We start from the raw sequence: 57671 nt of genomic DNA, 5'->3' as shown, positions 1-57671 counted from the left end.
GGAACGTAAGGCAATGGAAGCAGAACGCGCCGGTAACAAATACAAACAGGTGGAATACATGCAGCAGTTCATTGGTCATACCTTCGATGGCGTGATCAGTGGCGTAGCGCATTTCGGCTTCTGGGTGGAAACAGTGGACACCAAGTGCGAAGGACTGATCAGCATTCACAACCTGAATAAAAGAGAAGAGTTCCAATATAATGAAGGAGAGTATTCCCTCGTGGGCCAAAGCACCGGCCGCAAGTTTCGTATAGGCGAAAAAGTGAGTATCCGCGTGGTGGCGGCCAGCCTGGCCAAACGCCAGCTGGACTACGACCTGGAAGATGAACTGACCGGCACCGGCACACCTGCTGCCGCTCCGTTCCAGCATAAACGCCGGGAAGACCGCCGCGATGACCGTAAAGGTGGAGATCACCGTCGTGATGATCGTCGTGAGGACCGGAAGAAGAAAAAAGACAAACAACGCTATAAGCCCTGGGAACAGGAAGCCAAAGCACCTCACAGGGCGCCGGAAGTATCGCTCGGCGAACCCAAGCCACTACCGGTTGTTGACCAGGTGATCGTGGAAACGCATGTGGTACCGGTAACACCGGATGCACCAGAAACGCCTGCAGTACTGGCAACACCGGCACCAGCGCCTGTGCATAAAAAGAAACCGAAGAAAGAAGTGACTGAAAAGGTAGCGGAAGAAAAACCAGTACCGGTAGTTCCTGCACCAGCACCAGCTCCCGCGCCGGTGGCTGAAAAAGTGGTTGTTAAGAAAACGACTGCTAAACAGGAACCAGCAGTTAAAGCACCTGCGAAGAAAGCAGCTGCAAAACCAGCACCGGCTGCTAAGAAAGCAGTACCCGCAAAGAAAGCTGCAGCAAAACCAGCTGCTAAGAAAGCGGTACCTGCGAAGAAAGCTGCTGCTGAACCGGTAGCAAAGAAAGCAGTACCCGCGAAGAAAGCTGCTGCTAAACCGGCTGCTAAGAAAGCGGTACCTGCTAAGAAAGCTGCTGCAAAACCGGTAGCAAAGAAAGCGGTACCTGCGAAGAAAGCTGCTGCTAAACCAGTAGCGAAGAAAGCGGTACCTGCTAAGAAAGCTGCTGCTAAACCGGTTGCTAAGAAGACAGTACCCGCGAAGAAAGCTGCTGTAAAACCAGTAGTAGCTAAGAAAGCAGTACCTGCGAAGAAAGCTGCTACTAAACCAGTAGCTAAGAAAGCCGTACCTGCAAAGAAAGCTGCCGCTAAACCGGTTGCTAAGAAGGCAGTACCCGCGAAGAAAGCTGCTGCAAAACCAGTAGCCAAAAAAGCAGTACCAGCCAAAAAAGCTGCCCCTAAAAAAGCCGCACCGGCAAAGAAGGCAGCTGATAAAAGCAAGTCAAAGAAAAAGAGTAAATAATAAAACACGAGCCAACAGCAATGCATTCATTCAAAGATTTAACAGCGCAGTTTAGTCAGCATTTTGAAAAACAACAGTTTCCGGAACAGCCCAGTAAACTATACAATGCAGCGTCCCATATCCTGGGAATAAGCGGAAAGAGGATCCGCCCTGTACTGTGCCTGATGGGGAACGAATTATTTGACGACCTGCGTACGGATGCATTTGAGGTGGGCAGTGCGATAGAACTGTTTCATAATTTTACGTTACTGCATGATGATATCATGGATAAAGCGCCGATTCGCCGCGGTAAACCCACCGTTCATACGGTATATGGTGAACCTGCAGCCATCCTGGCCGGTGATGTGATGCTCATTTATGTATATGAGCGCCTGAACAAGATAGAAACACACTACAAACAAAAGATCATCTCCGTATTTAATAAAGCCGCCATTGAAGTATGTGAAGGGCAGCAGCTCGACATGGACTTTGAAGGCATGGAGCCCGAAAAGGTGCAGTACGACGATTATGTACATATGATCGGGCTTAAAACCTCCGTGTTGCTCGCCGCCAGCCTGCAGCTGGGCGCTATCATAGGCGGGGCCGGCGAAGGCAACCAGCAGCATATTTATTCCTTTGGTAAAAATATCGGTATCGCTTTTCAGATCCAGGACGACTACCTGGATGCTTTTGGCGACCCCGAAAAATTTGGCAAACAGCAGGGGGGAGACATCCTCGTTAATAAAAAAACATTCCTGCTCCTGAAGGCGCTGGAACTGTGTACCCCGGAACAACGGGCGGAGCTGAAAATGCTGATGGAAACGTCGCCGGCCGATAAAGTGGAACGGGTACTGGCATTATTCCGCAGCTGTAAAGTAGATGAATGGGCAGAGAAGGAAAAAGAACGCTTCCAGCAGCTGGCTTTCCAGAGCCTGGATAATGTGGCGGTGCTGTCTAACCGCAAGGCCGCACTGATGGAAGTGGCTAACTACCTCTTAAACCGTCAGCAATAAGGTTCGTATTCAAATTCGCATTATATTCGCGCTTGTCTTATTCAGGATGAAAGTGATATTGCTGATTGCATTGATTTTTTCTGAAAGATTTAATCAGGGCAATCAGCATTATTGTTTTTTAGAGAACAAGACAATCATATTCATTAAATTTAAAGACAACTGTAAACGTAATTCCTTAGCCAATGTCGTCAAATTCGCTGTTTCGGAAAAAATCACTTACTGCCATTATTAAAGATGCCAAAGACGGTTTGTCAGATGGTCATGAAACAGGGGGGATGAATAAGGTGTTGAAGGTGAAAGACCTTACCGCTATGGGAATTGCAGCGGTTATCGGGGCCGGGATCTTTTCCACCATTGGCGAAGCCTCTTTCCACGGCGGACCAGGCGTTTCCCTGCTCTTTGTGATTACAGCAGTTACCTGCGGATTCTCCGCACTCTGCTATGCAGAATTTGCTTCCCGCGTACCGGTATCCGGCAGCGCTTACACTTACTCTTACGTTACTTTCGGAGAACTGGCCGCCTGGGTGATCGGCTGGGCCCTGATCCTGGAATATGCCATCGGTAATATCGCCGTAGCCATTTCCTGGAGCGGATATTTCAATAACCTCTTAGGTGGTATCGGCCTCAGTTTACCCGACTGGCTGGCCAGTAACTACGACAGCGCTACTCCCGAAACCATTGCCGCGGCGCCGCATATTGCAGGCATCCCCTTCATTGTGAACCTCCCGGCGTTTCTGATTGTACTGCTGGTGACTTACCTGGCCTATGTAGGCATCCAGGAAAGTAAGAGAAGTGCCAACTTTATGGTGGCCCTGAAGATCCTGGTGATACTGTTTGTGATTGTAGTAGGCTTCTTTTACGTAAATAAGGCCAATTGGCACCCTTTTATGCCCAATGGGTTCTCTGGTGTGCTGAAGGGGGTATCGGCCGTATTTTTCGCTTATATCGGCTTTGACGCGGTAAGCACCACGGCCGAAGAATGCGCCAACCCGCAGCGGGATCTGCCCAAAGGCATGATCTATTCCCTGATTATCTGTACCGTACTTTATATCTTGATCTCATTTGTGCTCACCGGCATGGTGCCGTATTATAACCTGAAGGTAAACGACCCGCTGGCTTATGTTTTCACACAGGTAAACCTGCCCTGGATCAGTTATCTCATTTCTGTGAGCGCCGTGGTGGCCACTACCAGCGTACTGCTGGTTTTCCAGATCGGCCAGCCGCGTATCTGGATGAGCATGAGCCGCGATGGCCTGCTGCCGAAGCGCTTCAGCAAAATACATCCCCGGTTTAAAACGCCATCTTTCGCTACCATTATCACGGGTATCCTGGTGGGTATTCCCGCGCTTTTCCTGAACCTGACCATCGTTACGGATCTGACGAGCATCGGTACCCTGTTTGCCTTTATCCTGGTTTGCGGCGGTGTACTCATTTTACCCAGGGAGGAAAAATCAACGGTAAAACGGTTTCAGCTGCCTTATATCAACGGCCAGTTTATCGTTCCGGGCATTATAGTGGTACTCGTTTTCCTGTTTAGTAAGGAAATCATGACAAAACTTTCCTTCGCCGGCGGCTGGGAGGTATGGAAACATAATATTCCCTTCTACATATTTGTGCTCGTTACCATTGCACTTTCTTATTTCTCACTCACCCGCAAGCTCTCACTGATACCGGTTCTGGGGATGCTCAGCTGTTTTTACCTGATGACAGAAATAGCGCTTAAAAACTGGATCGTTTTCTCGGTATGGCTCGCGGTAGGATTAACCATCTATTTCCTCTACAGCTATACCAACAGTAAGCTGGCCACAAAAGCGTAAATCTTCGTAACTTCAGGGTAGCTCTTTGATCTTAAAATTTATATTTTATGAACATGCTACAACGGGTTGAACACTGGGGTGATACACATCACCCGAATTGGCTGAGTGTGGTTCGCATTCTGCTGGGGGTATTTCTCATGTATGTAGGCGTCCGGTTTGTACAGGACAGGGACGCACTGCTTTCCATGATTAACCAGAGCCCGGCTTTGGCCACACTGTCCATATTACTGGGACATTATGTTGTATTCGCACACACAGTAGGAGGGCTGTTCATCGCTATGGGATTGCTTACAAGGGTTTCTGCGCTGGTGAATATCCCGGTATTGCTGGGGGCTGTATTTTTTGTTCATTCTCCAACAGGGCTGTTTACGGTATACCCGGTCATGGGTATTTCCTTACTGGTGCTGTTCCTGCTGATCTTCTTCCTGATAGAAGGCAGTGGCCGCATTTCGGTAGACGACTACATGCGGCGGCATCCCGAAAAAACAAGGACCAGGAAGTACGCTGAATAACGCTTTCTTCATATAGCCGTGCAGGTGAGTGTTACCATTTTAATGGCAATAAGGAGCTGTGTCTCCGCCTGATCAGGCAAATCTTTAAATCTCTTCCACGCATATCCCTTCAATATTCTATTTTTGCAGTTGAAGAATGCAATTATGAAATACCAAAAAGGCGACAACATCTTGTTGTTGAGTTCAAAAGAAGAAGGAACGGTTGTTGACATTGTGAATGATAATATGGTTATGATAGAGGTGAAAGGAACGTCTTTTCCGGTGTACCTGGATCAGATCGACTTCCCTTATTTCCATCGTTTTACCCAGCAGAAACTGGTCAAAGAAAAGCCAAAACTGATTCCCGGCGACGAAATCAAAGTAGACAGAAGCAAGTATGAAGTGTTTAAAACAGATAAGGGCATGTTCCTGTCTGTTTTGCCGGTATACCAGATGGATGGATACGATGAAACCGTGAAGCTGATGAAGTTTCACCTGTTTAATGATACGCCGCATGCCATGCGCTTCTATTTCCAGATATGGCTGAATAACCAGCTGGACCTGGAAATCAAGAACGAAATACACCCTTATAATCACTTCTATCTCGCTGATCTTATCTTTGAATCGCTGAATGATAATCCGCGGTTTGAGTTTACATTTTTCCTGAAAGAGCCACAGCCCAAGCTGGCGACTTCTGTAAAGAAAACCTGGAAGATCAAGCCCAAACAGATGTTTGTACAGCTGGAGCAACTGCGTACCAAAGCAGAAGCTACTATCACTTACCCGCTGTTTGATAAATTTCCGGAGAAAGATCCCGAACCACCGGCACCGGCGGAACAGGCAAAAAAGAAAGCACCCATTGCCACCGTTGGATCAGGAAACTTTGCCAGCCTGTTAAGTAAAATACAGCTGCAGCCCGAAACTTCGCTGGAGCCTAAACAAGAAGTAGATCTGCACATCGAGGCACTCGAAAAAAACTGGAAAGGGCTGAGCAACATTGCCATCCTGGCTATACAGCTCAATGCCTTCCAGCGTTACCTGGAACTGGCTATCAGTCATCATCAGCATAACCTGATCGTGATTCATGGTATCGGAAAGGGAAAGCTCAAAGACGAAATTCACCAGATCCTGAAACAAACGCCGGAAGTAGCCAGCTTTGTAAATCAATATCACGCCAAATACGGCTATGGGGCTACAGAAATAACGTTTAGGTAATATTTTTATTTACCTTCGCGCTTCAACTACAAACCGTGCTATCGTTTCGCTGACTTGTTCAGTGGGAAGGAAAGTCCGGACAGCGCAGAGCAACGCACCACCTAACGGGTGGGTCCCGGTGCAAACCGGGAACAGCAAGTGCCACAGAAAATAACCGTCTGCTTCGGCAGATAAGGGTGAAAATGTGGGGTAAGAGCCCACGGTGCAGGCAGGTAACTGTTTGTGCGGGTAAACCTTGCGTGCTGAAATGCCATGTATACGGTCGATTGAGGGCTGCTCGCCCGATGACCGAGGGTAGGCAGATACAGACAACGTGCGAACGTTGTCGCAGATAAATGATAGCAATCTGTCCCGGCTTGCCGGGGCAGAAACAGAATCCGGCTTACAGGTTTGTAGTTTTTTTTCTTCTCTTTTTTGATATCCTGAAATAAGCTGTTAACTTCCCGCATTATATTTAATCTCTATTTTATGAATCAGAATGATGAACGAACCTGGGGAACCCTTGTACACCTGGGGGGAATTATTGGTATGCTGATATTACCTACCGTCGGTAACATCATTGGCGTACTTGTTTTTTGGCTTATCAAAAGGAATGAATCAACTTTTGTAGATAACCAGGGAAAAGAAGCGATCAATTTTCAGATCACCCTGAGTATTGCAGCGGTGATTGTAAACCTGATCAATAATATTGTAACCGGCTTCTGGTCGCTTACCAGCTTCTGGCGTCATGCAAGAGGGGAGTTTTATAGTACATGGGGCTGGACAAACCTGCTCGGTGTATTATGGTTGCTGAATGTGATCTTTAGTATCATTGCTGCCGTGAAAGCCAATAAGGGCGAATCTTACAAGTATCCGCTAAGCGTTCGTCTCGTTAAATAATTACATAAAAAAAGGGCGGGAATTTTATCTTAAAAGATAAAATTCCCGCCCTTTTTTATACTGATTGAATTAGTTCTTTTTGATAGCCTTTATTTTTGCCTTGTGCTGTTTTTTACCTTTCACATTTTCACCTTTGATAGTAGCCGCCAGCTTTAATGCTTCATAGGCATTGATCATTCCACCGGTGATAGACAGATCCGCAAAATTTACCTTTTCATCAGATGTACCTGGTTTATTTACTTCAGCAGTACCACCCGGTAATGGTGTTGCGCTTTTTTCCAGTACATATTTCAGCTGCCTGGCGCTGAGTTCCGGATAATAGGAGAGTACCAGTGCTGCTACGCCCGCTACCACAGGGCTGGCCATGCTGGTACCGCTGGCGCTGCCGTATTTGTTGCCACCCGGAATAGTAGAGTAGATTTGCACACCAGGCGCAAAAAGATCCACGCTTTTCTTACCATAGTTAGAGAAAGGAGCCACTTTATCGTTGCCCAATCCTGTATTGCTTGCGCCTACAGTAATCACATTGGTGGCAATGGTGCCATCCAGGTAATTGGGGTTAGGATAGTTGGCAACGGAGTCGTTGTTGCTGCCGTCGTTACCGGCTGCGTGTATCAGCAATACGCCTTTTTCTTCTGCATATTTAATAGCCGCATCCACCCAATCCTTATGAGGCGAGAACGGCTTGCCAAAGCTCATATTGATGATCTGTGCGCCATTGTCTACCGCATAACGGATGGCCAGGGCCACATCTTTATCTCTTTCATCGCCATCCGGTACGGCTTTTACCGCCATGATGCGCACATTGTCGGCCACGCCGTCCATACCTACGCCATTGTTCCTGGCGGCTGCGATGATACCGGAAACGTGCGTACCGTGGAAACCAAAGGTACCCATCACGTCGTTGTTGCCGTATTTGTTATCGTTGATATCGTCGAGGTTGTCGCCTACAATCCTTTCCCTGTTGGCGTTTGGCGCTACTTCTGTACTTTCTGCCTTACGCTTCAGTTCATTCATGTATTCGTCGAATTCCATTTTGAACTCGCCGAAAGTAGCGGGTTCATCACCGGCGCTTTTCAGCAAACGGCTCATGAAATTACGCGCCAGCAATACATCCTGGTTGGTTGTTTGAATACTGTCCAGCTGGGCTACATTGAAATCATCCTTGCCCAGGTAGGTTTTCAGGATGGATTCACATTTGTTCACGTTTTCCTGGAGCTTCGACATGCTTTTGTATTGCATCTTAAACTGGGAATTGGGCTTCTCAATTTTCGACTGCAACTGCTGCCAGATGGCATATTCTTTTGAATCTTTTGCCAGTGCGGAATCCGGGTTGCCATAAAGGCTTTTGTAGCGGTAGTATTCACGGGCGGCTTCTTCAGAGTCTTCTTTCAGGCTGCTGCCGTCTTTACCACCCAGGAAGTTCCAGCCATGAATATCGTCCACATATCCGTTACGGTCGTCATCCTTGCCGTTACCTGGAATTTCGCGGGTGTTGGTCCACAGTATGCTTTTGAGATCTTCATGCGTGGTGTCAATACCAGAGTCGATCACCGCCACAATAACAGGTGTACTTTTCTTCCCTTTTAACAATTCCTTATAGGCCTTTTCTGTTGACGTACCAAATACACTGTCGGTATCGTAACTCAACAACTGCCAGTTTTTGGGTATCTGGGGTTTACTCTGCGCTTCAGTATTTGTTGTAAATGCAGTCATCAATGCAACACACCCTGCCAGGACTGCAACCTCTCGGCTTAACAATTTCATGTTCAATAATTTTCCCTATAAAAAACAACTAAAAATATCATGATGATAAGATTAAAGGTATAGAAAAAGCGGTATAACATTAAATTTTAATGATAAACGCGCTATATATTGGTTGATTGGGAGATTGGAGGGTTTTCCGGGCATTCCGGGGACGGGCATTGTTTACGTCTATCTTATCCTGATTTGCTTGCCGGACATAGCCCGTAACCACCTGTCACAATCCCTTTTGCAATTGTTCCCGGCTGTCTTAATTTTAACCTGTTCTTATTCCTCATACCCCTCATCTGCCAGATCTTCGTTCGGGATTATTACAGGTATCGTATTTCATTTATTTAAATCTACCAATCATGTTGAAAGCTGTTCTCATGGCCACTTTGCTGGCTACCGGCACACCTGTGTCTGCCGCTGAACCTGAAGTAACCACCCTCATTTTTGTGAATGCTGCGGAAATGGAATCATCCCCATCAGCAGATCCCGGCCTCAGTGCCACAGGGCTGGAACAGGCCACCCAACTGGCGTCTTCCCTGGAAGGAACGGAGATCTCCGCCATTTACACCACCTATCTGAACCGTGCCGTGCAAACGGTTACCCCGCTCTCAAAGGCGCACCAGCAGCAGCTGGACTACTTCCGGTTAAACGGTGATCCCGAGCAAACAACCGCCACCCTTAAAGACATGATAAAGAAAAATAAGGGCAAAACGATTGTTATTTGCAGCGTTCCCGAAAATATTACTGCGATGTTACAGCATGCGGGCGTAAAGGGTAAAATCATGAAAACACTGTATGATAAAGGGTCCGGGCAGGTTTTAGTGGTGAAACACAGTGGTAATAATACGGCAGTAGCACAAAAGTTGAATATGAATATTCAAAAAAAAGTCTAATATTTATATCCGGAAGAGTTTCTAATGGCTTCCCGCCATTTCTAACTTTTCTCATAAGCATGGTTTCCGTTTAACGAAAAGCGGGGTTCTCTAACCTCGCTACTATTTTTAAAACCTTGCCGCCGTCGGTGTATGTAGAGAAAAGCAACGCAGGTTGCTGAAACGTTTTTGACACGTAGTAATTTTATCAACCGCTTTTAAAAATCTGATCGGGTAGCATCTCCTGTCACGAAAATTAAAAGCTCCGGGGCAAGCGCCTCGGAGCTGGATGATCCGGAAAAATTTACAGTAAAAATATTGTTGTCAGCTATCCGTTTTGGGGTATTTGTACCTGCAAACGGATAGCTGATTTATTTGCATCAGAGATCAAATTTGATGCCCTGTGCCAGTGGGAGACTGTTGGAATAGTTGATGGTATTGGTTTGCCGGCGCATGTAAGCTCTCCACGCATCGGAGCCACTTTCACGGCCACCGCCGGTTTCTTTTTCACCGCCGAAAGCGCCGCCTATTTCGGCGCCGGATGTGCCGATATTTACATTGGCAATACCACAGTCGGATCCTGCATTTGAAAGGAACTGTTCTGCTTCGCGGAGGTTCAGCGTCATGATGGCGGAGGAAAGCCCCTGCGGCACATCATTCTGCATGGCAATGGCTTCAGCCAGCGTAGCGTATTTCATGACGTACAAAATAGGCGCAAAGGTTTCGTGCTGTACTATGGCGTAAGTGTTTTCCACCGCTGCAATGCAGGGTTTCACATAGCATCCGGATTCATAACCCGGGCCGGACAATACACCGCCTTCCACGAGAAAGGAACCGCCCTGTTGTTTTACCTGTTCTATTGAGCTGAGATAAGCATCCACGGCGGCTTTGTCGATTAAAGGACCTACGTGGTTGTGCTGATCCAGCGGGTTGCCGATACGCAACTGAGCATATGCTTTTACCAGCCGCGCGGTAAACGCATCATACACACTTTCATGGATGATGAGCCTGCGGGTAGAGGTGCAACGCTGCCCGGCGGTACCCACTGCACCAAACACGGCGCCAATGAGCGACATATCCAGGTCGGCATCCTGTGAAATAATGATGGCATTATTACCGCCCAGCTCCAGCAGGGATCGTCCTAAACGCTCGCCTACGGCAGCTCCTACGGCTTTACCCATGCGGGTGGATCCGGTGGCGGAAACCAGCGGAATACGTTTGTCGTGCGCCAGCCATTCACCTGCATCACGGTTGCCGGTTACCAGGCAGGAAACGCCTTCAGGTACCTTGTTGGCGGCGAATACATTGGCTACTATATGCTGACAGGCTAAGGCCGTAACAGGTGTTTTTTCAGAAGGCTTCCAGATACATACGTTTCCGCAAACCCATGCCAGCATGGAGTTCCAGCTCCAAACTGCTACCGGGAAGTTAAAGGCGGAAATAATACCGGTAATACCCAGCGGATGCCACTGCTCATACATCCGGTGACCCGGACGCTCAGAGTGCATCGTTAAGCCATGCAGCTGCCTGGAGAGGCCCACTGCAAAGTCGCAGATGTCGATCATCTCCTGTACTTCTCCATATCCTTCCTGCAAACTCTTTCCCATTTCATAGGATACCAGTTTCCCAAGATGTTCTTTATGTTCACGGAGGGCTACCCCGATCTGTCGTACTATTTCGCCCCTTTTGGGCGCCGGCCATGTGCGCCACTCTTTGAAAGCCTCCTGGGCTACGGCAACCACCTGGTCATAATCTTCCCGGTTAGCGCTTCTGACGGTAATAATCTTCTTATTATTTACCGGCGAAACCGAGGTGATTTCCTCGCCGTGAGCCGGCAACCAGTGGGTTCCCGTGCTGATACCACTCTGTGCCGCAGTGATGCCAAATGCTTTTAAGATGTCTTCCATTGTTGGTGTATTAATAAACTAAATTAGGAACTTTTTTTTGTTTGGGCGGCGTAGGTGCTTTCAAAGATCTTATCGGCGTTTCCGGCTTCAAAACCTTCCCTGCGGTGTTCCCGGCGTATTTCGCTGGCAGGTAAATGCGCAAATGCAGGGAGTACCTTTCTTTCAGCAAACTCCACATAGGAGCCGGCGATGGGGAATTGTTCCCCGCCAGAAAAAGTAGCAGTGATCATGCCCGCTACTGTAGCGCTTTGCAGCAGCCTGCCATCCGGACTGGTTTTAATTTTACCACCGGAGTCGTTGAGATGAAAGCCATGTTTCTCCAGGAACTGGTTGAAATCGGCCACGGTGTTATATCCCGGAGGAAGATTATGTACGCTTACGGTAAAGTGATTGAGGTAATAACGGTTGTAGATCACCCAGGCGGCATACTCACTCTCCGCGGCCAATACTTTGTAATCCGCCAGGGTAGGGGTTTGCCACAGGGCGCTGTGAAGGAAGGCATCTACAGCCTTGCTGTCGTCGAGGTCCAATGCATTCACCGGGTCAGTCTTCACTTCATCCGTATAATGATGGATGATGGTTTGTGCAGCAGCACTCAGTTCGGCCACCCGCAGCTCACTGATAAAGATACGCGGGTATTGCGGCTCCGACGGAGCATACCACCACGCATCCAGCTTCTTGGCAGGGAAGTGATACTTATCCATTTTCGTATAGCCGTAATGGAGAAATATCTTCTCGAGCGACTGTACCCCGAGCTGTGGTACACCCATTGTGCGGAAGGCGATGTGGTCATTCTCTATATCGTCTGCCTGCGTAATAATGCCTTCCTTTATCATGGCGGCGATAACGGCTCCAACATCCGGAACCCTTTGCTGATAGCGCTCCATCAGCCCGTTTAAAACATCTTTTAACATGACATACAGCTTTTAGGGCTAGTTATAATATACCGCAAAACGGTTGTTGATCAGGTCATTAAATGCTACGTCTTCCTGGCGCACAAAACCATTGGCTGGCAGCAGTCCTTTCGCATGCAGGTCTATCACTGCACAGGCCGCGCCGGCAGTGGTAAGTTGTATGGCGGTAAAGTCCCTGCCAGACACCGCCTGGTTATAGATCTTGCGTGAATAGGAGCGTTGCACAGAGCGGCCGTTCACCATTCCCGATACAGATACAAAAACCAATACAACATCCTGCTGGGTGAAAGGTATGCTATCTTCCATAATCTCCTTCAGCATTTCTCTTTTTTTATTGAGTTTCAGCTCATTCAAAAGGATTTTCATTAGCTGGCAGTGACCAGGATAGCGCACTGTTTTGTAATCGAGATTGTACACTTTACGGTCCAGGATTTCAGCGAGGGCGCCCAGTCCGCCGGAAGTATTAAACGCCTCATATTCCACGCCATCAAGGGCAAAGCGCTCGTAGCCTTCCATTGGCATTACCTCTTTGCGTTCGCCTTCGTGAATAGCATCGCAGGGATTGCAGTATTCGTTGATCAGTCCATCGGTGCTCCAGGTGAGGTTATACATGAGGCTGTTGGTAGGAAACTGTGGCAGCGCGCCTACACGGAGGCGAACAGCGTCCAGCGTATCAAACTGTTTGGCAATATCATGTGCGGCGATGCTGATGAAACCAGGCGCCAGTCCGCATTGTGGCATGAAGCTTACATTGGCCTGCGCGGCTATTTCGCGGATGGCATTGGTAGTAGCTACATCTTCTGTTAAATCAAAATAATGGGTGTTGGCTTTGGCGGCTGCGGTAGCAATTTTTACGTTCAGGAAAAAGGGGCAGGCGCTCAGCACCATGTCCTGTTCCTGCAATGCCTGCTGAAGCGAGGTGGCATTGTTTACATCCAGTACTGTTTTGCGGATACGGGCGTCGGTGCATTTCTGCAGCAGGGCGTTGTTGCTGTCGGCCAGCGTTACTTCATAGTCGCCGGACTGTTGCAGTAAGAAGGCCGCGGTTTCGCCGATCTTACCTGCGCCAATAATCATTACACGTTTCATAATCTGTTTGGAATTATAGTGAAGAGGAAAGCATGTTTTGCTTCCGGAATAAAACAATAATAAATGACGCTTCCCTTAACTACGTATACCCATTACTGTTATACACGAACCAATGCATTTGCGGATGGATTGAAAACAAACCCATGCAAATCACTTGTTGTGATGAAAGTCAGTATTGCAGATACAATAGCATTACAAACCGCTAAGCGGCGCTGCAGGAAAGGAAAAGAAAGGAAGTGCTACCTATGGCACATGGGAGCAGGTGCTCCGCAGATAGGAGAGTAAAGAGAGTTGTATGTTTAACAGGTAGTTCATTCAACTTATAAAGTGCGAAGCGAATATAGGGAATTTATATTAAATACAAATGACGAATTTGTATGGAGATAATGATCTCTCTGCAAATCCGTCATTCTTACTTATCATTTAATCAGTACTGTTCATTTTCATTCGGGAAATCTTTGGATTTTACATCATTGATGTATGCCTGGGTGGCGCCAAAGATCTGGCTGTAAAGGTCGAGATACCGACGGAGGAAACGTGGTTTGAACTCCTTATTAATGCCGAGCATATCGTGCATTACCAGTACCTGTCCATCCACATACCTGCCTGCACCGATGCCAATGATGGGAATTTCCACGGTTTCGGCAACGATCTTCGCCAGTGATGCCGGGATCTTTTCCAGTACAATGGCAAAGCAGCCGGCTTCCTGCAACAGTTTCGCGTCCTTGATCAGCTTATTGGCTTCTGCTTCTTCCGTAGCGCGTACGGCGTAGGTACCAAACTTATAAATCGACTGGGGCGTAAGTCCCAGGTGGCCCATTACCGGAACACCGGCGGAGATAATACGTTTTACGGATTCGATGATTTCTTCGCCGCCTTCAATTTTGATACCGTGGGCGCCTGTTTCTTTCATAATACGGATGGCAGATCCCAATGCTTCTTTGGAGTTCCCCTGGTAAGAGCCAAAGGGCAGATCCACGATCACAAAGCAGCGTTTAATAGCCCTGACTACGGAAGCGGCATGATAGATCATCTGGTCCAGCGTAATAGGAAGGGTGGTTTCATGACCCGCCATTACATTGGATGCAGAATCTCCCACCAGCAGGATATCAATGCCTGCATCATCAAAAATGCGGGCCATAGAATAATCATACGCAGTAAGCATGGAGATCTTTTCCCCGTCTACTTTCATCTTCTGCAGTATATGCGTAGTGACACGCTTTATTTCTTTATTCACAGACATAAGCAGTGAGCTTTTAGCATTTAGCTGTTAGCAATAACCGCAAAGGTGGCAATATAAAAAGATAAAAGAAAATGTTTTTTATGTACGGCCGGGGATCAGGAACTCACCGCGATTTCCTCATAAAGGGCATGAATAAGGCCATCTGCAAGCCCTATCTTGGGTACATATATTTCCGGCGTATCTGCCCAGCGCATAATATTTACATAGATCTGCAGGGCAGGAACAATCACGTCGGCGCGGTCTTCCCGCAGGCCGTACAGGTGAATACGTTCTTCCACGGTGAAGGCGCTGAACTCCTTGTAATAGTCTTTCAGCGTATCCAGTGAAAGGGGCTTGCCTTCTTTTCGTTTAGAGAGAGAGAATATTTTATTGATGTTACCACCGGAACCGATCGCAATCACGGGGCCGATGCCTTTGAGTTGTTGTTTCAGAAAGTCCTTCAGCTGCTGCCAGTGCGCTTCGGTTACCTGTTGCTGCAACAGCCGGATCGTGCCTATATTAAAGGATTCTTTAAAGATTTGTTTGCCCGCGCTGAAAAGGGTGATTTCTGTGCTGCCGCCGCCTACATCGATGTAGAGGTACGACTTTGTTTTATCCATGTTTTCAGCCACATGGTTTTCGTAAATAAAAGCAGCTTCTTCCTGACCCGTAATGATCTGTATATCGATGCCGGTTTGGGCTTTTACTTCCTGCAGGATACCCACGCCATTGCTGGCGTCGCGCATGGCAGAGGTGGCGCATGCCTTGAGATATTTCACCTCGTATACATCCAGCAGCAGCTTATAGGCCCGGATGGTATCAATAAGATGTGTGGCCTTTTTGTCTGAAATAACCTGGTTGTTAAATACGTCAAAACCCAGCCGTAACGGTACTCTTACCAGGTTTAGTTTGGTAAAGTCCATTACGCCCGCACTGTTCGGCGATGCTTCAGAGATGAGCAATCTGGCAGCATTGGAGCCTATATCAATCGCAGCTAATTTCATCTGTCAGTCGTTAGATCAAAAGGGCAAAAGTATAACTTTTTAAAGTTAATGGTATTCTTTTTCGTGCAGGTATTTATAGATCTCTATCTGTGTGCGGATCTTTTTATCACCTGCTTTCTTATATTCATTTTTCTGCTCGTTGTCCAGTATACGGGCTTTTACATTACCGCTGAGCTGAATATTCATGATGTCTATCAGTTCCTTGCGTATAGCCGGGTCCGTTATAGGAGCAGCAGCCTCCACACGGTGATCCAGATTACGGATCATCCAGTCGCACGAAGCAATGTATACCTTTTCCTGACCCCCGTGGTGAAAAATAAATACGCGGGCATGTTCCAGGTATTCATCTACAATACTCACAGCGGTGATATTCTTTTTCCACTTTTTATTTTCCGTATAGGCGCAACAGATACCTCTTATTACCATCTTTACTTCCACGCCGGCTTTCGCGGCTTCATACAGTTTGGTGATGAGGCCAGCATCAGAAAGTGAATTCATTTTAATGGTGATAGCCGCTTTCTTTTTATGCTTCGCATTCTTGATTTCCCGGTCCATCAGGCGGAGGAAGGTATCGCGCATGTTAAACGGGCTAACCGGGAGGGTTTTGCAGCCCTGCAGGATTTTGATATCATGCCGGACGTTTTCCAGGTACGAAAAGATGCGGTTCATATCAGCAATGATAGCGCGGTTGGTGGTGAGCAGGCAGTGATCGCCGTATACCCTGGCCGTTCTTTCGTTGAGATTACCGGTGCTTACAAAGCCGCATTGCAGTGTTTTGGTACCAATCCGTTTTTTGATCACACACAGTTTGGCGTGGATCTTCATATTCGGGATACCCAGTAACACTTTCACGCCTTCCTCTTCCAGTCTTGATTTCCAGTCGAGATTGGCGGCTTCATCAAAGCGCGCACGCAGCTCCAGTACTACGGTTACCTGTTTACCATTACGTACGGCATTCACCAGTGCATTTACTATTTTGGAATTACGGGCAAGCCTGTACGCAGTTATTTTTATAGAAGATACATTCGGATCTATCGCGGCTTCCCTCAGCAGGTCGATGATGGTATCAAACGAGTGATAAGGGAAGTGCAGCATTACGTCCTGCTGTTGTATTACATGCATTACGCTGGGCGCATTAACAAACAGCGGATGGGTAAAGGTTTTACGGTGTAAATGAGGCGGGAAGATGGATTCCGGGAAATCCATAAAGTCTTTGAAGTTATGGATCCTGGCGCCTGGTATCAGGTTATCTTTTCCGGACAGGCCCTGTCTGCGCATCAGGTATTCCAGCAGCAGCGGGTCTATGTCCTTGTCATATACAAACCTTACCGGCTTGCCTTTACGGCGGTCTTTCAGTCCTTTTTCAATCTGGTGAATAAGACTGTCGGAAATATCATTATCAATATCCAGTTCCGCATCGCGCGTTACTTTGATGATGTGTGCGGAAAATTTATCGTAACCGAAATAGGAAAAGATATTGGGTAAGCAGAAGCGTACCAGGTCTTCCAGCAGGATGATATCATGTTCTCCGGGTTTGGAGGGCAGGATAATAAAGCGTGGAAGTACAGTGGTAGGTATTTCTATGAGTGCAAATTTTTGTCGTACAGAATTATCCTGGCGGGCCAGTACAATAGCCAGGTAAATAGATTTATCACGCAGGATAGGGAACTGTTGTATGCTTTCAATCATCAGGGGAATGATGTTGGTGCGTACCTGTTCATTGAAGTAGTTGAGTACAAATTTCTGTTGCTCGCGGTTAAGCTGCTTTTCCGTTCGCATGAAGATGTGCTGGGCTTCCAGTTCTTCCGCAATATCTTTCCACACGAGGTCAAATTCGCGCTGTTGCTCAATTACACGGGCCTGTATTTCATCCAGTATTTTATCAGGATTTTCTTCGAGATGCATTTTTCCGGCTTTACCGAAAGACATCATGCGTTTGAGGGTAGCTACTCTTACCCTGAAAAATTCATCGAGGTTATTGGAAAAGATGCCTAAGAAGCGGATACGCTCATGCAATGGAACGGTTTTGTCTGCTGCTTCCTGTAAAACCCTGGCATTAAAAGAGAGCCAGCTGATATCCCTGGCAATCATTTTCTTCTTCTCTGTAAGGGGCTTCTTGGTTGTTTTTTTTGGTACTGTTACTTCGGGCATTGTCATAATATCAAGGTTCTCACCATTCGGCAAACGCATACGAACTTATTTACATTCAAAAAAATCACATCGTCTAAACCACGATGATACAGCTTTCGCTTTAATTGAAGTATTAAATTAAAGTTAAAGAAAATAGGGGAGAATGTGGCGAAGGGGATTTCCCTTCGCTTAACTTAACTACGTGCAGGAAGTTTTTTATTGTAAACAGGTAGCGCCACCAGGCTGATGAAGCCGAGCAGGATCACCAGCACTGTTTGTGCCACCCAGATGATCCAGCCAAAGGCAAAGCCGATAGCTAAAGGGATGCCGTACAGCTCCAGTGATTTCTGTACCAGGGGCTGGTAAGCGCCAATACCGCCGGGGGTAACGATCATGCCTACACTACCAATCATCAGTACGGCGAGAGCTGCACTGATGCCCAGGTGGCTGGTTTCTTTCAGACAGAAGAACCCGATGTATACCTGCGACAGGTAGCAGGACCAGATCAACACCGTATGTATCAGGAACCAGCCTTTCTTTTCCATTTTGCCGATAGAAAGAATGCCTTCCATGATACCTCTTGCAAGGTTTTTAATGGTGATAGCTACTTTGGATCTGGCAAATTTTTTCAGCAGCCAGAGTAAAAGCAGTATTATGCCGGCGAGTATCACTATGCCTATCAGCAGCTGTATACCATTGGCGTGTGCTATTTTATTGGATACCGGTACGAAGATCGATTCGTTGACGTAGGATCCGAGAACATCCAGCTGGGTGAGTACGGTGAGGGCCATGAGCAGGAGCAGGCAAACCATATCTACTGCGCGTTCCGCGATCATGGTGCCTACGAGTTTGTCTGCCGGCACTTTTTCATACTGGGCCAGTATTCCGCAACGGGTTACTTCTCCCAGGCGGGGTACCGCGAGGTTGGCGAGGTAGCCCACCATTACCGCAAAAAAGGTGTTTAGTGTGGTGGGCTGATGACCCAGTGGTTTCATCAGCAGTTTCCATCTTACGGCCCTGAACCAGTGACTGGCAATACCGATGGTCATGGTGGGTATAAGCAGCCAGTAATTGGCTTTACGGAAAGCGGTATTGATCTGTTCCCATTGTTCTGTTGTGATGTCTTTGGTAAAAAGCCATATCAACAGCACCCCGATGCCGAAAAAGCAAATAAACTTAATGACGTTCTTAAGCATTTTGGGCATGATCCAAAGTTGTTTTAGGGCGTTAGTTAAAAACAGGTACAGATACGGGTTTACAGTTTATTTCCTTCTTTGGGGAAAATGGCAACAGGCGTATATTTTTTCGCTTCTTCAAAATCCATAGTGGCATAGGAAATAATAATTACTATATCACCTGGGGCAACAAGACGGGCAGCGGGACCATTCATACAGATCACACCTGAACCACGTTTTCCTTTGATCACATAGGTTTCCAGGCGTTCTCCGTTATTTACGTTTAATACCTGCACTTTTTCATACTCGATTAAACCAGCGGCGTCCATAAGGTCTTCGTCAATCGTAATACTTCCAACATATTGCAGATTGGCTTCCGTCACAACCGCGCGGTGAATCTTACACTTTAAAATTTCGATTTGCATAATTTATACTGGCTTAGCGCTATAGAGCGTTTGCAAAGCTAGGGAAAAAATATGGAAGATCGAACAGGGGATGCAGCAGTAGTGCAGTGTCTGCTGCATCCCTTGCGGGATAAGGTTAGAGGCTGCCCTGCAGTATCATATTATCGATAAGCCGGACGCCATCCAGCCAGGCTGCAACGGCAACAACTACGGTAGCATTTCCGGGCGGCTGATCCAGGGGAACGAGGGTATCATTATCCAGCCGGAGGATATCCACGTATTCCGGTTCAAAGCCTTGTTTCTTGAGTGTATCAAAAGCTTCATGGGCGCCTTCCATAAAGTGAAGGCCTTTCCCGAAGTTATCTTTTATGTGAAGAAGGGCCTGGTAGATCCCCACAGCTTTTTTCCGGGCAGCGGGAGAGAGGCGCGCATTGCGGCTGCTCATGGCCAAACCATCTTTTTCCCTTTCGGTAGGACACACCACCAGCTTTACCGGGGAATGGGTTATGGCAAGGAGCCGGCGGATGATAAGACATTGCTGCAGATCTTTTTGTCCCATAAAAAGCTGGTCAGGTTGCACAATATCCAGTAACTTGTGTACAATACGACCCACGCCCTGAAAATGCCCTGGGCGGAATTTGCCTTCAAGGATAGTTTCCAGGTCGCCGAAGTCATAATGCAGATCGCTTTCCAGACCTTCGGGATACATTTCCTCTACGGATGGTAAAAAAAGTATATCTGTCGATATATTATTTAATTTTTTTATATCCTCTTCTATTGTGATGGGATATTTTTCAAAATCTTTTGGATCATTAAACTGAGTTGGATTGACAAAGATGCTGCAAACGACCACATCATTTTTTTGCCGGGTTGCCTGAATAAGTGACAGGTGACCGGCATGGAGGGCTCCCATAGTGGGCACAAAACCAATGCTTTTGTTGCTTTTTCTTACCAGGTCCAGGTGCTTCTTCAGGTCCGCGCTGCGCTTAAATAGATACATAAATCATTGCTTAAAAGGATGTTAAAACTGACAGATTGACCAATATTCCGTAAAAAATCCGTAATTTTGCAAGCCAAATTAAAAATTACTGCATTAATAATCAGCGTTAAATGTCCACAAAGAAAAGAATTCTTTTTATTGCCCAAGAGATGTCGCCGTACCTGGAATTGAGTGATTACGCGGCAATGGTCAATAAAATGGCAATTAAGTCCAATGAGGCTGGCCTGGAAGTGAGAGTGATCATGCCTAGATTTGGAATTATTAATGAGAGAAGACACCGTTTGCACGAGGTCGTAAGATTGTCGGGGATCAACATTGTGATTGACGGGGATGATTACCCATTGATTATCAAGGTGGCTTCGCTTCCAAACGCCCGGTTGCAGGTTTACTTCCTGGATAATGAAGATTATTTTAAGCGTAAAACTGTGTTTGCCGATGAAAACGAAGAGTTTTTTGACGACAACGCAGCGAGAGCTGTCTTCTTTTGCAAAGGAGCCCTGGAAACGGTGAAAAAGTTCGGATGGCCTCCGGACATCATTCATTGCAGTGGCTGGATGACCTCTCTGATACCTATGTATCTGAAAACGGCTTACAAAAAAGAGCCTGTCTTTGCCAATTCAAAGATCATATATTCGCTGACTCCCAATACATTCAAGGAAAAGTTAGGCACTACCTTTGTTAAGAAGGCCACAATCAGTAACCAGATCAAGGAAAAAGATATGGAGCTGTTTAAGGAAGGTACCAACACTGCACTGAACAGGGGAGCGGCAAAATACGCGGACGCAGTTGTACTGGCCGGTGATAAACTGGAAAAGAAAGTAGTGGACGAAGTGAAAGCGGAAAAAGGAAAGATCATTCTGCCGTTTAAAAAAGACAACGATGATCTGGGCGATTACCTGCAATTGTATAATCAACTGCTGGGTAAATAACCATCAAGTCCACCTTTAAAGCGTAGTTGAAGCGTATTTAAAGCGTATTAAAAGCATGTTCGGGCAGTAAAACCAATACTCACTAACAACATAACGCGTGAAGATCAATTTCAGGAACCTTAGCTTCTTAGCTACCTATATTACTCTGCTGTACGGAGCAACCGGTTGTAACAAATCCACTATCCTGGGAAGTGGTTTAATTCCTCCCGGCGATTTTGTGAATGCACAGGACACAACGCTCACAGGTATTATTGCCAATAACATACTCCGGTATGATTCCTCTATTTTAAACGGACAAAACGCCTATAATAAAATCCTGGGATCTGTTACCACCGACCCTGTTTTTGGGAGGACTCACGCTTTCGTATACACGCAGGTATCGTTACCCAAAAGCGCCTTTACCTTTGAAGGTACCGGTCAAACACTGGATTCCGTTGTATTGTCGCTGAGCTACAGCGGCTATACCGGTGATTCTTCCTCACCTCAAACCTTCCGGGTGTACCGGATGGCTGAAACTGGGTTCACCATCGACTCCAATTACGCTTATAACAAAGCCCTGGCTTATAACCCGGGAGAGCTACTGGGTACTGCTACCGTTACGCCACTGTCGCTCCGTGACTCCGTAAGCGTTTACGGTACCAAGGAAACCGCCCAGCTGCGTATTAAACTGAGCACCGCTTTCGGTAATCAGCTGCTGAGCCAGAAGTCTGATGGCGCCTTTGCCACAGATTCCTCTTTCCGCGCTTACCTGAAAGGGTTTGCCATTGTACCGGATACCAACCTCGGTACCAACAGGAACATGATTTACCTGAACCTGAACAATACCAACACGAAGCTGACGGTGTTCTATAAAAACACCACAGCCGATTCGCTCCGCGCTACCATGTCGTTCGATCAGTATGCCAGTGCCCATGCCAATTACTTCACCCGTAATTACAATGGTTCACAGGCCGCCAGGTTTATCAATACCAGCAACCCGAACGGGGATAGTATCCTCTTCCTGAACGCCGCACCGGGGCTGTTTACCAACCTGACGATACCTGGTCTGGAAAACTTCCCGAATGTATTGATCAATAAAGCTGAGCTGGTGATTACACAAATAACTTCCGGCCCAAGTGATATGAATAATATATTTATTGAACCAGGAAGCTTATCTTTACGCCAGTATACAAACGGTGATACCACCAAGATCCCCGCAGACTATTATACAGGAGGAGGCGCAGCCTATTTCGGCGGCACCCGCCAGGTGATTACCAACTTTGGAGGCGTACAGGTGGTGCAATACACCTTTAACCTCGCCAATACCATGCAGCGGTTTATCAGGAAACTGGACCCCAACAAGGGTTTCAAGCTTGAAGGATATTCGCCGTTGTACATGGATCTGAACCGTGTGAAAGTAGGTGGTAGTAACCTGTCACAGTATAATATCAAGCTCAGAATTATTTACACTAAACCATAAAACTACTAATCCCAGTTTTTTATGCCTTATTTATTTACATCTGAATCCGTTTCAGAAGGACATCCTGATAAAGTAGCTGATCAGATCTCTGACGCTTTGATCGACAACTTTCTGGCATACGATGCAAAATCTAAAGTAGCTTGTGAAACGCTTGTAACTACCGGCCAGGTTGTTTTGGCAGGTGAGGTGAAATCAGAGGCATACCTTGATGTGCAGGACATTGCAAGAGAAGTAATCCGTAAAATTGGCTATACCAAGAGTGAGTACATGTTTGAAGCGAATTCCTGTGGAATTCTTTCTGCCATACATGAACAATCTCCGGATATCAACCAGGGCGTTGACCGTAAATCTCCGGAAGAACAAGGTGCGGGAGATCAGGGTATGATGTTTGGTTATGCTACCCGCGAAACAGAAAACTACATGCCGCTGGCACTGGATCTGGCACACAAACTGTTGCTGGAACTTGCTGTACTCCGTCGTGAAAATAAAGAAATCAAATACCTGCGCCCGGATGCCAAATCCCAGGTAACCATCGAATATTCTGATGATAATAAACCGGTAAGAATCGATTCTATCGTAATTTCTACCCAGCACGATGATTTCGATGCTGATGAGAAAATGCTGGCAAAGATCAAGGAAGATATGATCAATATCCTGATCCCCCGCGTAAAAGCACAGCTGAAACCGGAACTGCAAAAACTATTTGAAGGCTTCGATATCAATCACCATATCAACCCAACCGGTAAATTTGTAATCGGTGGCCCTCACGGTGATACCGGCTTAACCGGCCGCAAAATCATCGTAGACACCTACGGTGGTAAAGGTGCTCACGGTGGTGGCGCTTTCTCCGGTAAAGATCCTTCCAAAGTAGACCGTTCCGCTGCTTATGCAACCCGTCATATCGCCAAAAACATGGTGGCTGCAGGTGTGTGCGACGAAATACTGGTACAGGTATCCTACGCTATCGGTGTAGCTAAACCATGCGGTATTTATGTAAACACCAACGGTACCTCCAAAGTGAAACTGAACGATGGCGAGATTGCAAAGAAGATTGAAGAGATCTTTGACCTGCGTCCTTATGCGATCGAGCAAAGACTGAAACTGCGCAACCCTATCTACAGCGAAACTGCTGCTTATGGTCACATGGGCCGCGAACCTAAGGTGGTTACCAAAGTATTCAACAAAGGCAAGAAACACGAGAAGAGTGTGGAAGTTGAGCTGTTTACCTGGGAGAAGCTGGATTACGTTGACAAAGTAAAAGCAGCTTTCGGTTTATAATCACCCCGGAAGTATTATATATAATTACAAACTGGCCGTTTCAACTATTGAGACGGCTTTTTTGTTTAGAGCCTGTACCTTTTTATTCATTTGTGCTTCATTTTATCACATTTTTAGAATGTGGAAAAGTTTTTCAATTTTTTTATAAAAAGTTCAAAAAAAGTTACATATTACTATTGATTTTATAGTATATTTAATAGTAATATTATTGATTGGCCTACGTTTTAAGACTGGCAAGCGCATTATCGGATCGGCCCATTTGGGAATAAATGCATAAAGACGTCAGTTCGCTTCCTGAAATCCGTTGTAACTCATAAAGCCCCTTTTCAGGCATATAATATTTCGCGGTGGACGTCCGTTAAGATGCTGTTTTATATCCAAAATTCTTGGATATTCGCAGCCATAAATTAAAATGGACCGTTTAAATTGTTTCCGGAGACAATTGTATGCAGTGCATTATTTTTTGAATGACCGAATCCATATCACTTGAATCAATTTGCAATTTACCAATGGGTAATTGTGAGCTTTTTATTGAAACCATATAATATCTGAAAAACCATGAGGCACTACATTACCGCACGATTGTCTATGTTTACATTCGTATCCGTTGCTCTGGCTTTAGTCATCACAACTGAAAGTTGCAATAAGGATCAATTAAGCCAGGTACTACCGGAAAATAATCCAACTGAAACTGCTGCAAAGCCCCCGGTCGGCGGGAAGCAATACACGCTTGTTCCCGACAAAGACGGGAGATTGGTTGTAGATGGGAGCATTTACAAAGCCGGAGAAATTTTGAATCTGAAAGGAACATTTTCTGCTATCGTTTTTAATAACCTGAAAGGCGCTTCAGGCAGCCCGATCATTGTTAAAAACGCCAGTGGCACCGTAGTTAAAATAGGTAATCCATCCTGGAGTGGTGGTTCCTGGGCTACAGCCATCAGTTTTGTGAACTGCCATTATGTGAAAGCAGGTGGTGAAAAATCAAAATCTGAATTTGTAGTACAAGGAAGTACCCAGACAGGCAGGGAAGCATATTTCGACTTTACGCTCAGCCAGCACACCGATAATTTTGAGATCGCCAATGTTACCATACAGAACGGCGGCACAGGGATATGGGCTAAAACAGACCCGGTAAAGGGCGATGTAAGCACACAGTATCCTAATTCCTACATGGAGAATCTGCTGATCCACGATGTGGCTATCAGCGGTACCAACAACGAAGCATTCTATATTGGTCACACTGCCCTTTACTGGAACCTCACTGCTAATGCCCCTTACTATGGTGCTCCTTCAGGGTTTACCAGCGGACAGGAGTATGTGCAGCCCATTAAATGGCGCAATGTAAAGATCTATAATAATAGTGTTTCAAATGGTGGCGCAGATGGCATCCAGACTGCCGCTATCGACAAACTGGAAATATATGGCAACACCGTTACTAACTGGGGTGGCCAGCATAATTCAGGTCATAACGGCGGCATCCTGATCGGCGGCCGTACTACCAACACCAACGTGCACGACAACTATGTACACGATGGATGGGGTGAACTGATCCAGTTTTACGGATCCGGCGAAAATGGCGCCACACACATTATCCATAACAACCTGTTGAGAGATAACCAGGGAGATGGTGTGAGCCTGAGAGGAACCGACAAGGCAGTGGTGCAAATCACCAACAACACCATTGCAAGAACCGGTGGCGTGTCTCTCCGTATTAACGGCTATTTCGGCCAGACTGCAGCGCAGATCGTTAAAGATAACGCGTTCATTCAACCACGTGTAAATGGCGGCACAATTGTTCCTAATGCCTATATATACACTGAAAATGGAGCGTCTGTTACAGAGGGAACCGGCGCAGATGCCAATTCCAAATTTGCAACAGTGGCGGATGCTGGTGTGGACACCAACAATTTCTATCAGCCTAAATCCGGTTCAGCATTGCTGACCACGGGCTATAGAACAAACTAATCCGGACAATTCAGCAATATGCTATAATGAAACAGCCGCCCTGGTTATCCGGGCGGCTGTTTTCTTTTTTACCGGGCATTATTTTTTTCCTTCAAGATACTTCCACATCATTTCATTCACCTCCTGTGGTTGCTCATAATGAGGCATATGCCCGGCACTGTCTACTTCATGTACTTCTAAAGTTGGGTATAAAGCAGTATAAGAACTTAATTTTTCTTTTGAGAAAAAGGGGTCTTGTTTACCATAGATGAGTAATATTTTTCCGGCTGGTATTTTCTTCAGTAAATAAAGCTGGCTTTGATTCAGCATGTTCATCCAGGACGACAGCGTGATACGCTTATACCCCCTGAAATTTATAAAATATTTTAACCGCTCCGCGTAGCTGTTGAACAGCGGCTGATTGACGAATTCTTTCCGTTGGTTCTCCACTGAGCGGGGATACCAGTAACCACTCATTAAAATATCGCTCATAACCGGGATCCGCAACAACCTGCTGGGCTGAAGGTCGCCGCTGGCAGCTGGTCCCAGCAATATGATCTGTTTTACACGTTCCGGGTGGCCGGCGGCGTAATCCAGCCCGATAGGGGCTCCCATTGACATTGCGATCATATCAAATGACTGGCGAAGCTGTAATGTGTCCAGCAAAGCAATCAGTTGCCTCCGGTACAGGCCAAGGTCATACACCGTTTCCGGCCGGTCGGAATAGCCCCTGCCGTAAAGATCATAAGTAAGCACCCGGTAGCCTTTGGACAGGAGATAGGGGATGTTAAACTTCCATACTTCCATGCCACTGCAGCCACCTCCGTGGATCAATACCAGCAACCGGGCGGTGTCGGGGCCATACAGGCTGTAATGTACAAGTCCCTGTTCCAGGCGTATGAACTGCCCCGGTGCAGATTTGCGCGTGTGCTCATTGAGAGGCGCGGTTTCCTGCCCGTGTTTAATGAACAGGAAAGCCGCTATCAGCAGCAATAGAATGCCACCCACCAGTGATAGTATCCATTTAGCGACCCTGGGCATACGGGATTATCTTTTAAATTGCAGCAGCCACTCGTAAATATTCATACCATCTTCCCGGTAGGAAGGGTTGTAATATTGTTCCCAGCAGCAGTGTTTATGCTCCCCGATGCTTAGTTTGGTCAGCCCCGGTTTGTATTTGTTTGTACTATCCGCATAAAGTTTACAGTTGCCAAGAAACACGGGTTCTTCACGGCCACCGAAATACCATACATGAATATTGTTCTGCGCGGTTACCTGGAAACTTTTCAGGTTCTCTGCATCAATAGTGGCAGGAGACATGTTCACGGCTGCGGCCACGCGCTTTGCCGTTCTTTTATCGGTTACGGCCATCGCAACAGACCATCCGCCCGCACTGTACCCGGTGATGTAAATACGGGACGAGTCGATCGGGTATTTTTTCAATACATCCGTAATCGCCGCATCCAGGTGTTCCGGACCAAGTGACCAACTGGTGGCCAGCGGCGCCATTACAATAAACTCATATTTTTTGCCATCTACTTTATTAACGGCATCAATATTCTTTCCTTCATGCATTTGTCTCGCTACGCCCTGCCGGAAGATTTTAGTAATATCGGTACCCGCAATACTTCTGCCATGAAGACAAATAAGTAACGGGTATCTTTTGCCGCCTTTCAGATTGTCCGGTAGCTTCAGCAGCGCCGGGATGCGGTGCCATGGCGTAATCTGCACCTCAATCTGTTTGAATGGTTTCAGGTCCTGTGCAGACAGTAATGCTGTCTGCAGCATGAACGTGATAATAAGAAATACTCTCATTCTTGATTTTATTTTCGGTAATCTGCCTTGCCGGCAATCATGTTCACAAACCTCCATCTTATAAATGAAGCAATACTTCTTCCAGCGAAGTGCCGATAATTGCTTCCAGTACCAGCTTTGATTGTTTTACTTCTCTTTCAAGGTTTACCTTACGCACCATTTCTGCATTATAAATACGGTATGCATCATTCAAACCTTCCACGGCAGTGTTCTGGTCTCCTTTTGAGAAGCGCTGTTCCACCTGTTTGTAGTGATTGTAGGAATCTTCCAGCAGGGGGAGTTGCAGTTCATACAGTTGTTTGTTCGCTGCATAGTCTTCGTAGGCGCGCAATACGGCCGATTTCAAAGCCAGCTTTTCACCTTCTTTCTGTTGTTCGAATACTTTCCCGTTTGCCTTCGCAGTTTTTACTTCGTTAGGAATGCTGATCAAATGTCCGAGCGGCACATTGATACCGAAGTTGTACCTGGGGTATAGTGTATTGTTGCTGGTGGTACCGCTTCCTTTAATGGTAAATTCATTCAGGTTACCTGAAGCAACAATCATATCCAGCCAGCCGGCTTTAGCCCTGTTTTCGTCGTATTTCGTAATCTGTTTTTTTATGTCCAATGCTTTGATCTGGGGATTTTCCATTGCAAGCTCCACCAGTCTTGCTTTCAGTCTGGCCACTGTTGGCTGATCTGCAGGCAGGCGCAGCACAATGCTGGTATCGGCTCTTTGCGCCTTTGCCACTGTACCTGTTAATGCTACTAATAAAAAGAATAGTACTCGTTTCATGTTGTGATATTTGGAGATGATAATAAATATTTTAATTTTATAGAGATGCCGTTGAGGGCATAGTAAAGCAGGGCTGATTCAATAAGGCCGGATGATTCCTGTGCATAAATACTTACTACCAGGGCGAACATCACACAAAGGATGACCAGCGTAAACTGCTTTTCCATTTCTGTTCTGCTGGCAAAATAATTGGCGACCATATATTGCATCACCATGTAGATATTTACCATGATGAGCAGTAGGCCAATCCATCCCTGTTCAAGGGCGGTACGTAAATAGCCACTGTCGGGCGGAAAGCCATCCAGTTCACTGCCGGAACCAGGTTCGCAGCTGAGGAATCCGCCACCGATAGGATGGCTGTAGATGTAAGGTTGTATACGATGCCTGTTCACTTCCCGCACATTCAGGGATGCGTCTTCCGAGCCGGAGAAGGCAGTCCTCATCCTGATAACAGTGGAATTACCGTGAAACGGACCGAACATCAATACCAGGAAAGCAAATACAAATACCAGTGCGCCAATCACGGTATTCCTGTTCCGCAGGTTTACAAACAGCATCATGATCAGTCCCATTGGAACCATGATGTAAGCCGTGCGGGTACCGGAAAATCCCAGTGCCATAAACTGAAGCGCCAGTGATATCAGCAGGAACACTTTTTTTGATGCAGATATCATTTTACTGGAGCTGGTCAGCAGTACAATATTTATAATACAGCCGCAGGCCATGATAACGCCAAATACAGCGGGGTCCGACACAAAGGAGAAAATACGGATGCCGGTGAGAATAATTACTGTTTTGAATTTCTCCGGGTATTTGGCGATGTACGCTTTTTCAAACGGCATTAATCCAAACCACTGCTGAATACACGCATAAAAGGCTGCTATAGTAAGTATGATAATCCAGAATTTCAGGAATACTTTCAGGTCATTCATGTTGCGGATCATTTTCATGACCAGGTACATAAAGATCATATTGCGGACAAATACCCGCGCAAAGGTGGTCCAGCCATGCCGGTCGAAAACAAACGCGGGATTGAAAAACTGCAGCAGCACGTACCCTCCGTAGATGTAAAAGGTGATCAGCACAGGATCCCGGAGAAAGTCTACTTTCTTAATACTGTCGTCTCCTGCCTTTAGCAAACTGCCCAGTAACGTGATTAACAGGATGGCATCTATCAATACGCCCACGGGTATTTCCGTGCCGGACATTCTTTCAAGCAAGCGTACTGTCAGTGCTACCGTACAGGAAATAAAATAACCTGCGCGGTAATTCAGAATAGAAATCGCAGCAACAGTGGTTCCTATCACCAGCCCGATGAGCAGCGCAATGTATTTTATCTCCTGGGCGCTGATATAAGCTATTGCCGGAATCAGCAGTACCCAACCGATAATAATAAATATATTGAAGATATTTTTTTTCGCAATTTCCACTTAGGTCAATTTATAAGAACACTATTTTAACAGCCATAGCGATAATAGTAAGCGCTATAAAGATTAGGATCAGCATCTGATGAAGATGTTGGTCTATCGGCTTTTTCTTTGGTTGTACTTTCATATAAAACTATGTGTCATTATTTTTCCATTTGAACGGCTTATACCAAACTTTCCTGTAAAGAGGAAACTGCATCCTATTTTTACCAGTAAACGGTAAGCAATAATCGAAAGCAGGATAGCGGATGGTATACAGATCAGCAGCAATACTATTCCGTTGGTAATTCCGATACTCAGCAGCATTGCCCGCAATGCCGCAAAAACAGTAATATGCAGCAGATAGATATATAGAGAGTAATGGCCGGTTACGCTCAGGAACTGCAGCTTCTGCAGTTTTGCAAGCCAGGATGCCAGCATTATTACAAACAAACAGCCATTAAGCGCAATGAGCATTAACAGGTACAGGTTCATTTGCTGATGATAGAGGTAATACCATTGCAGGGCACAAAACACCGGTGTCAGCACGAGCAGGTTTACCGGGTTGGATAACTGCTGTTGTGTTTGCCCACGGAAAAAGTATCCCGCAGTAATATCGCCGATTGCAAAGTAGATGTAGTGCAATGCAATATCATAAAGCGCACTGTGGCTTCGCACATAAGGCGCTACGCCCAGCAGTAGCAGCCCTGTCACCAGTTGCCAGCCCTTTTTCTCTTTGATCAGCAGTGATGTCAGCAGGTACAACATAGTTACGTTGAATAACGCAAACAGGTACCACAGCTGATCCAGCGTTCTTGGCTGGAGCAGGATATTCAGAAAATCTCTTCCCGACCGTTCTGCGTTTGAGTAATCTGAAAAGAAGATCTGTAAACTGATTTGTATTATTGCCCAAAGTATATAGGGATATAATAGCGTATTGATCTTTGATATTCCAAAGCTTACGGCGCCTCTTTTAGCAACACTTCTGCTGAAAAAAAATCCGGAAAGCAGGAAAAATAATGGCATCCTGAAACTGTAAAGCATATCGTTTGTAGCCAGCACCTCTTTTGGAAGAGATACGCCCCGCGCCACCAGACCATATGCCAGATGACGGTAAACCACCAGTACAATGGCTATTCCCTTGGCGTAATCGATCCAGGCATAACGCGAATCATTTTTTTCGGGCCGCAAACTAAATATGTCTTTAAAGATCCGTTGATACATGTTTAAAAGATCAAAGCTCAATAAAATCTTCTTTTACATTATTCAAAACTACTCCCAGGAACTTATCACCAAGAGATTCCAGGAACTCGGAAGATTCTCTGTCAATCTGTTTTATTTTTAAATGAGATGAGAAAATTGCCACCACACCTTCGGCGTAAGCCGCCAGCTCGCGGCTATCTGTGAAATCGTTCAGTGGCGCGCCTTCCATCAAAATATAATCGTAATGTTTTTTCAGTTCCGGCAAATAATTGAGCAGGTGGTTCGGTGGTAAAATTTCTGACGGCGTATAGTCGCCACCTTTACATCCGATAATTTCAATACCTGGTGTTTCGTAAGTAGTAACAATCTCTTTTACCTTTTCAATGGAAAACTCTTCCGGTGGTACAGAGAAATGTTCCAGGGTTGGCTTTGCTTCCATTTGAACGCTCACATCGTTGTTACAAAAATTGGTGTCGATGATCAACACTTTCTTGTTGCTCAAACTAAGGCTGTAAGCCACTGCCTGCAGCAATGTGGTTTTGCCCTGCTGCGGTTCTGTACTGGTGAACAAAAATATTTTTTTACCGCTGCTTTCCAGTTCATACCTGAGTTTGCGTAACAGTTCACGGAAAACATTTTGTCTTTTTAACCATTGCGCTTCATCCGTTTTCCGTTGCAATATTTGCAGCAATTTATATCGTTGAAGATTGGTATGATTGATAGTGGCAATCAGTTTCAGGTTGGAGCTGCGGTTGAATACAGAAGGTGATTTCAGTGAATTATCCATAAACTCATGGAAGAGAATGCCGATGCAGGAGATCATAAAAACAGCCATGCCAGACATGCCCATAATGATCAGCCTTTTGGATGATTCGGGTGTGAAAGCCGGTTGTCCTTTTAATGTTTGACGGAAATTATCCTGTGGAACATTCCGGTTATCCAATGCGGACCCCAGTTTTTCTTTCAGCTTATTATATTCATCCTGCGCTAACTCTACTTCCTGTTGCAGGGACGTAACAGTAGCTTCCTTATTGGCGTAAGAGCCAACAGAGGAACGAAGATTACGGATCTTTCCTTCCAGGGTGCTGATATTTAACCTGGAGGCGCTTACCTGTGCTTCCAATGCGTCTCTGCTTTGGATCAGTTCTTCGCGGGTACTCACTTTACCGGTAGTAGCAGAGGCGTCCAGCAGTGCCTTTTGCAGTTTGGCGCGCTGCGTTTTTATTTTCTCTGCCAGCGCATTATCAGTGGAACCGGAATTTACGTACTGGTCATTCAGATCGTTGATCTGTTTTCTCAGGCTAACTATTTCTCCGTTTGAATTGGAATAAGTTGGTTTGCCACTGCTTGCCTGGGCCAGCTGTGCGTTTACATTACTGAGAGAAGCCTGCAGGTTATTGTAATTAGCTCTTTCATCTGATACAGATTTCTCAAACTGTTTGATCAGGTCCCATTCGTTGCCACTGGCGGTTTCCACGTTTAACACGCCCTGTTGTGTTTTGTAACCTCTGAGCGCTTCAACTTTCTGATCCAGTTCCTGTTTCTTCTGGTTCACCAGTGCTTCAAATGTCTCTACGTTTTCAACAGAACGTTCGGAACGTGAACTGCGGTAAAAACGGATAAACTCTTTGTAAAGAGTATTAACGGTGTAAGCAGATAATTCAGGATTATCTGAATAACAAATGATATTGATATAATCTGTACGGGAAAGGCGGGTAGCGTAAAGCATTTTACGGATAGACTCAAAGTCGTACCGGTAAATCTTCATGAACTCCAGTATTTTTCTTTCTTCAGGCTGAGAGGAAGAGAGTATTTGCAGCGAGTCAATTTTCTGGCGGCAGATACGTACAATTTCTTCCTTGTTAGCACTGGTATAATGAGGATCTTTTAAATCTTTTTCTGAAAGATTCCTGAATGGTTTGTTGGACGTAAGATCGTGTACCATCAGGTCGCACGCCAGCAATCCGATCACCAGCGGGGAATTCATGGTTTCGATGACGTTATCAAATTTAACGTCCGCTTCAAAAAGATTCAGATTTTCATCGCGTAGTTTAATCTGTTCATTTGTTGTAAAGCCTGTTGCCATTTGGGCAGTGGAGGCATATAACTTGGGTTTACCGATGGTAAAGGCAAATGCTGCTGCCACAGCGGCGATGGTGCTGAACAGGATCCACCATTTCTTTTTAAGCAATGCCTTTATAAAATACACAATGTCCATATAGAATTTTTCCTTTAAGCTTTAATTGATACGCAGAGTGGGATACACAGATAAGTGTATATCAGCCTTGCCCCGGCGTGGTAACTGGCATGTCAGAGGAGATGGTAAAAAATAAGATGATAATGTTTGGCAACAAGCCTTACAATATATCAGGTTTTTGGTGAGGATGAGGTTAATGGGGAGATATCCGGGGAGCATAGCTATCCAGGTATATCCGGTTATGGCTCAAAGGTAAAAGATTATATTAAAACACACTTTATTTTTAAGCGAAACATAAAAATTAGTTGGTAACCGTTGAAGTTTGGCGGGTAAAGAGAATATTTTACAAAAAAACCGTTCCGGAACATCGCCCGGAACGGTTTTACTTTTATAATAATCATTCAGTTACAACTCAGTTCTGCCTGATAAGTTTAACACTCTTTGTTTCACCGGTAGAGGAAGTGATCTTCAGGATGTACACACCCGGCAGTACTACTGTACGTTGTGTATTGATCCTTATCAGGTTTTTACCCTGTGGTACTTCTTTCCTGGTTTCACTGTAGAGACGCTTACCACTGAGGTCATTGATTTCGATGAGCATTACAGGTGCTGTTTTCTGCAGTGTCATATCAATGGCCAGGTTATCTATGTAAGGGTTTGGATAAACGTTCACCAGCATGCTGTTTTTTGCAATGTTTGTTGTCACGCTCATTGAACTGCCGGTACCCATCAGCTGGGTATTATTGCCCAGGTTTTGGATATTGGTGGTAGCAATAATTTCCATCGCATTCAGATAGCCAACCTGACCGCCCGGAGGGATGCTGAGGGTGAAGGCAATTTCACCGTTGGCGTCCGCTGTAAGGTTCAGGAAATCGGCCGTTGTGCTGGTATTGTTTTGCGCACTCAGCGTTTTACTTACACCATTGATGGTGAATTGGGTGCTGCCGTTATCCGGCTGTGGCGCCCACCATTTACTGTTGGACAGGAACTTGATGGTGTAAGTGGTATTGGCACTTAACCCGGTGAGGTGACCGTGCATTACCGGTGCGCCTGTAAAGAAGCCAGGTAATGAGCCAAAGTACAGGTATTCGGCCAGTACCGCATCCGGATACACACCACTGTTATTACCGGTGGTAGCGCCTTCAACGCCTGCTGCCCACCATGTTTCATCAAATCTCAATCCTACGGTAGTGGTTTGTCCCTGATCGTTTTTCAGGTTAGACGTAGCGCCTGTAATATTGTTCCATGGAGCCGGTACCGTGTTATTGAGCTTGAAGTTCAGTAACAGTTTGTAACTGCCGCTGGTATTCGGCGGCGGAGTTACCGTGATATTGAATGTAGTAGTATCAGCAGCGCCGTAGGTATCTTTCACAATAACTTTTACATTATTGTAGGTACCTGCATCGCTGATAGTTGGTGCAATAGAAAGCGATACGTTACCGCCTGATTGCGTCAATGTAGCAAAAGAAGGCAGGTTGACGGTACTATAAGTAATCGGGTTGTTGTCCGGATCCGTTGCCGTCACGGGAACATTCAGACTATAACCTGCCTCCACACTCTGGTTGGTAATATCTGTTATTACCGGTGCGTGATTGACTGTTGGTGCTGTGGAAGTACCCGCTACCACTTCGATGGCATTCAGGTAACCTACCTGTCCGCCCGCAGGGATACTCAGCGTAAATACTATTTCACCATTCGCGTCGGGGCTGAGGTTTGTGAAGCTCACCAAGCTAGTGGAATTATTTTGTACATACAGTGTTTGGCTAACACCGTTGATCGTAAATTTCGTGCTGCCATTATCCGGCTGCGGCGCCCACCATTTACTGCTGGAGAAGAATTTAACGGTAAACTTCTTACCGGCTTCCAGGCCAGTGATATGGCCGGTCATGCTTGGCGCTCCGGTGAAGAAGCCCGGCAATGAACCAAAGTAGAGGAAGTCGTTGATCACAGCATCAGGGTATACACCACTGTTATTGCCGGTAATAGCGCCTTCACCATTGGTAGCCCACCAGGTTTCATCAAACACAAGGCTGGATGCGGTGGTTTGTCCCTGGTCGTTTTTCAGGTTGTTGGTAACTCTGCCGGTAACATTATTCCATGGAGCTGGCGCAGTACTGTTCTGTTTAATATTGAGGAACAGTTTATAACCGCTGGTATCTCCACCTGCGGGTGCATTCACTGTGAGGTTAAATACCGCCGTGTCGCTGTTGCCATGAGTATCCGTACCAATTACGCCGATGTTGTTAAACTGACCTGCGTTGTTGGTAGCAGGGGCCACCAGGAGGTAAGGATTACTACCCTGGGACTGTACTACAGAAACAAAGGAAGGAAGGCTATAACCGGTGTAAGTAATGGCATCATTTTCAGGATCGGATCCCTGCAGCTGTACATGCAGGGTATCTCCGGCTGTCAGCGTTTTATTCGGAATAGCCGTAATTACCGGAGGCTGATTCACTACAACGGTAGTATCACCGGCTCCACCTGCATTTATTTCCATCGCATTCAGGTAACCTACCTGGCCACCGGCCGGAATGCTGAGGGTAAATTTGATTTCACCGTTAGCATCTGCTGTCAGGTTTTCAAAAATCGCAGTATTCGTAGTATTATTCTGAACGTTCAGGGCTTTGGTTACACCATTAATAGTGTACTGTGTGCTGCCGTTATCCGGCTGTGGCGCCCACCATTTACTGCTGGAGAAGAACTTAATGGAATAAGTCCTGTTTGTTTCCAGACCGGTGAGGTGTCCGTGCATAGACGGCGCACCTGTAAAGAAGCCTGGAAGCGAACCAAAGTAAAGGTACTGGCTCATCACGGCATCAGGGTATACACCGCTGTTATTGCCGGTAGTGGCGCCTTCTGTACCTGCTGCCCACCATGTTTCATCGAACGACAGACCAACACTGGTGGTTTGTCCGTTGTCATCTTTCAGGTTGGAAGTAGCCCCGGTGATATTATTCCACGGTGCAGGCGCCAGGCTGTTCAGTGTGAAGTTAAGGAGCAGTTTATAGTTAGGTGTTGGTTTATCCACCACGGTTAATACGAAGCTGCGTACATCAATACCACCCTGGTTGTCTGTTGCCTGTAATTTAATAGTATAAGTACCGGATGCGCCATAACCTGGTTGCAGGTTGATCACACAGGTATCATTATTACTGGTTATGGTGGCAAAAGGAGGAATCTGGAGTGCTGTCCAGGTGTAGGTATTACCCGGATTCAGATCATGCAGGGATACCTTTACGGTTTTCTGCGTTCCTTCATCTGCGCTCCATCCTGCAACGGAATCTATTACCGGAGGATAGTTATCATTTACGATGATATTAAACAATGCGGTATCCTTTCCGCCGTTAGCATCTGTGGCAATCACTCCAACACCGTTATAGGTGCCCTGCTGTGCCGCTGTTGGCGCCAGGATCAGGGAAGTGGTACCGGCGTTCTGCTGCAGGGAGAAGAATGCAGGTGCGTTATAAAGACTAAAGGTAATCGCGTCATTATCCGGATCGGTAGCCGACAGCGGGATACTCTGGGTGGTGCCGTAGCGGATAGTCTGACTGCTGATGTCAGCTATCACCGGCGGATTGTTCAGTGATTTTGCTATCACCGCTTTGGTAAATGCAGAGTAACCGCCTTCACCGAAAGCTCTTATCTTATAATATACTACTGTATTGGCAACGAGGGAAGAATCAGAGAATGTTCCCTGTCCGGAAGCCACAGGACCCAGGCTCTTCAGCACGCTGAAGTGCAGGCTGTCTGCCAGGGAGCGTTGAATTTCGTAACCTGTTTCAATGGTGCTGTTATCTGTCCAGGTTAATTTCACTACCTGGGTGGAAAGCGCCTGTGTAACCAGGTTGGTAGGCACTGCCGGTGGTAATGGCTTGGCTGCTGTGGTAGCATTGGCTACAGCGCTATAGGCCGACTCTCCATAAAGGCCGATAGCCCTTATCTTATAATAGTAAGCAGTGGAGGCGTTCAGCGCAGTATCTGTATAGCTTACCGCATTGGCAGCCGCAGTAGCAACGATGGTATAAGTTCCGCCGCTGCTGGTGCTTCTGTATATTTCAAAGCCTGTTTCATTATTGCTTTTATCTGCCCATGTCAGGTTTAGTTTGCTGTAATTATTTACAGCTACTGCCAGGGTAGTTGGAGCGGTAGGTGCGGTACCATCTACTACAGACGTATCAATAAAGGCTTCTGCCGGTATCAGCGTACGGGTATTGATGCCCGCAGCAGTACTGGTCCAGTATACGCCCATAGCGGAGCCGCCGCCGCCCTGGAAGTAGGTAACCGTGATAGGATACACACCCGCATTGACAATTACAGTACCTGATGCGTAAGCAGCAGCATGAGCGCCGTCGTTATTTACGGTTGCAGTTGCAGAGTTGCTGTATGCTTTATTGAAATACAGCTTGCTGCCATCATCTGAATACGTTTCAAACTTATAGGTACCGGTAACAGGGATACGGATATAACCAGTCCACATTACCGCGTAATTGGTGGTAACACCAGCTGGTACAATACTCTGGTCCGGTACATAAGCCTTACCTGTTTGGGCAGGTGTAAGGTTGGTAAAGTTGGGCAGGTTGCTGTAAGAACCGGTATAATATTTATAATTAAGATTTGCCTTTTTGGTTCTCACCGTTACCTGGTTACTTGGGGTAGATGATTTTCCCGACACATCCTTAGCCTTCACATAGAAGTTATACAAAGTACCATCTGTAAGACCTGTTACGGTTGCGGTAAGTACATTGCCTACGGATGTTCTCAACACATTGTTTGCATAAACATCATAACCGGCGATACCTGCATCATCTGTAGCAGCAGACCAGTTCAGTATTACCTGGTTATTGGTATAGCTACCGAGGGTTAAAGACGGAGGGGCAGAAGGAGCAGAACTGTCTGTGGCAGTGGTGCCTTTTACCTCAGCAGAGAGAGGTCCGGCCGCATTGTCGTTTACAGGACGTACTTTATAGAAATAGCTGGTATTTGGAATAAGATTGTTATCAGTAAAGGTAACTACGTTGGCATTGTTTTTTCCAACAAGCACATAAGGGCCACCGGCCTGGGTTGCCCGGTATATTTCAAAATACTTTTCATTATATGCCGGTGTGGCGTTTTCCACCCACGATAACACGATCTGTGTTTTGGTGAAACTGTTTACCACTAAGCTGCTGATAGGATCAGGCCCGTTCACACCGGTGCTGTTTACAACCCTGAATGTATCGGAGTAGGTGCCGATGCAGTAGTTTGGCGCTTTAACCCGTACTACATAAGCTCCCGGAGTAGAGGTTGTTAAAGTGTTGGTGGTGCTGATAATGGTGGCGCTGCCTGCGCGTATCCATTCATAACTGAGCATACCCGCAGGTACCTGCAGCGTAATACCGGTACTGCCATCCGGAGCCGGAAGCACATTGCTGACAAGGGCAGGGGAGGTGGTAATGGTTTGTGGAGGAGAAGCTGGCTTATAACTGATCACCAGCGGGGTCGGCGACCAGCCTGTCCAGCCGTTAGGCAGTTGCCCTCTTACACGATAGGCGCCCGGAGTGGTTACCGCGATGGAGTTGGATGTGCCGGTAGATATAGTGACACCATCTTTCTGCCATTCATATTGTAAAAATCCCGGCGCTATACCAACGGTGATAGTTTCGCCCGGACAAAAAGTTGCAGATCCATATAATGGATAAGGATTCAGCCTGTTGGCCCTCAGCATGAAGGGCGCAAAATCAGGCTCGTTCCAGGCGTCAGTCCAGGTATTGTGTGCGTCGTTGGGGTAAGTAGTTAGTTTAAAATTGCCACCGGCGGCATTAATCAATGCCACCACCTGGTTAGTAGTATAAGGAGCAGGGTTGCCATCCAGGCCACCCTGGAAAAGCCACATCGGCGTAAACTTGTAGGTATCAATATGATTGCCGTAATCTGTGGCCATTGCGCTCATTGGTAAAGAAGCCGCTGTTAACTGGGGATAGCGCATGGTGAATTCCCATGTGGCCCATCCACCGCCGGACAACCCGTTTACGCTCAGGCGATCGGGATCGCCCTTCGCGCTGGTAACAATGGAATCAATCACCTCTTTCAGGTTATCGTAGTCGTTGGGACCCCAGTAACCACCCTGGCTTTGAGGATAAATAAGATAACCATCGAACTGGCCGTTATCAACGCGGCTGGCCCATGTCTGGCCTCCCCATAATAACTGGTATTCGTTATCGTAGATGGTGCCTTTTTCGCCTACACCATGAAAGAACAGGTAAATGGGATATTTTTTCCCGTCGTTTACACCAGGGGCATAGGTTTTCGGGAATTTCAGGCGAAATGCCATGTTCTTATAAATGTAGCATTTATAAGAACTGGTGGTATAACTCATCCTGACTGTTCTCACCCATTTGGTGATCTTGTCGTACTGCGGATCTGCTGGGGGGGCTGCAGGATTGTAAGTGATTACAGGATCACTGGGGTTTAACGCTGTTTGGGCCTTCACTGCAGGTAGATAGCAGAGCCCTAAGAGCATTAAAAGGAGCATGCGGTGTAAAGTTCGATTCATGGAAGTATGTTATATGTTATGTTATCCGGCAGTCATTCGGCTTTAACTGCAGAAAAAAAAGTATAACAAGCACTGATCCGGAAAGCCGGACATACTTGCAATTCAAAGGAGATGGTAAAAATTAAATACACTCCGGATAGCTATTATCCAAAGTTGACGTGGCTTTATCGAAGGATGAGGTCTTTGGAAAAAAATGGCTGTAGGTAAATCATCAATTCACTGATGGTGTATTTGTATTCTCAGCTCATTTGTGACAAAAATGATTCTACAATTGGTTTTATATATTCACCACTAAAGTAAATAACTGTAGCTATATATTAAGTTTTTTTTTGCAAACGGCGTTTTTTTGCTGGTAAACGCAAATTTTTGTCGGGTGAAATAAACCGGCGCCCTCATTATTGAACAGCAATACTACGTTGTGCCCGTTCCCATACAGCGGATTGCCGTTTCCTGAAGAAGCGGATGCAACCGATGTAAACGGCCACGTTCATGAATACAAAGTAAAAAGGGATATAGAAATATTTGGCTTTGATCTGTTTTTGGGCAAGTAAGTAACCGGTAAATGCGGCCATATAGAAAAGCAGCTGTAATACGCCGGTAACTATATATATAATACCACCATTGAACAGGATAAGAAGAATATTGGAAACCAGCGCCAGTAACAGGGATAAAGGCGCAAGCGTCCAGCGGAGTACCCGGTGGGACACATACTGCCACGTAATTTTTGGGTATCTGAAAGGATTTAACAGGGGGAGCAACCGGCCCATCGACTGAAAACCACCTGCACTGATCCTTACCTTGCGCTTATACTCTTCCTGAAGGGAGGCCGACGAGGTTTCCATTGCATAAGCGGCAGGTTCATACATCACCCGGTAACCTTTCATGTTAATTTTGAATGAAATCATGAAATCATCCAGTATGGTATCTTCCAGTGGCTGTTCATAGAGTGCAGTACGGATAGCTATGAGTTCGCCGGCGGCGCCCATCACGCTATATAATTCTGCATCCCATTTTTTCAGTAATGACTCATATTTCCAGTACATGCCCTCGCCCTCGGCCTCCGCGCCACCGGTGGTAGCCATCACTTTCTTTTCGCCGGCGACCACGCCCACCTGGTCATCTGCAAAGTGTTGCATGAGCAGGGATACAGCTGCGGGGTTCAGCAGGGTATTGGCGTCAGACAGCACTACAAAAGGAGTGGTAACTGATGCCATGGCACGGTTTACTGCGGCCATTTTTCCTTTGCGCTGCGGATCATACAATAAGGTGATCCGTGGATGCTGCGAAATGATTTCATTGGTGTTATCGGAAGAACCATCTGTAACAAAAATGAACTGTATTTTCGCGGCGGGGTAATCCATCGACAGACTATTGGCTATCTTTTCCGCAATAAAATCTTCTTCATTATAAGCAGCTACCAGGAAAGTAACATCCGGTACAAAAGGCGCAGCCATTCCGGAGGTTTTGCCCTGTAATAGCCGTTTGACGCGGATTACAAGGTAAAGGAGGAAACCATATCCTACGTAACTATAGCATACTATAAAAATACTCAGCCAGAAAATCACAGACAAAATCGACATAGAGGACAATACATTTATGGGGACACGTATGTTTTCAATGCAAAAGTATCACAATTTGCATCATACGCAATTGTATTTTTATATTAGATCGTTGTTTCATATCGTTTTATTGACATCATTCCGACCGTTTACAGTAAAAATTGCAACACTTACCCACCAAATTAAGTCGTTTACCAAAAAAAGTATCTATGATATCCTGAAAATAATACTTTTGCTTCATGTTCATCAGATAACGGATCTGGTAACGAACAACAAAAATGTAAAAACCATCTTTCCTCTCTCATATCCCCATGTTAAAACCGCAGAAGGTATCTTACCTGACTAATAATTGACCACATCCCATCAAAGGCCTTCGGGAGCTTGCATAATTTTTTGCGTGTCCCATATTAACGGTTTTAATAATTGTTTGTAAAGAAGGTATAAATGAAAAAGAAAATTTTAATAATCGATGATAGTATGCCGATGCGTTATTTGCTGGAGGCAGTTTTAGGAAAAGAATATTCGGTGGTTTCCGCACAGGACGGGCTGGTAGCTATTACCTGGCTGTTGAAAGGAAACAAAGCGGATCTGATTATCACCGACCTGCAGATGCCCAATATTGACGGCTGGGAACTGCTGGATTACCTGTCAGGCAGCTATCTCTACCAGGATACGCCGGTAGTGGTGCTTTCAGGATTCTATGCCGACAAAATAAATGATCTTTCAACAAAATATAATAATGTGAGAGAAGTGCTGCAAAAGCCCTTCGACCCGATGCAATTGTTAAACAAAGTGGATTATATACTGGAGAAACAATTGAGTGCTGCTGCCGTATAAATGTTATTGTCACCTACGAATACACTACTAATTTTTAACCGATGGATACCTTTACTCACAACTTACTGCAGGTAGAAAGCATCAGAGGAGTAGATACCGGTAAAAGCTCCCTGCTTTACAAACTACCGGATGCTGAAAGTATTTTGCTTTTTGTTGGTGCTCCGCATAAGGGAATGCTGACTGAAAACAATCAGTTCAGAAGCATAGTGACAGAGAACGTAGAGGATGCGCAAAAAGTGATCAGCCAGTTGCAGCACGTTTTTAAGAAAGTGCCGGCAGCCATTATTTACCGGTTCGACAGTGCCTATGAATCGGCCCTTTCAGAGTGGGAGGCCTATTTTAAAACGCACCAGTTTCTTTGCTCCATTCCTTTTTTCGTATACACAGAAAAAGGATTTGATGAACTGAAATCACTGGTGACCAGGCATTCCTTTATTGATGATATCATCACAATGGACGCGTGGCATGTACTGGGTAACAAAATCGCCATCGTGAGCAAGTTTAAACGCATGCGCACGTTCCCGGTATATAAAAGCAGCAGTCTCCGCACCCGGTTATACAACCGTAAGTTCTACAGTAATTTCCTGAAACGTACACTCGATGTAGCATTGGCCGGCGGTGGTTTAATATTGCTGAGCCCCGTATTGCTGGCTATCGCGGTACTGATCAGGATGGAATCCAAAGGCCCGGTGTTCTACGCTGCCAAACGTGCAGGTAGAAATTACCGCGTCTTCAAATTCTATAAGTTCCGTACAATGGTGCCTGATGCGGATAAGCAGCTGGATAAAATTAAACACCTGAATCAGTACGACGGACAAACGGACGGCCCTGTTTTTATAAAAGTATCCAACGATCCGCGGGTAACCAAACTCGGCAGCTTCCTCCGTAACACCAGTCTGGATGAAATTCCGCAACTGCTGAATGTACTGAAAGGAGATATGTCGCTGGTGGGTAACCGTCCTTTGCCTTTATATGAAGCTACCACGCTCACTACAGACGAATGGGTGGAAAGATTCCTTGCTCCGGCCGGTATCACAGGTTTATGGCAGGTTAGCAAAAGAGGAAAGAAAGATATGTCGGTGAAAGAAAGGATCGACCTGGATATTAATTATGCCCATAAACGCTCGCTCAGGTATGATATGTGGCTGATGGCAAGTACGCCATTCGCGCTTGTACAAAAAGATAATGTATAATGATAACAATTATAGAAGTAATACTGTTTGTTTACCTGGCCGGTTGTGTATTGTACAATCTGTTGTTAGCCATAGCCGGTCGTTTGAGCCGGAAAAAGAAAATTGCATATGAAGAAACTGTTAACTATGCGAGGATTGCAATCCTCATCCCGGCATATAAGGAAGACAGTATTATTTTATCTACTGTAAATAGTTATAACCGCCTGCGTTATCCATTAAAGCAGTTTGAAGTAGTGGTAATTGCAGATTCACTGCAGCCACGGACGATGGAAGAGCTGGCAGCAACAGGGGTGAATGTGATAGCCGTAAAGTTTGATAAAAGTACCAAAGCTAAATCGCTGAATACCGCTTTTGAAAGGTTGGGAGATAATTATGACCTGGCCCTTATCTGTGATGCAGATAATATGCTGGAAGCAGATTTTCTTTTGAAGATTAATCATGCTTATCAGCAGGGACATTACGCCATCCAGGGACAAAGAGTCGCCAAAAATCTGAACACTCCTTTTGCCATCCTGGATGCAGCCAATGAAATCATCGCCAATCACCTTTACCGCAAAGGCGCCAATGCACTTGGATTGTCTTCTTCGGTAATCGGTTCGGGTATGGCTTTTCACTACCCGCTCATCAAACAAATTCTCAGTGAAATACAGGCTACCGGTGGATTTGATAAAGTGTTGCAATTGCTGGTGATCTCAAAAGGACACAGCATTTTATACCTGGAAGACGCCTACGTGTATGATGAAAAGATTACGCATGCGGCGGTGTTTGAAAATCAGCGGAAGCGCTGGATGTCCAGTCAGCTGGTATACCTGCGCACATTCTGGAGTAAAGGATGGTCGGCTTTATTCAAAGGCGATATCAATTACTTCAACCTTGCTGTGTGCCAGAACGCACTGTTGCCGCGGATGCTGCTATTGGCGGCATTAACGGTTTGCACAGCACTGGCCTTCCTGCTGGAACGTTTTATACCCGTTTCTGTTTACTGGTGGATAGCGTTGTTTATACTGAATATACTTAGTCTTTTGTTGCCTATTCCGGGGAAGTTCTTTACAAAATATCTTTTTACCGCTGTGCTTACCTTACCACGCGCTGTCGGCATCATGATATTATTGTTATTCCGCCTGAAAGGCGCCGATAAAACTTTTATACATACTACTCATACCCAAACAGGTATTGATAATCCTTTATTAGATGCAGCCAGAAAGTAATACATATTATCCACTGGTATCGATTATAACTGTTAATTATAACAATGCTAAGGTAACGGTGGAACTCATGGCCTCCCTTAACAGGATCAGCTATCCCAACCTGGAGATCATTGTAGTGGATAACGCCTCTGCAGAAAGCCCGGTTGCTGCGATAAAGGATGAGTACCCGTCTGCTATTGTTATCGAAAGCAAAAGTAACCTGGGTTTTGCAGGAGGAAATAATCTCGGTATCAAAGCCGCCACCGGTGAATATCTTTTCCTGGTGAATAATGATACAGAATTTACCGAAGGACTGATAGAAGGCCTGCTGGAAGTATTTGCCAAACACCCGGATGCCGGTGTGGTAAGCCCCAAGTTCCATTATTTTTTTCAGAAAGGAACAATAGAGTATGCCGGGTATAAAGCCGTGGATACACTCACCGGAAGAAACAGTATGATTGGTTGCCGGGAAGAAGATAAGGGTCAGTACGACACCGTATCAGAAACGCACTACGCACACGGAGGCGCCATGATGGTATCTGCCCGCGCCCTTGCAAAGGTGGGCCTGATGCCGGAAGTATATTTTCTGTATTATGAAGAATTCGACTGGTGCGAACAATTCAAACGCCAGGGATATAAAATATACTATCAGTACAAATCGCTGATCTATCACAAGGAGTCCATGACCACCGGTAAGAACAGCCCGTTGAAAACGTATTATATTACACGTAACAGGATATTATTCATGCGCCGGAACGTAAAGCTTCCTGCCAGGATGTTTTTCATGCTTTATTTTATTTTTCTCACCATTCCCAAAAATACCGTTCAGTTTTTATTAAAAAGGGAATCGGTTCATATGAATGCATTCTGGAAGGGAATTTTCTGGAATCTTAAACACCCTAAACCAGATAATATATGTGTGGCATAGCAGGGTTTATTGATTTTACCCAAAAATCAGACGCAGACATCCTGCGTAGCATGACAGATGTAATGGCACACCGCGGGCCAAATGACGCCGGCTATGAAGTGTACGAACATCCACAGGCTTCTGTTGGCCTCGGTCAGCGGCGTTTATCGATCCTGGATCTCTCGAAATCCGGGCACCAGCCAATGCACTTTGAACAGTATTCCATTATTTTCAATGGAGAAATATATAACTTTAAAGAGATCCGCACCGAACTGGAAAAGCTGGGTCACCACTTTCATTCCGGTGCAGATACAGAAGTGTTGCTGAAAGGCTATGCACAATGGAAGGAAAAGATCCTGGATAAATGCGTCGGTATGTTTGCCTTTGTTATTTATGACCGCACCGCAGAGGAAGTAACCCTTTTCCGCGACCGCGCCGGTGTTAAGCCTTTATACTATTACTGGCACAACCGCACCCTGCTTTTTGCCTCAGAGTTAAAAGGAATTTGTGAACACCCGGCTTTCCGGAAAGAAATTGATGAGAAGAGTTTGTCGCTGTTCCTCCAGTACAGCTACATTCCGGCGCCATACACTATTTACAGGAATACCCATAAGCTGAAACCGGGGCATCTCCTGAAGTTGTCGCTCGGGGATGCTTCAATCCGGGAAGTCCAATACTGGAACGTACTGGATGCCTATCGTCAGCCGCTTACCGGGTTGTCTGAACACGATGTGATCAAACACACGGAAGAACTGATGCACAGCGCCTACGGTTACCGTATGGTATCTGATGTGCCGGTGGGAGTTTTCTTAAGCGGAGGATACGATAGCGCCAGCGTTGCGGCACTGTTGCAGTCCGATACTTCCAGTCGCATCAAAACCTTCACCATTGGCTATAAAGAGCCGCAGTGGGACGAATCAAAGGAAGCGAAAAAGATCGCGATGCACCTGGGTACGGAACACCACGAATGGATAGTAGGTCCCAACGAAGCAAAAGAGGTACTGCATCATTTACCGGAAATATATGATGAACCATTTGCAGATAATTCTACCGTGCCTACTACGCTGGTCAGCAGGTTTGCCAGCAAGGAAGTAAAAGTAGTACTCTCTGCTGATGGGGGAGACGAGGTGTTTGCCGGATATAATAAGTTTAACCAGTCGCTCCGTTATACAGGAAGTTTTCCAAAACCTATACAGCGTACGCTTAGTGCTGCGATGTCTGTGGTATCACCGGAAATTATCCCTTACTTTAACAAGCAATATAATTTTGCTTCCCGGTACGAAAAAATGAAACTGATATGGGCCAGCGGCAAGCCGCAGCATGCGCTTAAATATATCAGCCAGTATCTCACAGAAAACGAAGTAAACTATTATACCGCAGTTCCTGCAGATGGTTATAAAACCAACTTCGATATGAACGGGGAGCTGGACAATATGAATGATCCGCTGAACAGGTTGCTGGCGGTGGATTATAAAACTTTCCTGGTAGATAATAACCTGGTAAAGGTAGACAGGGCCACCATGTCGGTGAGTATTGAAGGACGGGAACCTATGCTGGATCACCGTTTGGTGGAGTTCCTTGCAAAAGTGCCTGCGAGTCTGAAAGTAAAAGATGGCATCAATAAGTATATACTGAAAACTATTGTACATAAGTATATTCCCAAAACCTTAATGGAACGTCCGAAAAGACCTTTCATTGCTCCTTTACAGGAATGGTTTAAAGATGAGTTGAAAGAGCAGATGCAATATTATCTTTCGGGTGAGCGCCTCGCCAAATCAGGACTTTTCAATGTACCTCACGTAGAAGGATTATTGGAAACTTATTTGTCGGGTGGCAAGGTGAGTCATCAGAAACTATGGAATATGCTGGTTTTCCAGTTATGGTATAGCCGCTGGATTGAAAAATTGTAACATGGGCAAAACAAATGGTAGAACACGGGTACTTGAAACCATCCGCCAGGGTAAAATTGGCGGGGGAGAGAGTCACGTACTGGACCTGGTGGCCTCGCTGGATAAATCCGCATTTGATCCCATCGTGCTTTCTTTTACAGAAGGCCCAATGATAACGGCTTTACAGAAAATGGATATTCCTGTGTTTGTGATCGAAAGTGAGAAAGCATTTGATATCAGCGTCTGGAAAAAAGTAAAAAAATTCATGCAGGACCAACGGATAGATATTGTGCATGTGCATGGAACCCGTGCAAACACAAATGTGTTGTGGGCTGCACGCCGCCTGGGTTTACCGGTGGTATATACTATTCATGGCTGGTCTTTTCATGACGGATTACATCCGCTGGCTAAACGCCTGCGCATTGCCGCTGAAAAATTTATTACAGGTAAAACACAGGTAAATATCTGCGTGTCGGAATCCAACCGGCAAACCGGCATCAAAGCATTTAAGGACTTTACCGGTATCGTGGTACGGAACGGTGTAAACCTGCAGAAGTTCAACCCGGACCAGCAATACCCGGATCTGCGGGCGGAATATGGCATCCCGGAAAATAAACTCCTGATCTGCTTTATTGCACGCATGACCTATCAGAAGGACCCGGTGTGTATGGTAAAGGGTTTTGCAGCTGCGTTGCAACAGGCGCCGGATCTGCATTTGCTGATGATAGGAGACGGGGAGCTGATGGCTGCCGCGGTAAATGCAGCTGCTGAAGCTGGCGTGGAAAAGCAGGTAACATTTGCAGGCTTCCGCCAGGATGTACCCGCGGTGCTTCATGCAGGAGACATTTATTGTTTGCCCTCTTTATGGGAAGGCTTCCCCATCGGGGTACTGGAAGCAATGGCAATGGGGAAAGCCGTTATTGCCAGCGATGTAGACGGTACAAAAGAAGCGGTGAAAGATGGGGAGAACGGGCTGCTGGTGCCATCTGGCAATCCTGCGGCGTTGGGTGCCGCCATTGTGAGGGTGGCAAAGGATCATACATTGAGGACTACTTTGCAGAATAATGCTAAAGCTGCCATTGCAGCGAATTTCAACGTGGCTGGTATGACGGAGAAAATTGCGGCGGTATATCAACAGCTTTGTAAATAATAACATTTTATCAATTTCAATATGACAAAAACCGTAATCACCTACGAATATGATCGGATCACCGATATAAAAAGACTCAATTTTATAACGGATAGTTTGAAGAGTAATATTCCCGATGGAGGCCGGGTATTGGATGTAGGATGTGGTAATGGCGTTATCAGCCGGCATCTCGGGCAGTTTGGATATGAAGTGCTGGGGATAGATATCAGTGAGAAAACCATTGCTGTTGCCCAGCAGCGCAATACGTATCCCAACGTAAAGTTTGCGGCTATCAGCGCGGAAGCGCTTACTGCCCAGGGCGAAACCTATGATGCTGTAATATGCAGCGAAGTACTGGAGCACCTGGATCATCCGCAACTGCTGCTGAACACGATCCACGCATCATTGAAAGACGATGGCCTGCTGGTAGTAACCGTTCCGAATGGTAACGGCCCCAGGGAATTGTGTGTAACAAGACCCATGCTCAAAGCACGCAACAACCCGGTTTTGTGGAAGAACATTAATAAAGTAAAAAATGCGCTTGGCTTTAAAGGAACCACCGCACAGTCCCAGGCAGATAACCTGGATCACGTACAGTTTTTTACGCGTAAAGACTTACAGGACCTGGCGCAGGCCAGCGATTTCAAAATAGTGAGGTTTGCGAAAACGAATTTTGTAGAAGATGTATTTCCTTTTTCCCTGCTTACAAAGCGACTTAAATTCCTGCAAACGCTCGATTGCCAGGTGGCAGAAATATTGCCTTACAATTTTACCGGTGGCTTTAACACCTTATGGAGAAAAAGTGCCGGTTGATTTTTGAATGTTGGTACAAAAAAGAAGAAGGCTGCTCACGGTGACCAGCCTTCTCTTTTTTTTATCGGCGGTTAGCCGCCGCATCTATCTTATCCAGTAGCTCGGGCGTTTTATCCATATCAAATTTTCGGGCCAGTAATTTACCGGATTGCAGGATAGCAAAAAGGTCGGTCATGGCAAATGTTTTAGGATGCGCATGTCCTTCGGACCAGTCAATATACCGCTGATAGTTATTCTGCACACTGTTTTTAAACGGCCCGTTCATGATAACGGTCTGGAAAATAAATTCATCTCCTCCCCAGGTATATTTGTAAAAGCGCTCCAGTTCCGGGTGATCCTGGATATAATGCAGGCACCACTCGGCGCATTCCTGTGTGAGGCTCCACCAGAGCGATCCTCCATACACTTCCAGGTTCAGCGGGTGGCGTCTTTGAGGTAATATTTTGTTGATCCACGCAGTGATCCTGTATTTCCCCGGCAGCCGCAGATCTTCAAAATGATAAGAGGTGATTTTGGGCATCATCTTCTTCAGTTCTTCAGCAGGAAGCAGATCCAGGAATTGTTGTCCTGCCTGAGCGTTGAAAAAATCATAGTACACATTCATATCTGTAAGCGGATAATCCTGGGCACTGATGAGATGAATAAATCCATACCGGTTACCCGAACCGGCAATAAATTCAATTCCATTCAATGCTGCCTGTATAGTTCCATATCCCGCCCAGGTAACATTTACCCGTTTCTCAATAAAATATACCTGCGGCATATTCATTGCCTCCTGCCAGTCATTGATATCACATTTGGCATCGAGGTGTATATAGCAATCAATAGCAGGATGTTGCAGCCTGTTCAGCAACCGGCATAGTTGCGCCGGATTTTTATGACTCAGTATAATAAAAGCGAGTTTCATAAACTGAAGATTATTTATACTGTAAACGGAACAGTTTTATTTTTGACAATAACATTTTGCATTCAAGCCAGCCATAACGCCATATGCTTTTCAGGTTCACCGCGGGAAGATAACGCCGCAGGAAGATATATCCGAAGATTACTGCAAATAAAAGATTCAGGGAAGAAGCGATAGCTACCGCGCGGATATCTGCAAAAAGCAATACCAGTACAACGTCCAGCACAATATTCAGTATCAGTTTGATAAGATTTTTGTAGAAATTAATCAGCGGTTTATTGATCATATCCAGGGTAACCCCTATAAACCGGTCGATAGGATAGAGGATGGCCGAAAACAGGAATATCCGTACAATGTCTGTAGCCGGCAGATAAGCCTTTGCGGCGAGTAAAAGAATCAGGGGTTTGGTAAATAAAAGCAGTCCGATCACAAAAGGAAGAATCAGAATTGTAACGGTACCGGTGTACCGGCAAAAGGCACGCGATACTTCTTTCCAGTCGTTCCGGTTGGCGGCAGCAGAAATAGTGGGTTGCGAAGTAGCCACAAAACTTCTCAATATAATTTCAATCACCTCCATGAATTTCTGGGGGATGCTGTAAACCGCTACGGCAGCGGGATTAAGCATTGTTCTGAGTACCAGGTTATCGGAGTAATTCAAAAAAGCAGAAGAAACCATACTGCCTACTATCAACCGTCCGTAATGATACAATTCTATTGCCTGGGCCTTTGTTCTGGCAGCCATCGTAGTTAAGGCCGTCCACCGGAATATCATGCAGTAAATACTGGTAATCAGCAGTGACAGCGAATAAGTATACAACACGTTGTGCAATGTTACCTGTTTCATTAAGAACAGGGCGCCGAGCAAAACCATGAAAGACCCGTTCTGCAGCATACGTATCTGCACAATTTTATCAAACCTGTGCGCTGCCTGCAACACCCAGGTGGCAAAGTTAAAAGGCAGCGAAAATAAAGTCATCACTCCGAGCCAGCCCAGGAAGAAGTGCCACGTGGCGCTGAAATAGGGATAGGCAATCGCATATACCAAAAAGGAAAGCACGATAAAAGAAAAGGTGAGCAACAGGGAAATATACCAGGCGGCTCCTGTTACCTGCCTGCTGACAGCAATATCTGTTCCTGCGCTGAACTTGATAATGCCGGATTGCAGCATGGCGGTGCGTATCTGATCCAGGATATTATAAGTGGCCAGAAATAATACCCATTCCCCAAATGCGCTCAGGGAAAGCATTCTAACCAGTAATGCAAAGGAAAGTACGTTGAAAAAGGCCATTATTACATTTCCAAGAAGGGAATGGAAATGCCTGTTTCGGACAACAGCTAAAAGTCTAAATGCCATGAACCATTAATTACAGTCAAATTGTATGAAAAATAATGGTCTTTTTACAGGATGAGGTTAAAAAAGGAGGAATATTCAATGCCTGGAATAACAAAGGTAGTTTTTTTATTTAGAATTATTAGCATCGCAATGGAGGATAGATTGAAAATAAACAAATAAATATAGATATAAAATATTTATACTTTATTTATTGTAGTGATATATGTTATTTTTTTTCATTATGTGAATTAAAAAAAAGCTTTCTTTGCAATAATAAAAACCCTTTTTCCGGGAACTTTTAAGTAATGACTATGAGGATAGACTTTTAAAACCATTGCACAAGCCATATATTTATATGATAAACCATCTGCTATTGCTAAGGCAATTTTTTTGCCGCAGTATTTATAGGCTAGGCGCTGCTATATTGTTAGTATCCTGTTTTGGATTAGTCCCTGTTTCAGGCCAGGTGCAAACGGCGCGTTCTTTCAATGATCCTTCGATGTCCAATATCAAAGGCTTCTATGAATACCTTCCCGCCGGCTATACGCCCGGAAGTGGTAAGAAATATCCCCTGATCATTTTCTTTCATGGCAACGGCGAACTGGCCAGCTATGGATCTCCCTTATCTTCTGTGTTGAGAAATGGTCTTCCCCGGGTAATCAATGATGGTAGATTTCCCACCACCTTCACCGTAAACAATCAAACTTTTTCATTTATAGTAATATCCCCTCAGTTCAACACATGGCCGGGTTCCGGAGATGTGACGCTGTTTAAGAATTATCTTCTTACAAAATATGATATTGATCCTTCCCGCATTTATATCACAGGTTTAAGCATGGGAGGTGGATTAACATGGGGCGCACTCTGTGAAGATAAAACAAAAGCAAAAGCATTTGCAGCTGCAGCTCCGGTTTGCGGCATGTATCCACCCACTACCGCCTATGCCGGTGTAGTGGCCTCCAATAATACACCTGTATGGGCATTCCATAACGATGGCGATCCCACTGTACCTTCCGATTATTCAAAGAACTGGATAAAATATATCAACGCCACCGTGCCGGCTCCCAATCCGCTGGCTAAATTGTCTATTTATAGTTCCACTTCACACGATGCATGGACTAAAGCCTACGACCCCGCCACAAAGGAAGATGGTAAAAATATGTATGAGTGGATGCTCCAGTACACGCAGGGAGGAGTGGTAACACCGCCACCCGTTACAGGAGGCAAGCGTATTGTAGTGCCAATGAGCAACACCGCCAACGGACGCGCAGAAATATATTATCCGGATGCCATGAAAACATTTAACGTAAGTCCCGGTGACACGTTGTGTATTCCTGCAGGAGAATATGAGTATCTGCATCTCGGTAACCTGACCGGAACAGCCGCGAAACCCATTGTTATCATCAACTGCGGCGGACAGGTAAAGCTCGGGGTAAAGAACCAGGGTACAGCAGCCGTGTTTAATGCACCTACCTGCCGGTTTGTAGAGATAAGCGGGAGCGGGGATAAAAATTATGAATTTGGTTTCGACCTGAATGGTACAAATATCAACGGCCTTAAAATATTCGGTCTTACACTGGGTGTAGGCGCTTCCGATTTTGATGTGCATAATATTTATATCCATGACGGCAACATCCTGTTACAGGCTAAAACCCTGCAAACCTGCGCCCAGCCGCAATACCTGGAAGGCAGCTTTGTAATGAAGAATGTGAAACTCCATCACATTAAATGCCGCAACTCCACCGGCGAAGGTTTCTATATCGGTAACACACACTATTACTGGACGGAAGGTACCTGTGTTGATATGAAGTCGCACTGGATTGAAAACCTCTGGGTATACGACAACGACCTGGAAAATATTGGCAGCGACGGATTACAGATCTCCATGACTAAAAATGGTGACAACCGTGTATTCAATAACCGCCTCGTAAACTACGCCACTTCAAAGAACTCCGCACATGGTTATGGAATCCTCATTGGTTCCGGCTCCGCCCTGAAAGTGTATAACAATACCATCACTACCGGCTATATGCCTGGTGTTACGGTTTTCGGTTCAGGAGTAAGCGAGATATATAACAATGTGATCTCTGATATTTTTTATGAAGGGATTAATGTGGCAGATAAAATTCCGGATAATACCACCCCGGATGTATTTCCTCCGCCTGCCGCTATTATCTATAATAACACTATCGTTAATACAGACGCAGGTAAGAATGGTATAAAAATATTTGCTTACCAGACACCCATCGGGCACCAGGTATATAACAACCTGCTGGTGGAAACAGGAACAGCCTACGATTATCCTTCAAAGGGGATGTATATTAAAGGGGATCTGCCTATTAAATTAACTGCCAGCAATAACATCTGTTATACAGATGTTGCTTCCGCTAAATTTGTAGACGGCGCCGCGAAAAATTACCGGCTGCTATCTACTTCAACAGCGGTGAATACCGGCAGGGATATGTCTGACTTCACCCTGAAAACAGATTTTGATAATACCGCGCGGCCGCAGCAAAGTAAATATGATGTGGGCGCCTTTGAATTGAAAACCAGTACCACCTCACCGCCCGTTTCAAATGCCGGTGGCGATGTTACCATTACCTTACCCATAGATTATGTAACGCTGGATGGCGCCTCGTCTGCCGCTTCCGGTGGCAGCACCATTCAAAGCTATGCGTGGAAGAAGATCAGTGGCCCCACCGCGGGAACCATCGTGAGCCCCAATGTGGTTAAAACAAATGTAACGGGTCTAACTGCGGGAACCTACGTTTATGCCTTAACCATCACCGATGATAAAGGGCTGACTGATAGCGACAGCATCACCGTTACCGTGAAACCCGCTGCCAATAAGCCACCGGTGGCCAATGCAGGGAGCAATATCCAGGTGCAATTACCTGTAAACAGTACTTCACTGGATGGCAGCGCCTCTACTGATGCCGACGGACAAATAACCACATGGGCCTGGGCCAAAACTGCGGGTCCTTCCGGGGGAGACCTTTCCGCCGCGAATGCCGCGAAAACAAATGTAAGCAACCTGGTAGCAGGTAACTATACCTACCGCCTCATCATCACCGATAACACAGGTGCAAAGGATACCGCCTCGGTAAACATTACCGTATTGGCAGCCGCCAATAAACCGCCGGTAGCCAATGCCGGGAAAAATATACAGATCCAGTTGCCGGTAAATACTACTGCGCTTGATGGCAGCAGTTCCGCAGACACCGATGGGCAGATCGTTAGCTGGTTATGGCAAAAAACTGCCGGTCCCGCAGGTGGCGACCTGGCAAGTGCCGGAGCTGCTAAAACAACTGTGAGTAACCTGTCTGCCGGTACATATACCTATCAGCTTACAGTTACCGACAATAGTAACGCCACCGCTACCGCCACCGTAACTGTCCTGGTACTGGCCGCAGCGCCCAATCAATCGCCGGTAGCAGACGCAGGAAATGATATAGCTATTCAGCTGCCGGTAAGCAGCGCTGCATTGGATGGCAGCGCCTCCGCTGATGCCGACGGACAAATAGTTACCTGGCTATGGGAAAAAACTGCCGGTCCTGCAGGAGGAAACCTCTCCGCCGCCAACGCCGCAAAAACAAATGTTACCAATCTACAGGCAGGAACTTATACGTTCAGATTAACGGTAACCGATAACAACGGCGCCACCAGCACAGCTACTGTAAACATTACGGTAACAGCGGCTCCGGTTAATAATCCGCCCGTAGCGGTTGCAGGCAGCGACATACAGATTCAGCTGCCGGTAAGCAGCGCCGCCCTGGATGGCAGCGCCTCCAGCGATGCCGACGGACAAATAGTTACCTGGTTGTGGGAAAAGACCGCCGGTCCTGCCGGGGGCAATCTTTCCGCTGCCAATGCCGCAAAAACAAATGTTACCAATCTACAGGCAGGAACTTATACGTTCAGATTAACGGTAACTGATAACAACGGCGCCACCAGCACAGCTACTGTAAACATTACGGTAACAGCGGCTCCGGTTAATAATCCGCCTGTAGCCATTGCAGGCAGTGACATACAGATTCAGCTGCCGGTAAGCAGCGCCGCATTGGATGGCAGCGCCTCCAGCGATGCCGACGGACAAATAGTTACCTGGTTGTGGGAAAAGACCGCCGGTCCTGCCGGGGGCAATCTTTCCGCTGCCAATGCCGCAAAAACAAATGTTACCAATCTACAGGCAGGAACTTATACCTTCCGGTTAACAGTAACCGATAACAACGGCGCCACCAGCAACGCCTCCGTAAACATTACGGTAACCGCGGCCGCCGTTAATAAGCCACCAGTGGCTGTTGTAGGCAGCGACATACAGATTCAGCTGCCGGTAAGCAGCGCCGCCCTGGATGGCAGTGCCTCCAGCGATGCCGACGGACAAATAGTTACCTGGTTGTGGGAAAAGACCGCCGGTCCTGCCGGGGGCAATCTTTCCGCCGCCAACGCTTCAAAAACAAATGCAGCCAACCTGCAGACGGGAACTTATACGTTCCGGTTAACGGTAACCGATAACAACGGCGCCACTGCTACCGCTTCAGTAAACATCACTGTATTGCCCCTGGAAAATAAGGCGCCGGTAGCCCAAACGCAGGGCGACAGAAGCATTCAGCAGCCAATGAATTCATTCATCGCAGATGGCAGCTCTTCTTATGATCCAGATGGTAATATTGTGAAGTATGAATGGTCACAGGTAGAAGGACCCGCCACCGCAAATTTAAAAAGCCCGGATCAGGTGCAAACACTGATCAACAGCCTCAATGCCGGTAAATACCAGTTCAGGCTTACCGTTACGGACGACAGGGGCGCTACCGCTACCACTACCTTTAACTTAACTGTACTTGGCAACGACATCGTTAGTCATACGGAAGATTCATTAGGTATATTCCCGAATCCGGCCACGCAATACATCCGCTTACGGATTGTGAGGAGCGGCGCAACGCCTTTGCAGGTGCGGATTTTCGACATGAATGGCCGTATGCAGCAACAGATGAGGTATACTACTCCGGATTCATTCCAGACAGAAGTAAACATCAGCAATTTATCAAACGGACATTTTATAGTGGATGTGAAGTCGGAAGACAGCAGCTATAATAAGAAAGGACGTTTTATAAAAGTAACCAACTAGATTTTTTCCCAGGTACCACTGGATGGCTGATATTGACGTATAGGGCGGGCAGGGTTGCCCGCCACTATTGTAAAAGGAGGAACGTCTTTGGTAACCACACTGCCGCCTGCTACTACAGCATGGCGTCCGATGGTTACTCCTGCGGTAATAACGCTGTTGGCGCCAATCCAGCAATCTGCTTCTACAACTATTTCTCCAACGGTGCAGGGCTGCAACGCAATAGGAACATCAGGATCCTGGTATCCATGATTTAAACCGGATAACACAATGTTCTGCGCCAGTATAACATTGTCGCCTATACGAACCGGGCCAATCAACACATTACCTATCCCGATCCTTACATGGTTGCCAATAATCACCGCTCCCATACCATTATTTACCGTAGCAAAATCTTCTATCGTGGAGTAACTTCCGAGGGTAAACGTATTAAATGGCAACACGTCCATCCGTGTGCGTCTTCTTATGAGGGAACCCTTTCCCTTTTTATGGATGAAGGGGTTGATAAACAACCGCACCCACAGGCGTGGACGGGCCTGATGCTTTGGCATCAGCAGGTACAAAGCCAGTTTCTTCAAACCCGGGTGTTGTTTCAGTTTGTCTTTTATACTCATAATCAATTACCGCTGGAATTTAAAATCGCCTGATAAATGGCCGCAACGGAATTCTCCCAGGTATGTGTACCGGCAAAGCGGATACGTTCAGTGGCCAATCCCGGATCAGCATTTTCTGACAGTGCTTTTTCAATCAGTGGAACATAGTCGTCCGGTGTAGCAGCCAGGTAAACATGTTCCCTGAACAACTCCATGGTTTTAGTGGCGGTTGCTACTACCGGCTTACCCATTGCCAGGTACTCGTCAATTTTCAACGGGTAATTACCTGCCGTTACTTCATTGATCACCTGTGGATTAAGGCATACATCAAAAGACTGTACATACGAAGGAAGCTGCGACAGATCTTTATGTCCTGTAAAATAAACGTTGGGAAGGTGGTGGAGTTCGGAGGCT

At 46.1% G+C, this 57671-nt stretch carries 41 protein-coding genes and 1 other RNA gene (2 of these 42 cut by a window edge); 20 read left to right on the top strand and 22 right to left on the bottom strand.

What is annotated here, in order from left to right; translation table 11 throughout:
* From rnr to B5Z18_RS00380, 7 genes are all read left to right on the top strand, one after another.
* A protein-coding gene (rnr, locus tag B5Z18_RS32660; RefSeq protein ID WP_200817181.1) for a ribonuclease R crosses the window boundary here: on the top strand, positions 1–1384 show its 3' portion. It extends 1652 nt beyond the left edge of the window; only the last 1384 of its 3036 coding nucleotides appear in the window; its start codon lies beyond the left edge, outside the window; its stop codon occupies positions 1382–1384.
* Between the two features lie 20 nt (positions 1385–1404).
* Entirely contained in the window at positions 1405–2376 is a 972-nt protein-coding gene (locus B5Z18_RS00405; protein WP_079467445.1) for a polyprenyl synthetase family protein, read from the top strand.
* A 182-nt stretch (positions 2377–2558) separates the two neighbouring features.
* On the top strand, positions 2559–4193 hold the full coding sequence (locus B5Z18_RS00400; protein ID WP_079467444.1) for an amino acid permease: 1635 nt from the start codon (positions 2559–2561) through the stop codon (positions 4191–4193).
* A gap of 47 nt (positions 4194–4240) precedes the next feature.
* Positions 4241–4705, top strand: a complete 465-nt coding sequence (locus tag B5Z18_RS00395; RefSeq protein ID WP_079467443.1) for a DoxX family protein — start codon at positions 4241–4243, stop codon at positions 4703–4705.
* A gap of 144 nt (positions 4706–4849) precedes the next feature.
* Positions 4850–5899 (top strand): Smr/MutS family protein, encoded by a 1050-nt coding sequence (locus B5Z18_RS00390; RefSeq protein ID WP_143313451.1) that lies wholly within the window; start codon positions 4850–4852, stop codon positions 5897–5899.
* A gap of 25 nt (positions 5900–5924) precedes the next feature.
* Positions 5925–6300, top strand: an RNA gene (gene rnpB, locus B5Z18_RS00385) — RNase P RNA component class A.
* Positions 6301–6367: 67 nt separating this feature from the next.
* Positions 6368–6778: a DUF4870 domain-containing protein gene (locus tag B5Z18_RS00380; RefSeq protein ID WP_079467441.1), complete on the top strand. Its 411-nt coding sequence runs from the start codon at positions 6368–6370 to the stop codon at positions 6776–6778.
* 69 nt (positions 6779–6847) lie between these two features.
* Here the strand turns inward: B5Z18_RS00380 and B5Z18_RS00375 are convergent, their stop codons facing one another.
* Positions 6848–8545, bottom strand: a complete 1698-nt coding sequence (locus tag B5Z18_RS00375) for a S8 family peptidase (RefSeq protein ID WP_200817180.1) — start codon at positions 8543–8545, stop codon at positions 6848–6850.
* A gap of 347 nt (positions 8546–8892) precedes the next feature.
* Here B5Z18_RS00375 and B5Z18_RS00370 point away from each other — a divergent pair, with 347 nt between their 5' ends.
* Positions 8893–9426, top strand: coding sequence for a phosphoglycerate mutase family protein (locus B5Z18_RS00370; protein ID WP_079467440.1), 534 nt, complete (start codon positions 8893–8895; stop codon positions 9424–9426).
* A 359-nt stretch (positions 9427–9785) separates the two neighbouring features.
* Here the strand turns inward: B5Z18_RS00370 and amaB are convergent, their stop codons facing one another.
* From amaB to panC, 9 genes are all read right to left on the bottom strand, one after another.
* A complete protein-coding gene (amaB, locus tag B5Z18_RS00365) occupies positions 9786–11312 on the bottom strand; it encodes an L-piperidine-6-carboxylate dehydrogenase (protein ID WP_079467439.1) in 1527 nt (508 codons plus the stop codon).
* Positions 11313–11335: 23 nt separating this feature from the next.
* The gene (locus tag B5Z18_RS00360) at positions 11336–12226 is read right to left on the bottom strand and encodes a DUF1338 domain-containing protein (protein ID WP_079467438.1); all 891 of its coding nucleotides are present in this window, start codon (positions 12224–12226) and stop codon (positions 11336–11338) included.
* Positions 12227–12244: 18 nt separating this feature from the next.
* Positions 12245–13315, bottom strand: a complete 1071-nt coding sequence (locus B5Z18_RS00355; RefSeq protein WP_079467437.1) for a saccharopine dehydrogenase family protein — start codon at positions 13313–13315, stop codon at positions 12245–12247.
* A 427-nt stretch (positions 13316–13742) separates the two neighbouring features.
* On the bottom strand, positions 13743–14558 hold the full coding sequence (panB, locus tag B5Z18_RS00350) for a 3-methyl-2-oxobutanoate hydroxymethyltransferase (protein ID WP_079467436.1): 816 nt from the start codon (positions 14556–14558) through the stop codon (positions 13743–13745).
* Between the two features lie 95 nt (positions 14559–14653).
* Positions 14654–15541 carry a Ppx/GppA phosphatase family protein gene (locus B5Z18_RS00345; RefSeq protein ID WP_079467435.1) on the bottom strand — a complete coding sequence of 296 codons (888 nt, stop codon included), beginning with the start codon at positions 15539–15541 and terminating at the stop codon, positions 14654–14656.
* A 45-nt stretch (positions 15542–15586) separates the two neighbouring features.
* Positions 15587–17731, bottom strand: coding sequence for a polyphosphate kinase 1 (gene ppk1 / locus B5Z18_RS00340; protein WP_079467434.1), 2145 nt, complete (start codon positions 17729–17731; stop codon positions 15587–15589).
* Positions 17732–17865: 134 nt separating this feature from the next.
* Positions 17866–18876, bottom strand: a complete 1011-nt coding sequence (locus B5Z18_RS00335; RefSeq protein ID WP_079467433.1) for a lysylphosphatidylglycerol synthase transmembrane domain-containing protein — start codon at positions 18874–18876, stop codon at positions 17866–17868.
* Between the two features lie 50 nt (positions 18877–18926).
* Positions 18927–19271: an aspartate 1-decarboxylase gene (gene panD / locus B5Z18_RS00330; RefSeq protein WP_079467432.1), complete on the bottom strand. Its 345-nt coding sequence runs from the start codon at positions 19269–19271 to the stop codon at positions 18927–18929.
* Positions 19272–19386: 115 nt separating this feature from the next.
* Positions 19387–20250: a pantoate--beta-alanine ligase gene (gene panC, locus B5Z18_RS00325; protein ID WP_079467431.1), complete on the bottom strand. Its 864-nt coding sequence runs from the start codon at positions 20248–20250 to the stop codon at positions 19387–19389.
* Between the two features lie 110 nt (positions 20251–20360).
* Between panC and B5Z18_RS00320 the strand changes: the two genes are divergently transcribed.
* The 4 genes from B5Z18_RS00320 (at position 20361) to B5Z18_RS00305 (ending at position 25881) form a co-directional block, all read left to right on the top strand.
* Complete coding sequence (locus B5Z18_RS00320) at positions 20361–21179, top strand: glycogen/starch synthase (RefSeq protein ID WP_079467430.1); 819 nt, start codon at positions 20361–20363, stop codon at positions 21177–21179.
* Between the two features lie 97 nt (positions 21180–21276).
* Positions 21277–22638: a DUF4270 family protein gene (locus tag B5Z18_RS00315; RefSeq protein ID WP_079467429.1), complete on the top strand. Its 1362-nt coding sequence runs from the start codon at positions 21277–21279 to the stop codon at positions 22636–22638.
* 21 nt (positions 22639–22659) lie between these two features.
* Positions 22660–23916: a methionine adenosyltransferase gene (gene metK / locus B5Z18_RS00310; RefSeq protein WP_079467428.1), complete on the top strand. Its 1257-nt coding sequence runs from the start codon at positions 22660–22662 to the stop codon at positions 23914–23916.
* Between the two features lie 558 nt (positions 23917–24474).
* Positions 24475–25881, top strand: a complete 1407-nt coding sequence (locus tag B5Z18_RS00305) for a right-handed parallel beta-helix repeat-containing protein (protein ID WP_227024526.1) — start codon at positions 24475–24477, stop codon at positions 25879–25881.
* A 78-nt stretch (positions 25882–25959) separates the two neighbouring features.
* Here B5Z18_RS00305 and B5Z18_RS00300 read toward each other — a convergent pair whose 3' ends face one another.
* The 8 genes from B5Z18_RS00300 to B5Z18_RS00265 form a co-directional block, all read right to left on the bottom strand.
* A complete protein-coding gene (locus tag B5Z18_RS00300; protein ID WP_079467426.1) occupies positions 25960–26901 on the bottom strand; it encodes an alpha/beta fold hydrolase in 942 nt (313 codons plus the stop codon).
* 6 nt (positions 26902–26907) lie between these two features.
* Positions 26908–27675: a carboxylesterase family protein gene (locus B5Z18_RS00295; RefSeq protein ID WP_079467425.1), complete on the bottom strand. Its 768-nt coding sequence runs from the start codon at positions 27673–27675 to the stop codon at positions 26908–26910.
* Between the two features lie 58 nt (positions 27676–27733).
* Entirely contained in the window at positions 27734–28450 is a 717-nt protein-coding gene (locus tag B5Z18_RS00290; protein ID WP_079467424.1) for a TolC family protein, read from the bottom strand.
* Positions 28447–29880, bottom strand: coding sequence for an O-antigen ligase family protein (locus tag B5Z18_RS00285; protein ID WP_079467423.1), 1434 nt, complete (start codon positions 29878–29880; stop codon positions 28447–28449). The genes B5Z18_RS00290 and B5Z18_RS00285 overlap by 4 nt, the downstream gene beginning before the upstream one ends.
* Before the next feature lie 120 nt (positions 29881–30000).
* Positions 30001–31080 (bottom strand): acyltransferase family protein, encoded by a 1080-nt coding sequence (locus tag B5Z18_RS00280; protein WP_079467422.1) that lies wholly within the window; start codon positions 31078–31080, stop codon positions 30001–30003.
* A 10-nt stretch (positions 31081–31090) separates the two neighbouring features.
* A complete protein-coding gene (locus B5Z18_RS00275) occupies positions 31091–33277 on the bottom strand; it encodes a GumC family protein (RefSeq protein ID WP_079467421.1) in 2187 nt (728 codons plus the stop codon).
* Between the two features lie 391 nt (positions 33278–33668).
* Positions 33669–39788, bottom strand: a complete 6120-nt coding sequence (locus B5Z18_RS00270; protein WP_079467420.1) for a fibronectin type III domain-containing protein — start codon at positions 39786–39788, stop codon at positions 33669–33671.
* A 395-nt stretch (positions 39789–40183) separates the two neighbouring features.
* Positions 40184–41368, bottom strand: coding sequence for a glycosyltransferase family 2 protein (locus B5Z18_RS00265; RefSeq protein WP_200817179.1), 1185 nt, complete (start codon positions 41366–41368; stop codon positions 40184–40186).
* A 423-nt stretch (positions 41369–41791) separates the two neighbouring features.
* Between B5Z18_RS00265 and B5Z18_RS00255 the strand changes: the two genes are divergently transcribed.
* From B5Z18_RS00255 to B5Z18_RS00225, 7 genes are read left to right on the top strand one after another with little or no spacing between them, the layout of a single operon-like run.
* Positions 41792–42184, top strand: coding sequence for a response regulator (locus tag B5Z18_RS00255; RefSeq protein WP_079467418.1), 393 nt, complete (start codon positions 41792–41794; stop codon positions 42182–42184).
* 41 nt (positions 42185–42225) lie between these two features.
* Entirely contained in the window at positions 42226–43377 is a 1152-nt protein-coding gene (locus tag B5Z18_RS00250) for a sugar transferase (RefSeq protein WP_200817178.1), read from the top strand.
* Positions 43377–44585, top strand: coding sequence for a glycosyltransferase family 2 protein (locus B5Z18_RS00245; protein WP_079467417.1), 1209 nt, complete (start codon positions 43377–43379; stop codon positions 44583–44585). Before B5Z18_RS00250 ends, B5Z18_RS00245 begins: the two co-directional genes overlap by 1 nt.
* Positions 44569–45492, top strand: a complete 924-nt coding sequence (locus B5Z18_RS00240) for a glycosyltransferase family 2 protein (protein ID WP_079467416.1) — start codon at positions 44569–44571, stop codon at positions 45490–45492. Before B5Z18_RS00245 ends, B5Z18_RS00240 begins: the two co-directional genes overlap by 17 nt.
* Positions 45480–47381, top strand: a complete 1902-nt coding sequence (asnB, locus tag B5Z18_RS00235) for an asparagine synthase (glutamine-hydrolyzing) (protein ID WP_079467415.1) — start codon at positions 45480–45482, stop codon at positions 47379–47381. The genes B5Z18_RS00240 and asnB overlap by 13 nt, the downstream gene beginning before the upstream one ends.
* Position 47382: 1 nt before the next feature.
* Positions 47383–48510 (top strand): glycosyltransferase family 4 protein, encoded by a 1128-nt coding sequence (locus B5Z18_RS00230; RefSeq protein WP_079467414.1) that lies wholly within the window; start codon positions 47383–47385, stop codon positions 48508–48510.
* Positions 48511–48531: 21 nt separating this feature from the next.
* Positions 48532–49302, top strand: coding sequence for a class I SAM-dependent methyltransferase (locus B5Z18_RS00225; protein ID WP_079467413.1), 771 nt, complete (start codon positions 48532–48534; stop codon positions 49300–49302).
* 61 nt (positions 49303–49363) lie between these two features.
* Here B5Z18_RS00225 and B5Z18_RS00220 read toward each other — a convergent pair whose 3' ends face one another.
* The gene (locus B5Z18_RS00220; protein WP_079467412.1) at positions 49364–50209 is read right to left on the bottom strand and encodes a beta-1,6-N-acetylglucosaminyltransferase; all 846 of its coding nucleotides are present in this window, start codon (positions 50207–50209) and stop codon (positions 49364–49366) included.
* A 10-nt stretch (positions 50210–50219) separates the two neighbouring features.
* Positions 50220–51560 (bottom strand): lipopolysaccharide biosynthesis protein, encoded by a 1341-nt coding sequence (locus B5Z18_RS00215; RefSeq protein ID WP_079467411.1) that lies wholly within the window; start codon positions 51558–51560, stop codon positions 50220–50222.
* 478 nt (positions 51561–52038) lie between these two features.
* On the opposite strand from B5Z18_RS00215, the gene B5Z18_RS00210 reads away from it, so the two are divergent.
* The gene (locus B5Z18_RS00210) at positions 52039–56667 is read left to right on the top strand and encodes a PKD domain-containing protein (RefSeq protein WP_159454130.1); all 4629 of its coding nucleotides are present in this window, start codon (positions 52039–52041) and stop codon (positions 56665–56667) included.
* Here B5Z18_RS00210 and B5Z18_RS32980 read toward each other — a convergent pair.
* Positions 56664–57278, bottom strand: coding sequence for an acyltransferase (locus B5Z18_RS32980; RefSeq protein WP_079467409.1), 615 nt, complete (start codon positions 57276–57278; stop codon positions 56664–56666). The two genes, B5Z18_RS00210 and B5Z18_RS32980, sit on opposite strands and share 4 nt — an antisense overlap.
* A 2-nt stretch (positions 57279–57280) precedes the next feature.
* Positions 57281–57671: the end of a glycosyltransferase gene (locus tag B5Z18_RS00200; RefSeq protein ID WP_079467408.1), read on the bottom strand. The gene runs 815 nt beyond the window's last position; the window shows 391 of its 1206 coding nt (coding positions 816–1206); the start codon falls outside the window, past its right edge; it ends in the stop codon at positions 57281–57283.

This window comes from Chitinophaga ginsengisegetis (assembly GCF_900168065.1).
Lineage (GTDB): Bacteria > Bacteroidota > Bacteroidia > Chitinophagales > Chitinophagaceae > Chitinophaga > Chitinophaga ginsengisegetis.
Note: the sequence above shows the minus strand (reverse complement) of the source record. Positions and strands in the feature narration are given on the sequence as shown.

Excerpts from the sequence above, each read along its gene's own strand:
- B5Z18_RS00405 (WP_079467445.1), top strand. The coding sequence starts at position 1,405 with ATGCATTCATTCAAAGATTTAACAGCGCAGTTTAGTCAGCATTTTGAA.
- B5Z18_RS00400 (WP_079467444.1), top strand. The coding sequence starts at position 2,559 with ATGTCGTCAAATTCGCTGTTTCGGAAAAAATCACTTACTGCCATTATT.
- B5Z18_RS00395 (WP_079467443.1), top strand. The coding sequence starts at position 4,241 with ATGAACATGCTACAACGGGTTGAACACTGGGGTGATACACATCACCCG.
- B5Z18_RS00390 (WP_143313451.1), top strand. The coding sequence starts at position 4,850 with ATGAAATACCAAAAAGGCGACAACATCTTGTTGTTGAGTTCAAAAGAA.
- B5Z18_RS00380 (WP_079467441.1), top strand. The coding sequence starts at position 6,368 with ATGAATCAGAATGATGAACGAACCTGGGGAACCCTTGTACACCTGGGG.
- B5Z18_RS00375 (WP_200817180.1), bottom strand. The coding sequence starts at position 8,545 with ATGAAATTGTTAAGCCGAGAGGTTGCAGTCCTGGCAGGGTGTGTTGCA.
- B5Z18_RS00370 (WP_079467440.1), top strand. The coding sequence starts at position 8,893 with ATGTTGAAAGCTGTTCTCATGGCCACTTTGCTGGCTACCGGCACACCT.
- amaB (WP_079467439.1), bottom strand. The coding sequence starts at position 11,312 with ATGGAAGACATCTTAAAAGCATTTGGCATCACTGCGGCACAGAGTGGT.
- B5Z18_RS00360 (WP_079467438.1), bottom strand. The coding sequence starts at position 12,226 with ATGTTAAAAGATGTTTTAAACGGGCTGATGGAGCGCTATCAGCAAAGG.
- B5Z18_RS00355 (WP_079467437.1), bottom strand. The coding sequence starts at position 13,315 with ATGAAACGTGTAATGATTATTGGCGCAGGTAAGATCGGCGAAACCGCG.
- panB (WP_079467436.1), bottom strand. The coding sequence starts at position 14,558 with ATGTCTGTGAATAAAGAAATAAAGCGTGTCACTACGCATATACTGCAG.
- B5Z18_RS00345 (WP_079467435.1), bottom strand. The coding sequence starts at position 15,541 with ATGAAATTAGCTGCGATTGATATAGGCTCCAATGCTGCCAGATTGCTC.
- ppk1 (WP_079467434.1), bottom strand. The coding sequence starts at position 17,731 with ATGCGTTTGCCGAATGGTGAGAACCTTGATATTATGACAATGCCCGAA.
- B5Z18_RS00335 (WP_079467433.1), bottom strand. The coding sequence starts at position 18,876 with ATGCCCAAAATGCTTAAGAACGTCATTAAGTTTATTTGCTTTTTCGGC.
- panD (WP_079467432.1), bottom strand. The coding sequence starts at position 19,271 with ATGCAAATCGAAATTTTAAAGTGTAAGATTCACCGCGCGGTTGTGACG.
- panC (WP_079467431.1), bottom strand. The coding sequence starts at position 20,250 with ATGTATCTATTTAAGCGCAGCGCGGACCTGAAGAAGCACCTGGACCTG.
- B5Z18_RS00320 (WP_079467430.1), top strand. The coding sequence starts at position 20,361 with ATGTCCACAAAGAAAAGAATTCTTTTTATTGCCCAAGAGATGTCGCCG.
- metK (WP_079467428.1), top strand. The coding sequence starts at position 22,660 with ATGCCTTATTTATTTACATCTGAATCCGTTTCAGAAGGACATCCTGAT.
- B5Z18_RS00305 (WP_227024526.1), top strand. The coding sequence starts at position 24,475 with ATGAGGCACTACATTACCGCACGATTGTCTATGTTTACATTCGTATCC.
- B5Z18_RS00300 (WP_079467426.1), bottom strand. The coding sequence starts at position 26,901 with ATGCCCAGGGTCGCTAAATGGATACTATCACTGGTGGGTGGCATTCTA.
- B5Z18_RS00295 (WP_079467425.1), bottom strand. The coding sequence starts at position 27,675 with ATGAGAGTATTTCTTATTATCACGTTCATGCTGCAGACAGCATTACTG.
- B5Z18_RS00290 (WP_079467424.1), bottom strand. The coding sequence starts at position 28,450 with ATGAAACGAGTACTATTCTTTTTATTAGTAGCATTAACAGGTACAGTG.
- B5Z18_RS00280 (WP_079467422.1), bottom strand. The coding sequence starts at position 31,080 with ATGTATCAACGGATCTTTAAAGACATATTTAGTTTGCGGCCCGAAAAA.
- B5Z18_RS00275 (WP_079467421.1), bottom strand. The coding sequence starts at position 33,277 with ATGGACATTGTGTATTTTATAAAGGCATTGCTTAAAAAGAAATGGTGG.
- B5Z18_RS00270 (WP_079467420.1), bottom strand. The coding sequence starts at position 39,788 with ATGAATCGAACTTTACACCGCATGCTCCTTTTAATGCTCTTAGGGCTC.
- B5Z18_RS00265 (WP_200817179.1), bottom strand. The coding sequence starts at position 41,368 with ATGTCGATTTTGTCTGTGATTTTCTGGCTGAGTATTTTTATAGTATGC.
- B5Z18_RS00255 (WP_079467418.1), top strand. The coding sequence starts at position 41,792 with ATGAAAAAGAAAATTTTAATAATCGATGATAGTATGCCGATGCGTTAT.
- B5Z18_RS00250 (WP_200817178.1), top strand. The coding sequence starts at position 42,226 with ATGGATACCTTTACTCACAACTTACTGCAGGTAGAAAGCATCAGAGGA.
- B5Z18_RS00245 (WP_079467417.1), top strand. The coding sequence starts at position 43,377 with ATGATAACAATTATAGAAGTAATACTGTTTGTTTACCTGGCCGGTTGT.
- B5Z18_RS00240 (WP_079467416.1), top strand. The coding sequence starts at position 44,569 with ATGCAGCCAGAAAGTAATACATATTATCCACTGGTATCGATTATAACT.
- asnB (WP_079467415.1), top strand. The coding sequence starts at position 45,480 with ATGTGTGGCATAGCAGGGTTTATTGATTTTACCCAAAAATCAGACGCA.
- B5Z18_RS00230 (WP_079467414.1), top strand. The coding sequence starts at position 47,383 with ATGGGCAAAACAAATGGTAGAACACGGGTACTTGAAACCATCCGCCAG.
- B5Z18_RS00225 (WP_079467413.1), top strand. The coding sequence starts at position 48,532 with ATGACAAAAACCGTAATCACCTACGAATATGATCGGATCACCGATATA.
- B5Z18_RS00220 (WP_079467412.1), bottom strand. The coding sequence starts at position 50,209 with ATGAAACTCGCTTTTATTATACTGAGTCATAAAAATCCGGCGCAACTA.
- B5Z18_RS00215 (WP_079467411.1), bottom strand. The coding sequence starts at position 51,560 with ATGGCATTTAGACTTTTAGCTGTTGTCCGAAACAGGCATTTCCATTCC.
- B5Z18_RS00210 (WP_159454130.1), top strand. The coding sequence starts at position 52,039 with ATGTCCAATATCAAAGGCTTCTATGAATACCTTCCCGCCGGCTATACG.
- B5Z18_RS32980 (WP_079467409.1), bottom strand. The coding sequence starts at position 57,278 with ATGAGTATAAAAGACAAACTGAAACAACACCCGGGTTTGAAGAAACTG.